Consider the following 57,671-nt stretch of genomic DNA (forward strand, 5'->3'; position numbering starts at 1 on the left):
TAGTGCCTATCGCTGTTCCCTTTTTTTGTTGCTGATACGTTTTCAAGAGTTTGAATTAGTAAGGACATATAAAAGCGCGTATGCAAGCGGTTATGCTGTCCGGCTAACTTCAAACTATTGTTATTTTGCTTTCAAAAAAAGAGATGTACAGCGATGCTGCTTGAGGGAATTCAAAAAGCTAACGAGGGAAGTTTTAAAACTTGAGAAGGGGAATTAAATACAAATCGATTAATCAGAATGAGCAGCATTAAGCATCCATTGATCCTTAAAATATAGTTACTGACCAAATAAAAAAAACTACGATTATTATATGTAATAATAATCGCAGTTTTAAATAGAATAGCTATTATCAAAGAGGAATAGCTTATTTTTCAATCTATTAAGAATACTTAGACTAAGACCTAAACCGAAATATCCCGAAAGAACTTGGAATATGAAAATCCGGTTCAGGAGTATTTGGATCGCCCCAGGTAATCCAAGTAGGTTGAAAATGCCCTGCACTATCAGGATTATACTTTGCTCGATAAACGCCTACTTCCATAAAACGCCCAAAAGAACCACCTTTTATCAAATTGAGGGTCTTTAAAGAATTCAAGGTTATTTTGCCTTCTACAATAAATTTACCCTCCAGAATTGCTGATTTTACTTGAATTTCATCCTTAGGCCAATTCCATTTTAAATCAAAATCTCGATTTGGCATAGCCTTGAAGTCCATTATACGAGGTTGTGTATCTATCTCTAAACAATAGTAAGGGCTCAAAGACTCATCAGGCCTTAAAAATAATTCTACACGATCAGATTGTGCGATGCTTTCCTTACTATCATCGTTTAACTGTATATAAATACTATCATCAAGCACAACAAAACTGAAATATAAATAGGTTTCATCGTATAATGCCTTAAACGTAATAGGCTTAATAGGTTTATCATCCCAAGGAGATACAAAATGAGTGAGTTCATTTGCATTGTCCCAAGGACTGGCTTCAGCCAATCCGGTAATATCAAGAGAACCTTCTTGTATTCGCTCAACGGTATATGCTGCGTTATTCATTCAAAAGTCTAATTTTTGAAACTAATACAAATATTAAATCATTATGATATCATAATAAACAAATCAATTAAAAAAATCTTACCTAAAACAATCCCTAATGAGGCTTCTAGTTTTTCTGTCTACTAAGGATAACCTTATTGAGAAACCCTCTATCTAACAATTCTTAAACCCTTATCAATCTTTAGTTCCAAGCGTTCCATATCCTGCTTGACTTTATGGTCAACAACGCGAGCATAAATTTGAGTTGTGGCGAGCTTGGTATGTCCTAACAATTTTGACACCGTTTCAATAGGAACCCCATTTGTAAGTGTTACTGTAGTTGCAAAAGTATGCCTCGCTACATGAAAGGTTAGGTTTTTCTTTATCCCGCAGAAATCAGAAATCTCCTTGAGATAGCTGTTCGTCTTTTGATTCGATAACGTGGGCAATAGCCTGTTCCTTCCAGAAACACGTGGATGATCTTGATATTTCAAAAGAATCCTTCTCGCTTTATTCAGCAATGGTATTCGAAGCTCTACGCTTGTTTTTTGTCGCTTAGTCTTAATCCATTGCTGACCATCTAAATCGGTTTCAATATTATCTATATTCAATTTGGCTACATCTATATAGGACAAGCCCGTATAACAAGCAAATAGAAAAATATCTTTAACGATATCGAGACGCTCTAAGGAAGACGAAAAATCTTCTAGTTGTTCAAGTTCGTACTGAGATAGAAACTCTCTTCTATTTTTAATGTATGAGCTTTTAAAACGAATAAAGGGATCTTTATCTATCCATTCGTGATGGTATGCCATCGTAAGCATTTTACGTAATCTTTGTAAATGTTTCATCGCCGTATTGTGCCCCATCTTTTTCTGATGATCCTTCGGCACATAGGATTTTAAAAAGAACTCAAAGTTTTTAATAAATGCATAGTCTAGTTTGGTAAGATAGATATCATCTGTTTTATACTTATCTACAAGAAACTTCTTTAAGTAGCGCTGTGTGACTTTATAATGACGAATTGTATGGGGTGAAAGCGATGTAACAGAAATGGAATTATGATATTCAAATAATTCTGATAGGGTATTATTACGCTTATCCTCACCCAAAAATTTGTTTTTAATGGCTGAGGCGGTAATAAGGTTCCCTTCATTCAGCAAATCTTCATAAGATTGATAGATAAGTGAACGTATTTGATCTAAATATTTATTCAGGGATTTCGCAAATGGTTTGGATCCACGAACCAACCCTTTACTACTATCCCAACTTTCAACAGGCACTTTTCGCTTTAAGCTAATATTTGCTCGTTTCCCATTAACAGTGATGCGAGCATAGATTATTGCTTCTTCATTTTCAGCTCTACAACCGTTAATCCAGAAGTTTAAACTAAACGTTAACCGAGTTCTCATAATAATCGTCTTTAAATGAAACATTTTTTAAGACGAAAGCCAAACGTAAGTATCTAAATTTAAGCATTTTAAACCTTAATTCGGTCAACAAAATAAAAGTTTAAATTTGTTGACCGATTTGTGGTATTTTTTATTGAATTTAAAGCTATTTAAATAAATCCATAAAAAACATAAAACCCTGTAAATCATACAATTTACAGGGTTTTGATCCAATTTGAATGCTAAAAAAGTGATCGCGACAGGATTCGAACCTGTGACCGTCTGCTTAGAAGGCAGATGCTCTATCCAGCTGAGCTACGCGACCTTTTTGCGGGTGCAAATATAATGCTTTAACTAAAATTTAAAAGCATTACACCATTAAAAAAGTAAAAAAATATTCACGCCCCTGATACTGGATTGATTACCTAAAAGTTTAAAGCATTTTATAGCCTGCTCGAAAATATAATTATTCTATATAAAATGAAAAACCCGCGCTTACGCAACGGGCCTTTCTCCCAACTTAAAACTTTTATCAACTACGATTTGGGGAATCGAATATAAAATTTCATCAATACGGCGGTTTATGATTTGGGGATTTAAACAATCGCCGTATTTAATGAAATTGGGTGTATTATATTTTAATCAATCATGATTTGGGGTTCATTATGATTTGGGGAAATCAAATTTGATATTAAACAGTTTTTACAGGACTTTTAATTTTAGCTAACTCTAATGGCTTGTGCGTATAAATCATCTCACCTGTGAATTTTATTTTTTCTAATTGATATAATCTTAGAATCGCTTCAGGTAAAGTATGTTCAGTGAGGTTAACTTCTATAAGATTATTATCAAATACAACTTGAGAAAGTTGGGCTAGCTGATTCGTTTCCTTTGCTGTTTTTGTCTTCTCTCCTGGCGTACTTGCAAAAATTGCTGAAGAGGAAAACAGAAGAATTAGAAGTAGTAATTTTTTAAGCATGAAGTGGGTTTTGTTGTATTACAACGCAAATATAAAACCATTCATCCTTAAAAAGCTAATTTATTCGATGAAATACACAAATTTTAAAAATTATTGGTGATTTATTCCATATTCAGGTTATTTATCTAAAAAATCACATCGCTAAACATTACGTAAAACGCTTTACTAGTGTAAAATCTTAAAATAAATTTAAGGAATATTCCTACAAATATTGTTATCTATTGCTTATTCTGGGTTTTGATAAATATAAACTTCTGTCGCTCCCAATCCATAACGCTGATAGTTCGCGTCATAAAATTTTATGGTATCGTATCTTGAAAAAAGATATTCCAGCTCTGCCTTTAGCACCCCTTCTCCAACACCGTGTATGAAAACTACCCGCTGAATTCTTTTGTTTATGGCAAATTCTAACTTGCGTCTCGCGGTATCTATCTGAAGGTTTAACTTATCATGCGCTGTCATCCCTTGTTCTGATTTTGTAAGTTGATGAATATGTAAATCAACTTCCATTGGAGGGACTACTCCCTTCGCTTTGGCTACAGGCTTTTTCCTTTTATTATAGGAAGATTCTTTTTCTTTAATTAAAGAATCTAAATTTTGATCAAAATCAAGATCCAGCGTTTTATCAGGCACAATTTCACGAGCATTCACATCAAATTCAAATCCATCAGAGGTTATTATTGAAATCGCTTCTGCAGAGATTTGAGTGATTATCCCGGACAAATCATCATCCAAAAGCGTAACAGACTGACCTATTTTGAATTGAGTTCGCATAATTTCTTCATTAACTCGATAAAAAGCGTTAATTCTTCTTTGAATTACGTATCGGTATTGTAAATTTAGTATCTTCGCAAAAATATTTCAATATGAGAAATTTTTACTCCAAATTGTTTTTTTTATTACTACCTGCTTTGGCTACCAGTCAATTATATGTAGGTGCAGCGAGCGACAGTTCTTTTGTTTATAACAAAGGCGAAATAGTATTTGTCAATCAAAATATCAACCTTGCTGGAAGCCCTGATGAAACAGAGGGTAACTTTTATTTGCGTAACGAGGGACAACTGATACAAGGCGATGATGCAAGTGCTAACTCTGGTAACGGTATCGTTTCTGTATATCAGACCAATACGCAAAATCAATGGGATTACCATTATTGGGCTTCACCGGTTGGAGACCCTGGAAAATCTGCTACGAGCAATGGTAACTCAGGAAACGTAAATTTCTATTTAAGTGATGATGATAATGGTGGTTTATATAAAACAGATGCTAATAGCGAAATTGTAGCAACTCCGGTAACATTTACAACCAATTATAACAGTTCTATCACAAGCGCAAACGAATTTAGTCTATCTAGTTATTGGTTATATAAATTTGTGGCTACAACAGGTTACGGTAGCTGGTCAAAAATAACTGCTTCAAACCCTTTAGGTGCTGGTGAAGGATTTACGATGAAAGGACTTGGAAACGGGACTTCCCCGGCCGGTCTTGTTCCTATAGACTTTAGAGGAAGGCCTAATAACGGGACCATCAATGTCACGGTTGCTAATGAAAACTTGACCTTAGTTGGAAATCCTTATCCTTCAGCAATGAATCTGAGTTTCTACTTATTAGCTAATTCTCTTCCTAGTTCTACAGATTTAAGTGGATGTTTGGGCACATATTCTGGCTCTCCTACAGCTATTGGTGAAAAAATTACTGGTCTAGCCTATTTTTGGGAATCTGATCCTAATGTAAAATCTCATTATATTAAAGATTATGAAGGTGGTTATGGAACCTATTCTCCTGAAGGTAGCTGTAATACAACTGGATCCTACGAGCAGCCTGTTTTTATTGAATATGATAATGAAGGGCAACCTGTTCTAGATATTAATGGTGATCCAGTAGTAACAGGAGTCAATGGAAGCACTACTGAAAGACATTTTACACCTGTGGGGCAAGGTTTTTTTGTGGAGGGTGTTACTGCTGGCTCGGTTACAGCTAAAAATGAATTTAGAGTTTATATAAAAGAATCAGAGAACCCTTATTCTAATTTTAAAAGCAGCTCCGGTTCCAAATCGAAGTCTGCTAGCACAGAGAGTAAAAACAAGACAACTCCTAAAGCTGGTGAATTTACACTTAATGAGCACGGTGTCGTTGTTTTATCAAAATTTCGTTTAAAGACACTCGTCAATAAATCTTACACTAGAGCTCTAACAGGTGTTATGTTAGATGACGCTACTTTAGGATTTGATGTTGCAGGTGATGGTAATAATGTGTCAGAACTTCCCTCTGACATTAACTTTCTAGTAGAAGGTAGTGATGATGCTTTTCTTATCAACTTATTTCCGTATGATATAGAAGTGAAATTACCTCTTAAAGTTACTGGGTCTGCCGAAACAAATACCTTTGAAATGCAAGTTTCTGGCTTGAACTTCACCCCAGATGAAAGCATTTACTTACACGATAAGCAAACCGATGAGTATCACGATATTTTGAATCAGTCGTATGAGTTTGAACTAGAAAAAGGGACGTATACAGATCGCTTTGAAATAGTATTTAAAGATGCTAAGACTTTAGATGTCGAAGAGGTTGAAGAAGTAAAAAGATCTTTTAATATCTATCAGAATAACGGCCGTGCAGAACTTACAGTTTTAAATCCGCTTCAAACCGAGCTTAAAGAGATTACTGTTTTTGACATCAGCGGACGTTTATTGGTTTCTAAGATAAATGAAGGAACTAACGAAAAAGTGGTTATTCCTTCTAGCGCTTGGAGCGACGGAGTTTATATTGTGCGTGTTACTACAAAAGACAATATTGAATATTCTAAAAAAGTTTCTGTACGCAACATAAAATAATATGGAAAAATACATGCTTCCTTGCCTTAATAAAAAATACTTAGGCTTTGAATGCATGGGTTGCGGTTTACAACGATCTTTAGTGGCCCTTTTACAGGGCCATTTTTCTGAAGCCTTTGCTTTGTATCCTGCTATTTTTCCGTTAGTGCTTTTGGGGTTTATGGTGACATTAAATTTTATGTTTACAATTAAATTCGCTACTAAAATCATTTCATTTTTGGCAATCTTATCGGTAACTACTATTATTGTAAGCTATATACTTAAACTAACATCCTGATATGGAACAACAAAAACTACCTAACGTAACCATTTCTTTAATCTTAGGAATCGTCTCTTTTATTGCCTGCTGCTTTAGCTCTGGTTTTGGAGGCTTATTATTTTCTGGAATCGCGCTTTACCTTGCTAATAAAGACAAAAAGTTAGCAGCACCTAATCCTGAACTTTATGAAAATTATGGTCAGCTTAAAACAGCTCGAATCATTGCCATTATTGGTTTGGTTCTAGCGATTATCATTTCTATATTCTGCATCATACTATTTATAATATTTGGAAGTGCAGAAGCAATTCAACAATGGGCTTTAGAGATGCAAAACGCACAAGCTTAAAACATAACGACATATTTCACATACAAGCCTGAGTTTCTACTCAGGCTTTTTGTTTGGAATATTTTGAGTAAAATCTTAATACTTTACTTAGATTTAATTGAAATCTTTATTCCTACTTTTGCGCCTGAAATTTAGAATATGGCTTACCAAATAGATACCTATTTAAAAGATTTTAGCTCTTACATTGAAAGCGCTGGGGTAACCTCTTTCTATGCTGAAATGTTGACGGTATTTATAAATGCCTTCATTTTTATATTACTTCTTGCTTTTTTAGATAAACTGCTAAAAAAAGTAATTGTAGAGGTTTTTAAGGTATTTAGCAATAAGACCAAAACCTCTTTTGACGATTTTCTGATTCTTACCAATTTCCCAAGATATGTAGGTCATATCATTCCTCTGGCGATATTCAAATGGTTCTTTACAGAACTTTTAGTTGAATATCCCACTACACTATATTGGCTTTTAAAGGTTTTTGACCTTTATGTAATCTTACTTATTTTAAAGATCATTCGCAGCTTACTGCGTACGTCAAGAGACTATTTTCAGACCAAAGAGCAGTTTCACGACAAACCTTTACAAAGTTATCTACAGGTTACAATGCTTTTTCTTTGGGGTATTGGCGTGTTCTTCTTTATCCTCGAAGTATTTGATCAAAATGCAATGGATTTTGTATTGCAATTGGGAGCGGCTTCAGCGGTTATTCTATTGATTTTTAAAGACACCATTTTGGGTTTTGTTGCCTCTATTCAAGTTTCTATAAACGATATTGTGCGTATTGGTGATTGGATCACGTTCAGCAAATATGGCGCTGATGGAACCGTAACCGAAATCAATCTTGCAACGGTTAAGGTTCAAAACTGGGATATGACTTATACCACCATTCCCACGTACAGCTTGATCTCAGACTCGTTTCAAAACTGGCGAGGAATGCAGGAAAGCAGTGGCCGACGCATTAAAAGAGCTGTTTACATCAAGCAAAACTCAGTTAGATTTTTAACCGAAGATGATCTAAAGGAACTTAAGCGAATTCAGCTTGTGGCTCCATATATTGAACATATGGAAAAAGAGGTTGTTCGTTCTAATCGAAGACACGAGGTAGATCAAAGCATTGCAATAAATGGTCTTAATCAAACCAACCTAGGCGTTTTTAGAAAGTATATTGATGCTTACCTCTATGAAAATCCCGCCATAAACAAAGACCTATTCTTGATGGTGCGCCACTTACCTCCTACTTCACAGGGAATCCCGATAGAAGTTTTCTGCTTCAGCAACGACAAACGTTGGGAAAATTATGAACATATTCAAGCTGATATTTTTGATCATATCATTGCTGCTGTTCCTTTTTTTAATCTTGAGATCTTTGAAGAGCCTTCATCTAAGGATATTACCAGTTTCTTAACGCAACAACAGGATTTAAATGGGTAGCTTACCATTCAACCCCTTTTGGTTCCGTATAGGAGTTGAGAGAAACTAACCTAACCCTGATGACATTTAAAAACATACTCCAAACCCTTGGAGGCATCGCTGTTGTGCTTACGCTCGTCCCTTTTATAGCTGCCGACTATTGGTGGATTCGCATTTTCGATTTTCCTCACCTACAGTTAACCATTTTTACAGCAATAGCAACACTGGCTTATTTTATCAAATTCGATATCAAATGGGCCAAAGATTATGCATTTGTAAGTATTATGATTGCTTGCTTGGTATTTCAAATACTAAAAATCTATCCATATACTCCGCTAGCGGAAAAGGAAGTTTTAGACGCAACGATTGAGAAAAGCGACAATAGCTTCAAAGTTATGGTTGCAAATGTTTTACAGAAGAATAAAGATCACGACAAACTACTTCAAGAAGTTGAGGCAAAGAATCCGGATATTCTATTGCTACTGGAAACAGATAGAAAATGGCTCAACGCCGTAAACTCAACTTTATCAAAAGAATACAACTATTATAAGGGCGCTCCATTAGATAACACCTATGGGATGCTCCTATATTCAAAATTACCAATGCAAAATGCAGAGATTCATTATCAGATAGACGATAGTATTCCTTCAATAGAAACTAAAGTAAAACTTCCTTCTGGAGCGTATTTTCAGCTTTATGCGATTCACCCGACACCGCCAATGCCCCAGCACAATCCTATGTCAACCGATCGTGATGCCGAAATGATGAAAACGGCTTTTAAAAGTCGGAATAAGCAAATCCCGGTTTTGGTTATTGGTGATTTTAATGATGTTGCTTGGTCTGAGTCGACGCAATTATATAAAGAAGTAAGTGAATTACTTGACTTACGCATTGGTCGAGGCTTGTTCAATACGTTTAGTGCAAATAGCAAAATTATGCGTTGGCCACTTGATCATATTTTTGTTTCCGAACATTTTAGGGCCAAAGAAGTGCTGCGTGGAAATGATGTAGGTTCTGATCATTTTCCTGCTTATGCCGAATTGACTTTGGAATCTGATAAAAAAGACGAGCAAACTCCGTCGCCGCCTAGTGAGAATCAGTTAAAAAGAGCCTACCAAATCATTGAAAAAGAAGCGACGCAAAAAGACACGCGTAAAGAATCAAACTAAAAACCTCTTTTATGGAAAATGATTCGACAATATCTGAAGCCTTTCAAAATTTCTATAATAGTTTTATAGCGCAATTACCCGGTATAGGGCTGGGCGTTCTCATTATAATTTTAGGTTCCCTAATTGGCGCTTGGGTGGGCAATTTTGCACGACAACGCATATCGCAGCGCACACAAGACCCATTGATGAGCCGCTTTTTGGGCAAGGCCATTCGCATTACCTTTTTTATAATTGCAGTAATGCTTGCTCTAAGAGCCGCTGGTTTAGGTGCCATCGCTACCGGTATTCTTACTGCTGCAGGTGCCAGTGCAGTAGTTTTGGGCTTTGCGTTTAAAGATATAGGTGAAAATTTTATCGCCGGGATTATACTGGCTTTCAACAGACCTTTTAATGTTAACGATACCGTAGAGATCGGAGCAAATTTTGGCAAAGTAAAAGCACTAGAATTTCGCTATACAAAACTCAAAACTTTTGACGGAAAAGATGTGTACATCCCCAATAGTGATGTGCTTACAACACCCGTAACTAACTATACTGAAGACGGATTTTTTAGATGGACTTTTACCATTGGTATTGCTTATGAAGACAATATTGACGGTGCAAAAAAAGTGGTGATGGATGCTTTGCGTGCCGAACCCAACGTCATTGAAGATGAGGAACACGAGAACTTTGTGATTGAGGATGAGTTAGCTACAAGCACTGTAAATCTGAAGGTCTATTTTTGGGTAGATACCAAAGACTTCCGTAGAATGGCTTTAATTACCAAAGGTAGCGTGGTGCGCAAGGTGAAAGAAGCTTTAGAAGATCACGGTTTCTATATGCCGGCAGATATTCAGGAAATCAAGTTGTACGGCGCTGCAAAAGATAGTCCGTTACGTTTTGAACAAACTACACAAAGCGCTGTGCAAAATTCAGAAGCAAAAAAATCAGATGCTTAGACCAGAAACCAAAGGAGTGTAGATACCAAAAGCCCTGCAACTGCAATGAGTGTGGTAAGTAAAGACCAAGTTTTAAAAGTTTGCTTTTCGGTTAGACCTAGATATTGTTTGACGAGCCAAAATCCGCTATCATTAACGTGCGAAAAAATAGAGGCTCCCGCTGCAATCGCAATAACAAGAATTGCAAGTTGGGGATCACTCAGGTTACTTTGAGCGACTAAAGGCGCGGTAATTCCTGCAGAAGTGATCATTGCAACTGTAGAAGAACCTTGCATAACACGCACCAGCGCAGCTAAAATGAAACTGAAAATAACCGGCGGAAAATAATCACTATTCAGAGCTTCAGCAATCATCTGCCCTACTCCGGTATCGATTAAAATTTGCTTAAATGCTCCACCGGCACCGGTGAGTAAGATGATCACACCTGCGGGCTGAAGCGATTTTGAAGAGACTTCTAGAAGTTCTTCTTTTGAAGTATTTCGGCGAATGCCTAAAACATACCAGGCGATTAAATTGGCAAGAATTAATGCTGAAAACGGATGTCCCAAAAGTTGAGCTGCATTTATCAAACCTTCCGGTAAATTCCATTTTTCTCCCATCGGACTCGTCAAAACCGTGTTGAATACGATCAGAATGATAGGTAAAAAGATGATCGCAAGAATCGTAAACGGATTTGGTGGTTGCTGCGTTGAAGTTTGTTGCTTTATCTGCTCATCAGGTGCTTCAATATGAATTTTCTTAGCAATTTTTTTAGCAAAAAATGGCCCTGCGATTGCCGCCGTAGGAATACCCGTAATAAAACCAAAAACAATCACCCATCCTAAATTTGCATTTAGAATATCGGCTACAGCAATGGGACCCGGTGTAGGCGGAATAAATGCATGTGTTACCGCTAATCCCGCCAACAAGGGTAAAGCATAGAGCAACAAGGATTTTTTGGTATCCCGCTGCAAAGCATAAATCAACGGAATTAAAATGATAAACGCCACATCAAAAAATACGGGAATGGCCACAAAAAACCCGGCTAGCATAATGGACCATGGTGCGTTCTTTATTCCGAATTTTTTCAATAAAAAAGCGGCTATCACTTGCGCACCACCGGAATGTTCTAAAACCGCTCCAAAAAGTGAACCTAGACCTACAACCGTCGCTACAAAACCTAAAGTGCCTCCTATGCCTTCGGTTATGGATTTGATTATGGCAGTACCTTCTAAACCGCTCAACAAACCTACAACGATTGCGGAAATTAATAAAGCAATGAATGCCTGTAGTTTTAACCTTAAGATCAAAAAAAGAAGCAGTGCAATACCTGAAAGAATAGCGAGTAAAAGATTGATCTCCATGTATTACTTAATTTGATCTAGAATATTAGATACGATTTCTTCCGGCTTTGGTTCTATGGAGACGTGTATACCATAATTTGCCTTCTCCAAAGTGTTTAGTTGGGATTTTAATAATTCTGCCTTAAAAAAGTGATTTTTGCGTGCTGTCATTCGAGATTCCAGCAATTCATAGGAACCTTCAAGAAAAACCCAAGTAACTTGATCATTTACGGTTAAGGTTTGACGATACGCTTCTTTAAGAGCAGAACACGCCAGAACTACACCATCTTCATGACTCCATTCTGTAAGTTTCTTAGCTAAAATATCCAGCCAAGGCTTTCGGTCTTCATCATTTAATGCCTGGCCGCTTTTCATTTTGTCAATATTCTTTTGAGGATGAAAGTCATCCCCATCTTTAAACGGAATCGATAATTTTTCGGCTACCAATTTACCTATTGTCGTTTTTCCCGAACCAGAAACTCCGGCAACTATAATAAGCTTACTCATAAATCTAATTTAGGATTACTGGTATCTTCGCCCGGTATATTGAGGTCAAAACCATACTTTTTATTCATTTTTTTGATAAAATAGGTAACCAACAATGGAGATTCTTTTTCTACATTTTGGTGAATGAAGAAGTCTATTTTTGAGATTCCATCTTCGATCCAAACACCCAGACGGTCGACCCAATCGTCTAATCGTTCATAATCTGAAGGATGATTAGCGCCTACAAAACGTATAAATGCTTCGGAATTGGTCATACGCATATGCATTATATCTCTGCGCCCTGCAGTATCTACCAAAACATTTGCGATATTATTTATCTCCAATAAATGGTAAAGCTTTTGTGATACTGTCTCTTCGTTAAACCAATCTGTATGTCTAAACTCGATTGCCAGCGGCACTTCTTGCGGCCAGGCTTCGACAAATTGCTCAACGCGATCCCAGTTCTTAGGCTGAAAATTATTATGCATTTGTAAAAAAATACATCCCAATTTTTCTTTCAATAAAAGCGTGTGATCTAAATATTCAGGAAGTAATTCTGGAGCATTGATGAGCCGCTTTAAATGACTAATATTCTGGGTCACTTTAGGAAAAAACCTAAAATCTGCCGGCACTTTTTCATACCATTTCTCAAATTGCTCTTTAGGAAATAAGCGATAAAAAGTAGCATTCAATTCAATTGAATTGAACTGGGAAGAATAATAAGCCAATTCGTCTTTTGTCCCACGTGGATAAAAGTTTTTTAAGTCCTGCTTATTCCATTTTGCACAACCTACATAAAGCTGTGGTTTTTCGTTGGTTGCTTTACTATTAAGCAAAACCTTAGTATCGGGATGATCTGGCGGTAATGTAAAATCAATGCTTCCGGGATCATCTACTTTTCCAAACTTCATATCTTCGTTCTTTATAATTTAGGAATACTTATGTGCATCTTCCATATTCCATAAATATATAATTTGAATGTGTAATCACGCGTTATTTATTCAAACTAAACAAAATTTTAGCAGTTTAGAATTTTATAAAACAAGCGCTACCGAAACCAATTAATGGTTAATTTCGCAACGACTTCTAGCAATACATCTATGAAAGCAATCAAACTTATTATTTGTTTACTCATCACTCCGTTTGCCTTTTCTCAAGAAGAGCTTATTGAGACCATGTACAACCAAACCGCAGATGAGATCATAACCAAGTATATAGATCGTACGGGCGGTATTGAAGCCTGGTCTGAGGTCAATGCTACAAAGATGAATGCTACCTTTACCCAAGGTGATCTATCTGTGCCAATATATATTTACAATACGCGTAGCGGAAAGCAAGCTGTCGTCTTTGAATATAATAAGAAGAAAGTCACCCAAATGGCATTTGATGGAGCCACAATGTGGACCACAAATTTTCTTACTATGGAACCGGAGATCTCTTCTGATGATATGAGAAAGAATATGCTTTTAAAGCGTAATGACTTTCCTTCACCGCTCTTACACTATAGAGAAAATGGCTACAAAGCCGAATATATAAGTACCGTTGCAAAAAATGGTATCGTAGCTTTTAAGATCAAACTTACTCAAGAGCCCAAATTTGTAAATGGAGAAGAAGTTCCTAATGAGAGTTTCTATTATTTTGATGCTCAAAATTACTACCCTATTGCTATTGAAACCACACAACTGGGCCAGCCTGTGAGTATCACAATGACCAATTATCAAGAAGTTGAAGGACTTTATTTTCCGTTCACAATAAGTCAGGGCGGGCAACCTATTGAAGTGAAAGAGATTCTTATCAATCCTGAAATCGACTATAATATTTTTTCATTTCCTGAAAAGTAAACGGCCACGAGGTAGGACACATTTTGTGATGCCACCAAACACCATTTTTCTAGTAAAAAATTAAAGTTCAGCTTGTTAATGCATTTCAGGTTTTTGGAGCTTTAGCTCAATTTATGTAAATTTTAAGGAATTATAGAAGCCATTAGCGCTGATATGTTTAGATGTTTCATCTTGATGAAGATCTGCTTAGCGCACAAAACCCTCGAAAAATCGAGTTCTAAAATTTCTATTATGAGTTCTTTAAAATTAAAAAAATACCTTAAAAATTATTCAAAGCAACTTGTGGCCAGCAGCCTAATTTGGCTGATTGGGATGGCGCTTGTCGCATATTCGATCGCAGACAGCTCTTCTTCAGAGCAATTGATCACCTTGAAATACATCCCTGTTTACACAGTAGCCTTACTGTCTACGCTTTGTGTAGGACTTTGTCATTATTTATATTGGCAAGAGGCACTTACCGAGTAAAGCGCCTAGTTTTTATCTTCAAGTAAAGGAACAAATCTGAATTCACCGTATTCCTTTTTCTCAAAATCGGTTTGGGTTTTACGTACGATGCGTATCATCGTTTGCACTTCGTCTCCAACAGGAATTACGAGCTTACCTCCTATTTTAAGTTGTGCTAAAAGAGGTTTTGGAATGTATGGTGCTCCTGCGGTAACAATTATTCCATCAAAGGGAGCAAATTCTGGCATCCCAAGATATCCATCGCCAAAAGTGAGACGCTTAGGTCTATATCCTAATTTGGAAAGAAAGTTTTTGGTTTTTCTAAAAAGTTCTTGCTGGCGTTCTATGCTGTATACTTTTGCCCCTACTTCGCAAAGAACTGCAGTTTGATAACCACTACCTGTACCTATTTCTAAGATTTTATCACCTTTCTTTATCTCCAACAATTCGGTCTGAAATCCTACGGTAAAGGGTTGAGAGATCGTTTGATCGGCAGCAATTGGGAAGGCTTTATCTTGATAAGCGTGATCTTCAAAACTGCTATCCATAAAAAAATGTCTAGGTATTTTTCTAATAGCATCCAGAACAGCGGTGTTAGAAACACCTTTTTTCTCTACAATTTGGGCGAGCAGGCGACGTTTGCCTTGATGACGAGTAGTATCCTTCATAATGCTAAAATACATAAACCGCAGGTGCACTTCCTAGTCAAAATAAGTCATTTTTTCAACAATACTGATATAGCTCTGATTGTGCACAAGAAAGTCTATTTTTGTATTGAAGAACAAAAAACCTTTCGGTGATTGTTTTCCTGAAAACTCAAAAAAACGTACCCTTCCTAAAGGAAAAATATAAAATACTATGCTTAAAGCCGGCGTACTAGGTGCAGGTCACCTGGGCAAAATTCACTTAAAACTTTTACAACAATCAGAACGCTATGAACTCGTAGGTTTTTATGATGAGTCAGATGCAATGGCAACCAGCGTGGTTAAAGAGTTTGGTTATCATCGTTTTGAAAGTATAGAAGCGCTTATCGCGGCTTGTGATATGGTAGATGTGGTCACACCAACTACGCATCATTTTGAGTGCGCAGAGCAAGTGATCAAAGCAGGTAAACACTTGTTTATAGAAAAACCTATAACCCAAACCGTAGAGCAAGCTGTTGCCATTAGAGAACTAGCTAAAAAACACGGTGTTCGCGGACAAGTAGGACACGTAGAGCGTTTTAATCCTGCTTTTACAGCTGTTAATCATCTGATAGACAATCCTATGTTTATCGAGGCACATCGCCTTGCAGAGTTCAATCCACGCGGCACAGATGTTCCCGTGGTTCTTGACCTGATGATTCACGACATAGATGCTATTTTGAGTGTGGTAAAAAGTGATGTAAAGCATATTTCGGCTTCAGGCGTTTCTGTTATAAGCGACACTCCAGATATTGCTAATGCACGTATTGAATTTGCAAACGGATGCGTAGCCAACCTTACAGCAAGCCGAATCTCCATGAAGAAAATGCGTAAAGCCCGATTTTTTCAAAGAGACGCATACATTTCTGTAGACTTTCTTGAGAAAAAATGCGAAGTGGTACGTATGAAAGATGCTCCTGAAAATCCAGATGATTTTGCAATGATCTTACAGAATGCTGAAGGAATAAAAAAACAGATCTATTTTGATAATCCTGAAGTTGAGCCTAACAATGCCATACTTGATGAGTTAGAAGCTTTTGCAGATGCGATACAACATAACACTACCCCTATCGTTAGTCTTGCAAATGGCACCGAAGCCCTTCGTGTTGCAATGAAAATAATAGCTGATCTATAACCTGCTGTAAAGACTGCTTTTGCCTATGTTCGCAATTCTGAAAAAAGAATTTCATTCATTTTTCGCTTCTCCTGTTGGCTACTTGGTAATAGGATTATTTCTTGTTTTAAACGCTTTATTTCTATGGGTTTTTGACAACGATTTTAATCTGTTTGATTATGGCTTTGCCGATTTAACTCCGTTTTTCCAACTCGTCCCCTGGATTTTCATCTTCCTGATTCCTGCGGTAACGATGCGCAGTTTTAGTGACGAGTTGCGACTAGGCACGCTCGAACTGTTGCTTACGAGACCTATCACCACCTTAGAATTGGTTTTAGGAAAGTTTCTTGGAGCTTTAGTTTTACTGCTTTTGGCGCTTTTGCCCACACTGGTATATGTTTACGCCATTGATCAATTAGGTAATCCTCAGGGTAATTATGATCTAGGCATCTTGGCAGGTTCTTATTTAGGTCTTCTATTTCTGGCTACGGCATACTGTGCCATCGGTGTTTTTGCTTCAACACTTTCAGAAAATCAAATCGTGGCGTTCTTGATCGCTGTATTCATCAGTTTTTTATTCTACTACGGTTTTAATGGTATCGCCGAAACCTTGAATATTGATTTTCTTAGAAGTTTGAGTCTTCAGCGCCATTTTGAAAGTATCGGTCGCGGTGTATTAGACAGTCGGGACCTTATCTATTTTTTAAGTGTGACTTCAGTATTTATTGCGTTGACTGTTTTTAAACTAGAATCAAAATCAGTAAAAGGATGAGTAAACAAAAATTACGATATATAGTCTTTTTTGCTGGTGTAATTGCGGTTCTTGCTGTATCTAACTGGTTTAATTTTAGAGTTGATTTAACCGCAGACGGAAGGTATACACTTTCTGACACGTCAAAAAATATTATCCTTAAAGCACAAGATCAAGTCGTGGTTGATGTATTTCTCTCAGGAGAACTACCTGATGCTTTTAATAAATTACAAATTGAAACGCGTCAATTACTAGAAGAGTACGCTGCAGAAAATCCCAATATCAAATTTGCTTTTGTAAATCCGGTTCCAGAAGGTGCAAATCCTGATCAAATTGCTCAAGATTTTAACAACCGCGGGATGCGGCCTGAGCAAGTTCAATTGCGAGATAATGGTAAGGTGAGTCAAGAATTTATTTTCCCTTGGGCACTGGTTTCTTATCGCGGAAAAACCGTTCCTGTTTCGCTTTTAAAAAAGACGCTGGGAGCTTCTCCTGATGAACTCGTAAGCAGATCTGTACAAAATTTGGAATATGCATTCTCTAGCGGTTTTTACAAAGTACTAAACCCGAAAAATAAGCGTATTGCAGTGCTTAAGGGGAACGGCGAACTACAAGACAAATACATCGCAGATTTCTTTAAAACACTTAGAGAACGTTACTTTATTGCTCCTTTTCCTTTAGACTCTTTGAGTGCTAGTCCCGATACGGTGATGACAGCCTTAAATAAGTTTGATCTGGTTGTCGCTGCAAAACCCACCATCGCCTTTAGTGATGCTCAAAAGTATGCGTTAGATCAATTCACCATGCAGGGCGGAAAATCGCTCTTTCTAATCGATCAGGTGGCGATGGAAACCGATAGCCTTTATCAACGGGATGGGATGGCCTTAGCAACTGGTAGAAGACTTAATCTTGACGATTTATTTTTTAAATATGGGATACGTATAAATCCTGTTTTGGTTGAAGATTTATATGCAGCTCCTTTAGTCTTAGCTAGTGGTAAAGCATCAAATTCTCAATATACACAGTTGCCTTGGTTTTATTATCCGCTAGTTACTTCTAAGGAAAATCATCCTATAAATACCAATATTGACAATCCTGTGGCTTTTGAATATACCAATCAAATTGATTTGCTTGACACCGAAATACAAAAGACGGTTTTGCTACAAAGTTCGGTACTTTCAAAAATAGATGGTGTTCCTGCTCCGGTAAGTTTAGAAACGATCACCACAGAACCACGTCCTGAAAATTATGCTGCAGGACCTCAGAATCTAGCGGTTTTACTAGAAGGAGCGTTTACTTCAGCATTTAAAAACAGAATTCTTCCTATAGAAAAAAGTGTGATTCCCTTTCGCGAAAGCGCAAAACAAAAAACAGCAATGATTGTTATTGCTGATGGGGATTTGATCAAAAATGATCTGGATCAAAACGGAAGACCGCTTGAACTTGGTTTTGATAAATTCACATTTAAAGAGTACGGAAATAAAGAATTTTTACTCAATGCGGTCAATTATCTCCTAGACGATAATGGTCTTATTAACATTAGAAGTAAAAGTATTGTACTTCCAGCACTCGATATTCAAAAAACCACAAATGACCGCGCCACTTGGCAGGCCTTGACAATAGGGCTTCCGCTAGCGATTCTTTTACTTTTCGCACTTATTTACACCTATCTCAGACGGCGTAAATACAGCCGCTAAGTGTTGATAAGTTTGTTTCGGCAAAAAATGCTATTACGATATCTTTGTGAAGCTGTGTGACAGCTTAAATTAAAAAATTCACAACCAATTTGAATTCTAGTTTTGACCTCGTGTCAAATAGCATAAATAGCTACTTCTTATGAAATTTATTGTATCAAGTTCATACCTTTTAAAACAATTACAGGTTTTAGGTGGTGTAATTAGCAATAGCAACACGCTTCCAATTTTAGATAATTTTTTATTTGAATTAGAAGAAAATGTACTCAAAGTCTCTGCTTCAGATTTAGAGACAACCATGATTGCTACTCTTGAAGTAGAATCTGAAGACAGTGGAAATATCGCCGTTCCTGCGCGTCTCCTGTTAGACACTTTGAAAACCTTTCCTGAGCAACCTTTAACATTTGTTGCGGGAGATAACAATACTATAGAGATTAGCTCTAATCATGGTAAATATGCATTGGCATACGCTTCTGGTGAAGAATTCCCGAACGCTGTAGAACTTGATGACCCAAGTAAAGTAACTATTCCTGCAGGTGTTTTGGCAACAGCGGTAAGCAATACCATTTTTGCTACAGGAAATGACGACCTAAGACCGGTGATGAGCGGAGTTTTCTTTCAGTTTGATACTGAAGGTTTAACTTTTGTTGCTACTGATGCACACAAGTTGGTTAAATACGGGCGTACTGATGTACAAGCCAATCAAACGGCTGAATTTATTATGCCTAAAAAACCATTGAACTTATTAAAAGGAATTTTGGCATCAAGTGACGACGACATCAATGTAGAGTATAACGACTCAAATGCTAAATTTAGCTTTGATAATGTGCAGTTATTATGTCGTTTAATCGATGGGAAATACCCTAACTATGAAGCGGTAATCCCTAAAGAGAATCCAAATAAATTGATCATCGATCGTAACCAGTTTTTAAATTCTGTACGTCGTGTATCTATTTTCTCAAATAAGACTACGCACCAAATAAGACTTAAAATCGCCGGTGCCGAATTGAATATTTCTGCAGAAGATGTTGACTATAGCAATAAAGCAGAAGAACGTCTAACCTGTGATTATCAAGGAGATGATATGCAAATAGGTTTCAACAGTAGATTTCTCGTTGAGATGTTGAATAATTTAAATGCTAATGATGTTTCTTTAGAAATGTCACTTCCTAACCGTGCCGGTATTTTAACTCCGGTAGACGGTCTTGATGAAGGTGAAAAAGTAACCATGCTGGTGATGCCGGTAATGCTTAATAACTAAGAGTAAGAAGGATAAGTAAGTACCTTTTATTTAAAAGCGTTCTTGTGAGTAATTGCAAGAGCGCTTTGTTATTTTACAAGAACTTGTTTTACAGCGATTTATTGCAAGTTTGCTATTTTCACACTACATTTAAAATCCCATTAGATCATTTTATAATTCCCCTGTAATCAAAGTTTCTTTTTATGAAAAGAGATCTCATTTCAGGATTTGCACTAGGCTTGCTGGTTGGCTTGCTTATCGGGTTATCGATCGCCCAAGTTACCGGAATCATTTTAGGAGCACTCACTTCACTTCTTGCTGCATTCTTTGGCCTTCGACCAGATAAAGAAGGTGAAACAGGAAATAAAGTGGTCATTGGTGCATTTAGTTTCAGTTGTTTTTGCGCGTTGTTTCTAGGGATTTATATGCGCACACATGACGTTCTTGCCCCATCCTTAGAAAAAGAGATTGCAACCTATAAAGCAGCCAACTTTTCTGAAGATGAAATAAAAGAATTGATCTATTTTAAAAAATTTGGTCTTGTAGCGAACCAAAAATATAGTTTTAGCAAAGAAGCAGCCTCTGCAAACGCTGTAAAAAGTACATTGCTTATGGCTGAAGATGTCGATCTACCTATCTGTGATGTAGCTTTAAACGAACTTTCTATTCAGGAAATTGAAGAAGCATTTACTTCATCGGGAGGAGCCTATCAAAGGTTGTTTCAATCACTCTCTAAAAACAGCATAGACGATGCGCAGTTAAGAGTAACATTAATGCAAATACAAAAGCTGTTATGCGAATAATTCTGTTTGTATTAATAACGCTTTTATCGTTATCAAATGTTCACTCCGGTATTAAAGAGGAAGTGAGTAAAACCATCGTTCGCGTTAAATCGGGCAACAAATTCTCAACAGGGTTTTTCTTTGAAAGCGGAAAACAAATTATTGCTACGCTTCATTCCATTGGCAATCCCAACCAAATCGAAGTCTATCTTCCCAGCCAAAAATCGTGGTGTAATGTTCAGTTGTCAAGAATTTCAAAAAAATCTGATCTCGTTTTGCTTTCGCTCAAAAATTGTGAATCCGACCACTATTTAAAGACTGAAAATATTGCTAAAACCACAATAGATTCTAAAGTCTTTACAGTAGGTTATTATGGAAGTAATGATAAGTATCAGGATCGGGATTTTACGGTAGGACTCATCGAAGGCAAACGTCTTAAAGACCTTTTAGAAGCTTCGGCTGAGCAAGAAATACGCTCGTTGGGATTTCCATCTCTTGATACTGAAATTGTGTATCTAAAAGGGCAATTACTTCATGGATTTTCAGGATCTCCTATTGTAGATCTAAACGGAAAAATCATCGGTGTTGCAGACGGGGGATTAGAAAATGGAGCCGCCGGAATAAGCTGGTGCATTACTTCTTCCGCCTTAAAAGAACTTATATATGCAACCGATACATTTCCTGTAAACAGTCTACAAAAAGTAAACACGCTTTTTGCTGAAGAAATCGCAGCATCTGATGCAAAGTCAATAAGCAATGAGCAATTTACGTTTCAGTTGATAAAATCAAGAACATTTGATGAACTCAATGCTACCGGAAACTATACTGAATATCCTGAAATGGGTATGTATCAAGTCTTACAAGCCCTGGATCAAGAAGGTATTGTTTATAACAATTTTAGCTTCGATATATACCTTGAAGCTACAACTGGAGCAACAATCGCACTGCCCAAAGGAATGGAATTAAAGCAAGAGGACGGACTTTTCTATGCAACTACTTATGATAATCAAATAGTAATCTTAATTGCGTTATATGAGACTTACGACGTACAACAAATGTCACTAGAGTTTGAGAATATGCTACAGGCGGCCACGGGAGTTTACAGCTGGCAACTAGACTCAAGAATGTCGTTTTTGATTCCGTATTATAGACCAGACAATGTGGTCATCAACAGGAAAGCTTTTTTTAATTATCAACCCAACAGATATCTTCTAGAAGCTCTTGCCGCAAAAGACTATACTTTTTTTGGAGTAGCTATGGTTTTTAAAGAAGCTTTTGATTTTAATTCGTATGAGTTTATTGACGATAATCTCGCGGCTAAATATATCCTGGCTCAGCAATTAACTACGTTTACCAACTAAAAAAGGTTCAACATATATGTTGAACCTTTTTTACCATTTATAACTGTGTTTTATTCAAACGTATAGAATAAGCCAGGGCCATCACAACTTTGCCAAGTACTTTTAACGCTATCTGAGCTCGTATACATAAGCAATTCTACAGCATCTCCTGTACAATTACCCACCAATTCATTATTTGAATTATGCGTGAACTGAAGGTATTTGTCACTATTGATCATCACAATATCAAAGGTACCTTTAGATTCTAAAGTCTCGCCATCGCGTTCTCGCACCTTTGTAAAGCTCATTCCCGGTCCTAGGATATAATATTCTTGCCATTCCATCTCAGCTCCTGTTTGTTCAGAATTTTGAATAGAACCCGTCATTTTAACGAGAGAAAGCTTTACTTGTGAAGTTTCCTGAACCAAATCGGCAGTTGTATTGTTATCATCACTGCAAGAAACAATACTTCCAAAAATTAAACTGAAAACTAAAAGTCGTAAGATCATTTTTAAACGTTTACCAATAGATGCTAGAAACTCAAAAAGGTTGCGTTTATTACATAAAAAAACCGAAGATTTATAATCTTCGGTTTTTTAGATACTTAAAATCTCATATTTTATACTCTTGGTAAATCTCCATCACCTTTGAGCGGTAAATCTGAACTTCCCATCAAGTAAGTATCAATGTGATGTGCGGCTTGTCTACCTTCAGAAATTGCCCAAACAATTAATGATTGACCGCGACGAGAATCTCCAGCTGCAAAAACACCCGGCACATTAGTCGAGTAATCTTCAATTGACGCCTCGATATTAGTACGTGCATCCATTTTGATTCCCAGTTGCTCTGCAATTGTAGGTTCGCTTCCTGTAAAACCAAGTGCTAAAAGTACCATATCGGTCTTCCATTCCTTTTCGGTTCCCGGAACTTCAGAGAGATTAGGTCGCTCTCCTGGTTTGTGGGTCCACTCCACTTCAACAGTAACCAAACCGGTTAAGTTTCCATCGTCATCTCCTACAAACTTTTTTGTAGAGATTGAGAAAAAACGCTCAGCACCTTCTTTGTGTGAGGTACTTGTGCGAAGGCGCATTGGCCAATATGGCCACGGCTGATTTTCAGGACGCTCAGGCGTTCCCTTACTCATAATCTCAAAATTCTTAACGCTGTTTGCTCCGTGACGAATTGAAGTTCCTATACAGTCACTTCCAGTATCTCCACCACCAATTACAATTACATCCTTTCCAGTCGCTTTGATCTCTTCACCTTTCCATTCTAAACCATCTACACGACGATTGTTTTGCGGTAAGAAATCCATAGCCTGATAAACCCCTTTAAGATCTGCGCCCGGAATTGGTAAGTTGCGACGTACAGTAGCTCCTGTAGAAAGTACAACTGCATCAAAGTCATTTTTTAAATCATCTGCTTTTACATCCTTACCAACGTGAACACCACATTTAAAGATTATTCCTTCTTCCTCTAAAACTGCTAGTCTGCGGTCTATGATATGTTTTTCCATTTTAAAATCAGGAATACCATAACGCAGCAAACCTCCCGGTTTTTCATCACGTTCAAATACAGTTACAGTATGCCCAGCACGGTTAAGCTGCTGCGCAGTAGCAAGACCAGCTGGTCCTGAACCTATAACGGCAACTGTTTTACCCGTACGCTTTTCAGGTGGATTTGCTTTTACCCAACCATTTTTAAAGGCTTCTTCTGCAATATTTTTTTCAATATTCTCAATGGTCACAGGGTCTTCATTGATCCCAAGTACACAAGCTTCTTCACAAGGAGCCGGACATAATCTTCCCGTAAATTCAGGGAAATTATTGGTTCCATGTAAAATTGAAGCTGCTTCCTCCCATCGCTCACGATAAACCGCATCGTTAAAGTCTGGAATTAAATTACCCAGTGGACAACCACTGTGGCAAAATGGAATTCCGCAATCCATACAGCGGGCACCTTGCTTTTTTAATTCAGGTTTTTCTAGCGGAATGGTAAACTCCTCATATTTCTGAATCCGTTCCTCAACAGGTCTGTACGGTTCATTTTTTCTATCGTATTCTAAAAATCCGGTTACTTTTCCCATGATTCTATTATTCCGTTAAATCTGTTAATTTTTCTTCTTCTTCCAATCTTATCAAAGCTTGACGGTATTCTTCCGGCAATACTTTAACAAACTTGGTGATGTAAGAATCCCAATTCTCAAGAATACGCTGCGCCAATGCACTTTGCGTATAGTTGTAATGATTGGTTATTAATTCTTTCAGTTGTTGTACATCATCTTCTTCGGTTACCGGATCAAGATTTAGATCTTCAGCATTACATTTTGACTTGAATTTTTCTTCCTCATCTAAAACATAAGCAATACCACCACTCATACCAGCACCAAAGTTTCTACCCGTGGTACCTAGAATGACAGCTACACCACCGGTCATATACTCACAACCGTGATCACCGATTCCTTCAACAACAGCAGTAGCACCACTATTACGTACACAAAAACGCTCACCGGCAACACCATTAAAGTATGCTTCTCCACTTGTTGCGCCATAAAGTGCTACGTTACCAATGATGATGTTCTCGTTGGCTTCAAAGGAGGCCTCTTCTGGAACTTTGATAATTAAGCGAGCTCCTGAAAGTCCTTTACCTACATAATCATTAGCGTTTCCATCTATCTTAAGCGTAAGACCTTTAGTGGCAAATGCACCAAAACTCTGTCCGGCAGATCCTTTAAAATTCACCTTTAGAGTATTGTCAGGAAGACCTTGCTCGCCATAAATCTTAGATATTTCATTACTTAAGATCGCACCAACTGCACGATCCAAGTTGGTAATACGCATATCTAAAGTTGTCTTCTCTTTTCTGAAAAGCGCCGTGTGCGCCAACTCTATGATTTCAAAATCGATAGACTTTTCTAAATGGTGATTTTGAGTTTCTGTATTATAGATTTTTACACCTTCTGGAACCTGAATATTATGCAAGATTGGTGAGAGATCAATTCCTGCAGCTTTGTAATGCTCAATCGCCTTGTTTCGGTCTAACTTATGCGCTTGTCCAACCATCTCATCAACAGTTCGGAATCCTAACTGAGCCATAATCTCTCTTAATTCTTCTGCAATGAAGTACATAAAGTTCACAACGTGCTCGGGTTGACCTTTGAATTTCTTACGTAATTCTGGGTTTTGTGTTGCGATACCTACAGGACACGTATTTAAATGACACACGCGCATCATAATACACCCTGAAGCAACCAATGGCGCCGTTGCAAAACCGAATTCTTCTGCACCTAGTAAACAGGCTACGGCAACATCACGGCCGGTTTTTAATTGCCCGTCACATTCTAAACGAATACGGCTACGTAAATCATTAAGAACTAAGGTTTGTTGTGCTTCGGCAATACCTAATTCCCAAGGTAAACCTGCGTGACGCAGTGAGGTTAATGGTGATGCACCGGTTCCTCCGTCATAACCTGAAACCAGAATTACATCTGCCATCGCTTTTGCAACACCGGCAGCTACCGTACCAACACCAACTTCAGAAACAAGTTTAACATTTATACGCGCTTCACGGTTAGCAGATTTTAAATCATAAATCAATTGTGCTAAATCTTCAATCGAATAGATATCGTGATGTGGTGGTGGTGAAATCAAACCAACGTATGGCGTACTCTTACGCGTTTTGGCAATAAATTTATTTACTTTTTCACCAGGAAGTTGCCCACCTTCTCCGGGTTTTGCACCCTGAGCCATTTTAATCTGTATTTCTTTGGCACTACTCAAGTAATTACTCGTCACACCAAAACGACCAGAAGCTACCTGCTTGATCGCTGAGTTTCTCCAATCGCCATTAGGACTCTTATAGAAACGTTCTGCATCTTCTCCTCCTTCTCCACTGTTACTTTTACCACCTATACGGTTCATCGCAACAGCAAGATTCTCGTGTGCTTCTTTACTGATAGACCCATAAGACATTGCTCCGGTTTTGAAACGCTTTACAATTTCAGTCCACGGTTCTACTTCTTCAATTGGAATTGGATCGTAATTTGAAAATTCAAAAAGACCACGTATCGTCATTAATTGTTTAGACTGCTCGTTGATCAGTTTTGAGTATTCTTTATACGTCGTTGGATTATTACGTCTAACAGCCTCTTGAAGTTTAGCAATTGATAACGGATTGAACATATGTCGTTCTCCATTACGTCTCCATCGGTATTCTCCACCTGCATCCAGACTAAGATTTCCAGAAATATTTTTGCTGTCAAATGTACGGCTGTGACGCTTGGCAATCTCTTGCTCTACTTCATATAATCCAATTCCTTCAATTCTACTTGGAGTATTTGGGAAATATTTTGAAATGAGTTTAGAGTTGAGCCCTAAAGCTTCAAATAATCGAGAACCACGGTATGAATTCAAGGTAGAAATACCAATCTTATTCATAACCTTTACAACTCCTTTACCAATGGCTTTGTTATAATTCTCAACTGCAGTTGTAAAATCAATTCCGTCTAGGTTACCAGCTTCGATTTCCTTTTGAATGATCTCATTTACCATGTATGGGTTAATCGCACTCGCACCATAACCAAACAATAATGCAAAGTGATGCACTTCTCGAGGTTCTGCAGATTCGACGATTATACTCATTTTAGAACGCTGTCCACTTCTGAACAAACCACTGTTTAGGTAGGAACAAGCCAGCAAAGCAGGAATTGGCGCCATTTCGGCATTTACTCCTCTATCTGATAAAATTAAAATGGTATGGCCATCATCAATACTTTTTGAGGCCATCGCTACCATTTTATCTAAGGCATCTTCAAGACCATTCAAACCGCGTTTTGCTTCGTAAAGCATCGGTATTGAAGTGTTCTTAAAATCAGGATTGTCAAAATTCTTTATTTTATCAAGATCCTCTTTAGATATAACCGGGTTTTGGATTCTGATTTTTTTACAATAATCAGGCGTGATCTCCATTAAATTGGTATCAGGACCTAAAGTAAGGCTCAAATCAGTGATAAGTTCTTCTCGAATTCCATCGAGAGGCGGGTTAGTTACTTGAGCAAATAATTGCTTAAAATAGTTATATATAAGTTGAGGACGATCTGAAAGAACTGCAAGAGGCGTATCAGATCCCATAGATCCAATAGGCTCTTTACCTTTTGTAGCCATCGGAAGAATGATGGTGTTTACATCTTCTTTTGTATAGCCAAAAGCATTTTTGCGCAGATCATAAACGGTATCTTCCAGTTTAAAATCTACGTCACGATATGGAATATCCTTTAAATGAACTCGATTTTGATCAAGCCATTCCTGATATGGTTTTTGAGTAACAATACTTTCTTTAACCTCTTCATCGTTTACGATGCGACCGGCTTTCATATCAACCAAGAACATTTTTCCCGGCTCAAGACGACCGTGGAATGCCACATTTTTTGGATCAATCTCTAAAACTCCAGTTTCAGAAGACATGATTACATCTCCAGATTTGGTTACCGTATAACGAGAAGGTCTTAAACCATTACGGTCAAGCACCGCTCCAATATAGTCTCCATCTGTAAATGGAATAGACGCAGGACCATCCCAAGGCTCCATAATACAACTATTGAACTCATAGAATGCCTTTTTCTCATCGGTCATATCTTTATGCTTCTCCCAAGCTTCAGGAACAAGCATCATCATAATTTCGGGTAACGATCTACCAGACATAAGAAGTAATTCAACCACCATATCCATCGAAGCTGAGTCTGATTTTCCCGGTAAAATAATTGGGAATAGCTCTTTAAGCTCATCGCCAAACCAATCACTTTTTAAGAGTTCTTCTCTACTGCGCATACGAGAGACGTTTCCGCGAAGCGTATTGATCTCCCCATTATGACACATGTATCTAAAGGGTTGCGCTAAATCCCAAGTTGGGAATGTATTGGTAGAGAAACGTTGGTGTACAAGCGCTAAACGTGTAGTAAGCTTTGGGTCTAAAAGATCTACATAGTAGTACTTAATATCTTCAGGCATCAGAAGTCCTTTAAATATAAGTGTCTTGTTAGAAAGACTTGGTAGATAAAAGAAGCTTCGCTCAGACAACTTACTATTTAATATAGTATGCTCTGTTATTTTTCTAGCAGTGTAAAGTTTAATCATAAACTCACGCTCCTCCATTTCAACATCGTCTGGCTTACCAACAAATATTTGCTCTATATGTGGCTCTACACTAGCAGCAATAGCACCAAGATAACCAGTATCTACCGGCACGCGTCTCCAGCCTAATAATTTTAGACCTTTACTTTTAATTTGCTCTTCAAATATCTTCTTACAATATGCACGTTGATTTTCTTTTTGAGGTAAGAATACATTACCCATTGCATACTCCCGTGCTGCTGGAAGATCAAAATCGCAATTCTCTTTAAAGAAATCGTACGGTATATCTATAAGTATACCCGCACCATCTCCTGTTTTTCCATCACTACTTACCGCACCTCTGTGTTCTAGTTTTTCAAGAATTTCAAGAGCCTTATGAATTATTCCATTAGACTGCTTTCCTTCAAGACTACAAATAAACCCAGCACCGCAATTTTCGTGCTCCCATTCTGGTGAATATAAACCTTGTTTTTCCATAAAATTTTTGCTCAATATTAAAGACAGAAGGATAAAGCTATTCAATAAACTGAAATGCCAATAATTTTCAAGAATAAGATTTTTATTATTTCGATTTTATCAAAAAAATCTCTTAAAAATAAGAAGTAAAGAAAAAAAATGCACTCTTATTAATGAAAATGAAATGCATTTTCGGCAAAAATGAGTCAAATCTACATTTAGTGATTACATTAAAAATCTTAAGCGAATGTTAACAATTGACGTTTTTGGTAGTTTTTCACCCCTTTATTTACCAAAAATTAACAAAAAAGCCATATTCACTACAATAAAATTCACAATTTAAAACTTCCGAAATCGGTTTCGAGTGCTATACCCTAAAATTTTAGGGGGTATAATTACAGAAATAACAAAAATTTGTAGTTACCCCCTATTTTTTTGGGGGTGATTTTAAATAATACCTAGTTTAGCACCTCACCAATTAATCAATTTAAAAAATGAAAAAATTAATTTTACCTGTAATGTTGTGCTTAGGACTTGCAACCTTTGCTCAAGAAGAAGAAACCTCTTGGACTGATGGATTTTCACTTTCTGGATCTATCGACGCGTATTTTAGACAGAATATTACGACGCTCAACAAGATGACTGACGAAGGCTATCCTGCACCGGGATCTTCTTTTGCTAATCAGCCAGGTTTCGCTTTAGGTATGGCCAATGCAGTTTTAAGTTATGAAAAAGGTAGCGTAGGAGCTGTAGCAGACCTTGTGTATGGTCCTCGTGGTACAGATGCTGTTTTTGCATCTACAACTGCAAGTTCAAGTATTGTTAACCAATTATATGTGTATTGGAATGTAAGCGAAAGTGTTACTTTAACTTTTGGTAACTGGAACACGTATTTAGGGTATGAAGTTATTTCACCAGCAGCAAACTTCAACTACTCTACCTCTTACATGTTCTCTTATGGACCATTCTCACATTCTGGTCTTAAAGCAGATTTTGCTTTAGATGATAACTGGAGTGCAATGCTTGCTGTAATGAACGCAACAGACTTTACAGACTTTAACCCTTCAGGAAGTTATACGTTTGGAGGTCAGTTAGGATACTCTACAGACAGTGGTAGCACTTTCTTAAACTTTTTGTACGGAGATCAAGACGGAGACTACACAGACCAAGGTATGGGAGAAGGCGTAGGATCTACTTTTCAAGTTGACTTGACTACAGGTTATGATTTAAGCGACTCTTTTTATTTAGGATTGAATACTACTTATAACTCTACGGCTGTAGACGGAGCAGATAGCTTTGGATTCTATGGTGTGGCTCTATATGCGCAAGCAGCATTAAGCGATTCATTCTCATTAGGACTTCGTCCAGAATATTTTAGCGAGTTTGAAGGCGGTGCAGGTGCAATTGGCGGATATGATGCTGAAGGGGATGCTAATGTATTTGCAGTTACTTTATCTGGTAATGCAAAAGTTGGTCCTTTGACAATTATTCCCGAATTTAGATTAGATTCTGCAAGTGAAGATGTATTTCTTGACTCGTATGACGGAACTCCTACTTTCACTGGTAGCTTAGGTTCTTTCTTACTTGCAGCCGTATATTCATTTTAACCTAAACTAAATTTTACAATGAAAAAAATTGAAGCGATTATTAGAAAATCAAAATTCACAGCTGTTAAAAAGGCTTTACATGACAAAGGAGTGAACTTTTTCTCCTATTGGGATGTAACAGGTCTTGGTAACGAAAAAGAAGGTCATGTTTATCGCGGAGTATCTTACAGTACAAGTGATATTCAGCGTAGATACCTTTCTATAGTTGTAAATGATGATTTTGAGCAGGCTGCTGTTGCTGCAATTCTTGATGCTGCTGCTACCGGAGAGGTGGGAGATGGTAAAATCTTCGTATCTGATGTGCAAGATGCTTACCGCATAAGAACAGGCAAAAAAGGGCCAGACACGCTAAACTAAAACTAATCAAACTAAAATAAATCAAATGAATTTTATGGCTAATATGTTATTACAAGAACCGGCTGATGCAGTACAAGCTGCTGTAGATGCCGTTAATGCAGATCTTGGTATTCTTTGGATCATAATTGCCGCCATCTTGGTGTTTTTTATGCAAGCAGGATTTACCTTGGTAGAAACTGGTTTTACAAGCGCAAAGAATGCCGGTAATATAATCATGAAAAACTTTATGGACCTCGCAGTAGGATCTGTAATGTTTTGGGTTGTTGGTTACTCTATTATGTATGGAGGCGAGACTATTCTAGGTGGTTTTATGAGAGATCCATCTGATCTTGCTTTCTTTAGTGAAGATGACTGGCACAACCTGTTTTTCCAGACGGTGTTCTGTGCGACTGCAGCAACAATCGTTTCTGGTGCTGTTGCAGGACGTTTTAAGTTCTCATCTTACTTAATCATCTCTGCAATTCTTACTACGTTTATCTACCCTGTTTCTGGTAGCTGGTTATGGCCTTTTGATGATCAAGCTTGGTTAAATAACCTAGGTTTTATTGACTTTGCTGGTTCTACAATTGTTCACGCTGTAGGTGGTTTTGCCGCTTTAGTTGCTGCAAAACTTGTAGGTCCTAGAATTGGAAAATACGGTCCTGACGGACAAGTAAACGTAATTAGAGGTCACAACTTACTATTAGGAGCTCTTGGTGTATTTATCCTTTGGTTAGGATGGTTTGGCTTTAACGGTGGTTCTCAACTTGCCTTTGGTGGGGATGATTCTATCGCAGTAGGTAGTGTGATCATAAATACAAACCTAGCAGCTGCTTTAGGTGCGATCACAGCATTATTCTTTACTTGGGGTAAATATGGTAAGCCAGATATCTCAATGACTCTTAATGGTGCACTAGCCGGACTTGTAGGTATTACTGCTGGTTGTGGTAACGTTGATGCTTTTGGAGCTGCGGCTATTGGTTTAATCAGTGGTTTTGTAGTTGTGCTTTCAATTGAATTCATTGACAAGAAGCTTAAAATTGACGATCCTGTAGGTGCAATTTCAGTACACGGAGTATGTGGATTCTTAGGAACCGTACTTGTTGGTGTATTTGCGACTGAAGGCGGAGTGCTTTACGGCGGTGGTTTTGGTCAATTAGGTGTTCAAGTATTAGGTTCTCTATCTATGATCGCTTGGGCGCTAGTTGCAACCTTTATCGTATTGTTTATCGTTAAGAAAACAATTGGTTTACGAGTAAGCGAGAAAGAAGAGCTTGAAGGACTAGATGTTCACGAGCACGGTACTGCTGCTTACTACAATGGCGAAGACGAAGAATAAACTTCCTATTTGATATAACTAAAAACCCGCGGCTAAAACCGCGGGTTTTTTATTGACTCCTGCAAAGGATTTAACACTTCAAAGATTGCTTCGAAAGTGAAAATTCGTTTCCAATCAATGCCTCATTGCCCTCAGGTAGTTTACTCTTAATAATTTCCGTTCTACTATTTTAAAAATTGAATAGATAACGGGTAATACGTAGGTTCACCATTAGAAGCTTTAATCGCATTAATTATGGGAAAAATTAATACTAGAAGCCCAAGTGCTATCAAAGCTAAAATACCTAATCCAAACAAAAAGATTAGCGGAATACATATAATTGAATAGATAAATGCACTTATCTGAAAATTCAATATCTGTTTTCCATGCTCATCCATATTTAAGACCTTATCGCGCTGGGTCAACCATAAAATAAGCGGGACAATAAAACCTCCTATTCCCGTAACTAAGTCTAGCAATTGACTTAAATGGGCAACAACTAATAAATTTCTATCTTCTCTAAGCATCATAATTTGTTTGATTTTTTGATTGTTCACTCTATTGGTATTCATTTATTAAAAAACGTTACAGTCTCTGGCCTTAAAGCTATTTTCTGATTCTGGCACGCTCCTTGTATTCAATTAAGCGTACCATCCAAAATAGTTAAATGAGTACAAACAATCTAAAACAAGAAATTATGAGAAACTTAATTTACCTTTTCGTTGGCTTGCTTGCAGGACTCAGTTCTGCGACAGCAAAAAATTTGGATGATACCTCAATTAATAGATACTATGACGGTAGTCGATACATATTTGTAGAAGGTGGTGTAGAATTTTCAGTTTATCCTGATGGTGAATTTGACTTTGTATTAACTCAAATCGCACAAGGCGTTAACGTTAATGTAAACGCTGGTCCCGTAAACATCAGTTATAATTCTGGATTTAATTATGATCCTTATGTTCAATATGATGATTATGGTGCTGTAATTCAAATTGAAAACGTACCTGTTTACTATGATAATTGGGGAAGAATCATTCAAGCAGGTAACGTATATATCAATTATCAAAATAACAGAATCGTTAATGTTGGCGGTTTACACGTTTATTATAATGCAGGTCGTTTTTCACACGTAAGAGGTTATATAAACATCTATAATAGAAGATATGTATATCACCCTTATCATAACTTTTTCTATAGACCATTTTTTGATAGATGTTTAGTTTATACAACCCCGTACAGACGATACTACAGACCGGTACGTTACGATTATGCATATCATAGAAGTCATTATTTACAAGGATACCGTAACGGGTACAGAAATGCATATCATGATTTTAAAAGACCTAGAGGTCGTGTAGCACACAATAATGCACGTAGAGGAAGTTATTCTAAAGCAAGGGCTCGAGTAAATAATAACAGGTCAAATACTGTACGCTCCCGCTCAAGTCGAAGTGTTGCAAATAATAGAACTACACGTAGCGCTAATACCAATAGACAAGTAAGACGTGTTAACGATTCTAGAGCTGTAATAAATAATAGATCTAATAGTGTTTATACTAATTCGCGTGGTAATACTACAGCAAGAAGTGCAAATCGAAATGCAAATAGTGCAACCCGAAGCAGCAATTCTGGCCGAAATGTAGTTAAAACTCAAAGAACAAGTAATTCTAGTCGGAATAATGCGATAAAAAGGTCAAATCAACAGCGTTCTATAGCGCAAAGAAGTTCAAATAATCGTAATATTGCAAAGTCTAGAACTGCAAGAACGCAAAGAGCAACAAATACGCGTTCTTCAAACCCTAGAAATGTTTCTAAAAGTGTAAATACACAGCGCTCAGTAGTTAAAAGAGCTACTCAACCGCAAAGAAACGTTCAGCGGTCACAAAGCTCTCGCAGCAGTAATGCAGCTCGAGCTTCAAATACAAGAAAAACTAGTTCCGCAAGAACTTCAAGAGGAAATTCTAGAGGTCGTGGAAACTAAATAAAGATTTTTTGGTTGGTTAGTTGGAAGGTCCCGTATCTGATTTATTCAGATCGGGATTTTCTCGTTAATAGATTGTTGTTAATCCAATTATTGATCTCTGAAGAAATATTCAGTTTATAAATAATCAGCAAATACGCACAACTCAAAATTGCTGCTTTCAAACCAATGGCAAGAATAGGATTCCATTGAAAATCCCAGAAGAAAAAACTCAAACTGAATAACAACAATATAATAGTAAGGTATCCGGTTTCTCGAGAGAAAGGATGCATTTGAAATTTTTTATAGACAACAAGTATTTTTGAGGAACTATACACCACCGAAGCTAAAAAAGTTGCAATCGCCGCACCGTTAATTCCTAACGTAGGAATAAAGATCAGGTTTAATACGACTGCTACGATCACCAACAAAACCCCCAAAATCAGAACCAAACGGTAATAATCACTATTGAATAAAATAGCATTATTATTCCCCATAAGATTGTCGACCAGTTTGGCTAAAGAAATTAAAAGCACCACATACAAGCCCTTGCTGTACGCAGGATCTAAAAGGAAATAGAGACTTTTTATGTTACAAATGATCATCAAAAAAATAAGTCCGGAAACAGCATACAATGTAATAGAGCTCTTTTTGTAAAGATCTTTAAGCTCTATAAATCGTCTCGTGTTTAGGTAAGTTGCCGTAAGCGGATACAATATTTGATGCATTGCTCGCGCAGGCACAGCAATAACTGCGGCCACATAGATTCCTACGGAATAATAAGCTACATTTTCTATGGCAACCAATTTCCCCAACATAAACATATCGATCTCCAAAATCATCACAGAAATAGAACCTGCTATTATAATTAAAAGGCTATACTTAAAAATCGATTGCCATTCTTGAGGTATCGCAATTCTAAATTTCGGCCTTTTCAAATGAAAAGCATACCCCATCATCACAAGCATACGCAACACATAAACAGCAGCCACTCCATATAAAAACAGGTTAACTGAAAGTAGATCAAACGCAAAAGCGATAAGCAAAAGCATAATTCCGAAGCGATGAAAAACCTCATTCATCAGGTTACCAAATACACTTTGTAATTGTGTTTTTGCCCAGGCGTAACTTATTTCAAAGTAAGCCATTGCTACAGCTATAATCGCAACTAAATAGGCATAGGGTTCAACGATTTCGTTTTTTGAAGCTAAAAATCCGGTGAATTGATCGTAATAAAAGTATATAAATACTACAGCAGGAATAATTACAAAAAGCGGCATGATTAGCATGAAACTCATAAAATTACGCTGCTTTACTCCCGTATACGTTGAATAAAATTTGATCAATGTATTCTGAACTCCAAAAGCCACAAAAGGCATAGCTAAAGTCGCGGCACTGAGTAAAAAACCAACAAGACCGTAATACTCATCCTCGAAAAACTGCACATAAAGGACCAAGGTGTTTAAAGCTCCTATCCCAAAACCTAAATAAGTCGTAATTAAATTCTTAAAAGATTGTGACGCAACAATTCCCATATTACATAGCGTGAATTACTTGAGCCAACTGCTCGGTTAAATATCTGCGTGTAAATTGCTTAAGATCACCGGTTGTGTTTGCAATTCCGCTCGTTGAATACGCCTCATATTTTTTACGTAATTCCTCTTTTAAGACTTGTTTATCTGCATAGGTATAATAATGTCCACCTTTTGCTCTAGCTATAATATCGGTTACATCTGAGTCTTTTGGACCAAGTGCAATAATTGGTCTTTGCGCTGCTAAATATTCAAATAATTTCCCCGGAATAATCACTTGTGTTTCTTCTGAATCAATCTCTAAAAGCAGTAGTAATTGCGCGCTGCGTTGCTTTATAAGCGTCTCTTGATGCGAAAGATAACCGGGAATTTCTAAGTTTTTCTTCAATCCAAACTTTTCAATCGTCTCAATTACCGAATCTCCTACTCTTCCTATAAGCTCAATTTTGAGATTGTGTTCAAAATCTGGTAATTCTTGTTTTAATTCAGCTAACACTTCCCATAAAATCATCGGGTTGCGATCTTCTAGTAAAGAGCCTATATGGGCTAGACTAAATTTTTTATCTAATGGAGATTGCTCAACACGTTCTTCATCAAAACCATTGGTAATACTTGTGATTGGTGCTTGAGTGAGTTTACTAAAATCAGTCTTAGTCTTAGGACTGGTAACTAAAATATGAGTTGCTTCATTAAGAACTTCAGACTCTAATTTCTCGTGCTTTTGTTGCGCCTTAGTAGTAAGCTTCAATTTTTTATGATAGCCAATACTCGTCCACGGATCTCTAAAATCTGCTATCCAAGGTAATTTAAATTTCTTCTTTAATTCTAGACCTATTAAATGTAAACTGTGTGGAGGTCCGGTAGTAATAAGGCAGTCCACTGTGTTATCTGAAAGATAATCTGACAAATAACTGACCGAAGGTTTTATCCAAAATTTTCGAGCATCAGGAATAAAAAGATTACCTCTTACAAAAAGCATAAGCTTTTGCAACCAATTTTGCTTTTCTTCAGCTTTTATGATGCCTGAGCTTATTTTTTTTGTCTCTTTTTTTGAAAACAATCCGGCAAGCGCATAAGGCTCCCAAATTCGTTTTTCAAGAATTGTTATCCCTTTTGGAATCTCGGCGAGTAAACTTTCATCGCGAATAGGATAATTTGCATTCTCAGGAATATAAACCACAGGTTCAACACCGTAATCCCTCAAATATTTGACAAACTTTAACCAACGCTGAACACCGGGCCCACCTGCGGGAGGCCAATAATAGCATATGATCAACGCTTTTTTCACGAAATAGTGATTAAGATTAAAATGAAAATTCGATCAACAAGTTAAGCTTCAGCGGTAGAAGTCTTCTTACGATAGCCATAAAACAAACCTCCGAGCACGATCAATATCAAAACGATATTACTAGCTAAACTTATCTTGCTTCCGGTTTTTACCACTTCAGGTTCAAACTTGAATTCGATTACGTGCTTTCCTTTAGGAACCATCATTGCGCGCAAAATATAATCTGCTTTAAAGTAATTTGCTTCATTACCATCTACATAAACATTCCAACCTTCAGGATAATAGACCTCACTAAAAACCGCCAGCTTTTCTGTGGCACTGTTTGATTTATATTTTAGATAATTAGGCTGATGCGCAACGAGTTCGATAGAATCAGTTGAATCTACCGGAAAGATTTTAGAAGTAATCTCATTTGCAAACTTCTTTTGAACGATAGCAGTTTGACGCGTATTCAAACTATCTAAAGCTAAGATCTCGGTATCTGCATCAGGCACAATTTTTACATTTTGTACAAACCAAACATTTCCATTTGCCTGTGGATTGATCTGTACCTGCTCCGCTCCTTCTTCATTTTGAGTAATGATGTATTTTACATTAAGCAAATTGAGCGGTTGAATGTTTCCTTGATATAAATAAAATTCTGCCAAATCCTGTAATCGAGCCGGTTTTGCCCCGTGATATCCTCCTATTGAATTATGAAAATAACTCGTGCGCGCTCCATTTAAACCTATGCTTTGCTCAAAAACCCGATAGCGTGTAGTGTCTTGTAGAATTTGTTTATCGGTTTGAGTAGCCTGAAAAGGTTGTTCTACCAAACGTGCTGCCATAAAATTTTCGGTATTCACATAACGACGGTCTACTTGTACCAAATCAAAAACTATAAGAATAGCCATCACAATAATGACTTGGGTTTCTGACAATTTCTTTTTGATATAGAACCAAATCAGTCCGGCTGCAATTAAAACTAAAATAAGTGTCTTAAGCGTATCCTTTATGAGAAGTGCTTTTCGGTCATCTTTGACCGCACTTATAAACTCCATTCCAAAATTCTGAATGTAGTAAGCATCGTTCCCACCTGCAAAAGAAAAAAGCGTCCCGTTGAAGAGCAATATAATAAGTGAGAGTCCCCCTGTAATTCCGGTGGTCCACTTCAAAGCTTTTAATTTATCCTCTTTTGCTTCGGTTTTCTGTAAAATTTTATAAAGACCGAAAACAGCCAATACCGGCACACAAACTTCTGCAATAACCTGTATAGAAGTTACCGCTCTAAATTTATCATATAGTGGGAAATAGTCGATCCATAAATCGGTGAACCAAGAGAGGTTGCCCCCGTAGCTTAAAAGAAGTGATAGAATAGTTCCTCCAAGCAACCACCATTTTAAGCGGCCTTTTACCATAAAAATCCCCAGAACAAAAAGAAAAACCACAACGGCTCCAAGATATGCAGGACCAGAAACTCCAGGCTGACTTCCCCAATAATACAAACCAAACTGACCAAAAATAGACTCAACCTGTGCTGGCGGCACTCCTTGTTTTAAGAGAAATTCGGTAAACGCGCTGTCTTTGTTATACGGTTCAGAATTTGATCCTCCGTAGAGACCGGCAATGAAGAGGTCTAAGGTCTCAGAAATACCGTAACTGTATTGGTTGATATATGCTTTATCAAGTCCGCTAGCATCTTGCTTTGCAGTCCCGTCAGGATTAATTGAAAGCTCACTTTTTCCGCGAGTACTAAAGGCACTATACTCTGAAGTAGCCATTAAACTCGCAGCATTGGTCCCTACTGCCAGAACTACTGCCAGAACCAAAATCCCTACGCTTTTAAAAAAATGAGGTAATTCTTTTTTACGAATTGCATCTATTAAATAAGCGATACCAAGCACAAGAACAAGCAGCATTAAGTAATAGGTCATTTGCACGTGATTGGCAACAATCTCCAATGCCATTGCCACTGCGGTGAGAATAAATCCCCAAATGTATTTTTTCCTGAATGTTAATATAATTCCACTTAAAACCAGCGGCATATAAGCAATTGCATGGGCTTTTGCATTGTGACCTACACCTAAGATGATGATGAGATAACTTGAAAAACCAAAAGCTAGAGCTCCTAAACCGGCATATTTCCAGTCTAATCTTAGGACTAAAAGTAATATGTAAAATCCTATAAAATAAAGAAATAAATAATCAGCCGGTCTAGGCAAGAATCGAATACTGAGATCTAAACTCTTGATCCAATTATAGGGATATTTTGCTCCCAATTGATAGGTAGGCATTCCGCCGAAAGCTGCATCGGTCCAATAGGGCTCTTCACCCGTTTGGGCTCTAAAGTCCATCTGTTCCTTAGCCATCCCACGATATTGTTGAATATCGCTTTGAAACATCTTTTTACCAGATAAAACCGGACTAAAATAAAGTAATGCAGTAACTATAAATACTAAAACCACAGCGAGGTGTGGCACTATTTTTTTGATTGAGAAGGTCATAAATGTAAGCTAAACTAAAGCGTGGAAATTAGTCAATTTCTTCATAATCGATATACTCTCCCACATTTTTATTTGAACGCTTTTCCCGGTTAGGTACTTGATCAATTATTGTTTCACCTTCTTTTTCTGAAGGTGCAGGTTGCTGACCATAACCTTGAGCCATATTTTGAAAACGCTGTCCTACTTTTTTGGCCAAATAACGCATTATATAAGGCGATAGCAGTCTGAAAAGGATACGTAAACCAAAAAATATAAGGAGAATTATAAGTAGTGTCTGTATAAACTTCATCGATACAAGATTTGAAGCAAAATTAACCAATAGCATACGTTTTAGCCTTAAAAAAAGAATAAATCCTATGGTCTCGCTTCTCTTTAATAGTTAGGCTATCTCTTATTTTTACATTATGTTTGTGAGGTTGAGGCTTTAAATCTCTAGCTCCTAATTTTAAGAAAATCAGAAACTATGCCGGTACGATTGCTATTTAGTTTATCGCTTTTGCTATGCTTAGCTACGCAACAGGCTAGCTCCCAGTATACTGAAACTATAAACTCAAACAGACCCGGGCAATCTCAAGGCGCATTTGCAGTAGGACGCGGTGTTTTTCAAGCTGAATTAGGTGCCACAATGGGTCGAGAATCCCACAATTTATTGTTTACCGAAACAGATAATATTGGCGGAGAGTTTCAGCTGAGATACGGAGCCGTTAGGGAACAACTCGAGTTTAACTTTAGTGGTTCTTACTTATATGAAGATATAACACCAACCTCTGGGAATGCTGAACCTTATTCTCACAGTGGTTTTCCTATTGTTACGATAGGTGCAAAATATTTGCTTTATGATCCCTACAAGAATTATGAAGAGAAGGTAAATCTTTACAGTTATCACGCGAACAGAGCTTTTAAATGGCGTACCTTGATTCCTGCTGTTTCGGTATTTTCTGGAGCTAATTATGTTTACGAAGAAAACAATCCCTTTTTACCAGAAAGTCAATCTGGTTTCACACCCAAGGCCATGATTATTACACAGCATAACTGGGGCCGCTGGGTATGGGTAAACAACTTTATATACGATCAGTTTTTAACCGATTACCCTACCAAAGCCTGGATCACTACAATGACACACTCTTTTAACCCTAAAATCGCTGCTTTTGCAGAATTTCAGGTTATTATGAGCGATATCTATGCAGATGATATTTTTCGTTTTGGTGGCGCTTATTTAATTACAAAAGATTTACAAGTAGATATAAGTGCATTAATAAATTTTAAAGAAACTCCCAAGCGACAACAACTAGGTTTAGGTTTATCTTACCGGCTCGATTTTCACAGCAATGATGAATTGCTTCCGCAGAAATAAAAATACGGTTACCTTTACACGCTATATTAGTTAGAGTAGAATGATTACAATAAAAGAAATGAAAACAAAACAGGAACTGACGCAGTTTGTCAAGTTTCCGTTTTCACTTTATGATAAAAGCAGTAACTGGGTTCCGCCGTTGATCAACGACGAACTTGAAAGCATGGATCCTGAAAAAAATCCTGTTTTTAAAAATGCCGAAGCCCGCTTCTTTTTGGCTTTTAAAGGAAAAAAACCGGTAGGGCGTATTGCAGCCATCATTAATCATATCGAAATAAACGAGCAAGGAAAGCCTAAAATGCGTTTTGGGTGGTTTGATGCTATCGATGATCTTGAGGTAACCAAAGCACTAATTGCACAGGTTGAAGAAATAGGTCGTGCCAATGATCTTAAGTGGATTGAAGGTCCCGTTGGCTTTAGCAATATGGAAAAAGCCGGAATGCTCATTGAAGGCTTCGAGTATCTCAATACCATGATCACTTGGTATAATCATCCTTATTACAAAGAGCATTTTGAAAAACTCAATTTTGAGAAAGCTTCAGAATGGGTAGAATATAAAATTCAGATTCCTGAAAAGTCTCCAGAAAAAGTTGAAAAGTTTGCGCGTATTATCGTTGAGCGCTACAACTTAAAACTTATTCATTTTAAAAATAGTAAGGAGATTCTACCTTACGTAGACGATATGTTTGGTTTACTCAACAAAACCTACAATGATCTGAGTACTTTTGTTCCTATTCAGCAATACCAAATCGATCATTATAAGGATAAGTATATCAAATACATCAATCCACATTACATCAAATGTATTGAGAATGCTGAAGGTAAACTCATTGCCTTTGCGATCACGATGCCATCCTTTAGTAAAGCCCTTAAAAAAGCAAATGGAAGTTTATGGCCTTTTGGATTTATTCATCTATTGCGTGCACGTAAAAACAACGATACAGCCGCTTTCTATCTTATAGGTATTGATCCTGAATATCAAGGAAAAGGAGTTACCGCAGCGATCTTCCAGACGATGCAAGATTTATTTACTGCAAATGGAATTACTCAAGTAGAAACCAATCCTGAACTCGAAGAAAATAAGGCGATTCAACAGCTTTGGAAAAAATACGACCATCAGCTGCATAAAAGAAGAAGGACTTATAAACGTGATTTATAAGCCCTTCAGAAATTCATTCTTTATAGGATTACTCAAGAAGCATAAAGCTTACTTGAATTTTTGAGGTAATCGTTAATTCTCCAGGAGCTAAAGTGCGTTGTGTAGCATCAGCTGATTCTGCCATTGCAACTTTATACATAGGTTGTGGCTGTGGCGCGCTAGTTCCTAACTCTGAGATCGCAACAGCTTTTCCTATACTTTGACCTAAAACACCTGCATATTCTGTTGCTTTTTCTTTTGCATTTGCTACCGCCTTTTTGCGCGCTTCTGCTTCATAAGCTTCCATCTTTGAAGAAGAAAATTCTACACCGTTTATCGTGTTAATCCCTGAAGATACAAGACCAGCCATGATTTTGTCATAAGTAGACAAATCCTTCAGTTTTACAGAAATCGTCTGACTCGCACGGTAATTATACGTTTTTGTATTGTAATCGTAATTCTTGTTTAGATTAACATATTCGGTCTGCACCTGGTTCTGCGGAATATTCATTTTCAATAAATAATCAAGCACTTTATCAACACTTGTATCATTTTCCGCCTTTACCGTTTTAGCATCTTTACCTTCGGTTTGAACTCCCATTCTAATAGTAACTTCATCAGGAACAGCAATTACTTTTCCTTCTCCTGTTACATTTACTGTAGGTTGAATTGATTGTGCGCTAGCCATACTTGTCACAGCAGTTATGGCAAGAATTAAAATAGATTTCATAATAGTTGTTTTTTATTTATCACATAAAAGCAAGACCTATGCCATTAAATCTTGCCGGTCTTGTTCAGGATAAATAAAATTACAATAGGAATCGCTAACAAGCCTACCATCAAGGTGTTAATCTGAAGAAGCACAGGAGCCATTAACAAAGTAATAACATAACCACCCACTGCTCCGCCAAAATGAGCATCGTGACCTATGTTATCATTGTTAGCACGCATCCCATAAATGGAATACAACAAATAACCTATTCCAAAAATATACGCCGGGATGGGAACCGGTATAAAAAACATATACAAACTCATATCAGGATTAAGTAAAATCGCTGAATATAAGATGCCGGAAACGGCGCCACTTGCTCCAACCGCCGAAAAATGGTACTCATCCTTATGAAAATAATAGGAAAGCAAATTTCCTAAAACTAAACTTCCTAAATACACCACAATAAACTCCCAATTTCCTAAAAGACCAATAACGATTGGCGCAAAGAAATAGAGCGTCAACATATTAAAAAACAAATGGGAAGTACTTACGTGCAAAAAGCCAGAAGAAAGAATGCGTATGTGTTCACCACGACGCACCGCTCCGGTGTTAAACTTATATTTTTCAAAAAAAGAATAATCGTTAAAACCCTTCATTGAGATCAATACATTGATCCCTATAACGACTACGGTAATTAAATTTAAATCACCCATAAAAGCTCAAATTTTGCTTTCAAATATACCTATATTTGCGCACTAAGTGCCGCTAAAATCAAATGGTTTACAAATAGCCTTTTTCCAACAAAAGGAGTCCTTTTTTTGAGCACGACAGATTAGAATCAAAAAATCATCGCACATGCAACGCCTACTCTACTGGCTGGTATATCCCCTCTTGTGGATAATTTCAAAACTTCCGTTCTGGCTGTTCTACAAAGTATCTGATGGAATTTTTATCCTTGTTTACTATGTTGTTGGTTATCGTAAAAAAACCGTGCGTTTTAACCTAAAAACAGCATTTCCTGAAAAGTCTGATGCTGAAAGAAAAGCCATTGAGAAAAGATTCTACAAACATATGTGCGATATGTTTCTTGAGATGATCAAATCTATTTCAATCTCTGCAGAAGAATTGAAGAAACGCTTTCAGTTTGACGATCTAACCATTGTTGAAAAATTGGTCAAAGAACAACGCAGTTCGCTGATTATGATGGGACATTATGCCAGTTATGAGTGGCTTACTGCACTTCAGTTTTATTTTGAACATAACGGCTACGGAATTTACAAGCGCATAAAAAACCCATATTTTGATAAACTCATTCACGAAATCAGAGAAAAATGGAATTCAAAATTAATCGCCAATAAAGAAGCTACCTTCATTATTAGAAAACAACAACGCGCCGGTAAAATGGCAACCTATGCATTTATAGCAGATCAATCGCCAAAGACTAGAAAACATTATCACTGCACAGATTTTTTAGGACAGAATGTACCGTTCTTTTCGGGAGTTGAACGCCTGGCAAAATCTGAAGATATGCCGGTTATCTATCTTGCTGTAAACAAAATAAAAAGAGGCTATTACACAGCCTCTTTTAAAGTAATCACCGAAGATCCTAACACACTCCCTGATCATAAAATCACAGACGTTTTTGCTAAACTTCTCGAAGCTCAGATCAAAGAAAATCCGGAGTATTATTTATGGACGCATAAACGCTTTAAACATGCGCTTTAAAATTTAGATACCTGCTATCGTTTTGATCGCTGCGATCATACCATCAGCAACTTGATCTGCTTCAGATTGACTTCCTGCTTCGGTATAGATTCGAATGATAGGTTCTGTATTTGATTTTCTGAGATGTACCCAATGGTTTTCAAAATCAATTTTCACTCCATCAATGGTGTTTACTTCTTCCTCCTGATAGCGCTTTTCAATTTCTTTTAGAATACCATCAACATCTAAAGTTGGTGTTAATTCTATTTTCTTTTTACTCATAAAATAAGCGGGATAGCTTGCACGCAACTCACTTACTTTAATCTTCTTTTTTGCCAAGTGTGTTAAAAATAGTGCGACGCCAACTAATGCATCTCTTCCGTAGTGTGATTCAGGAAAAATGATTCCGCCATTACCTTCTCCTCCAATCACCGCGTTCACCTCTTTCATTTTGGTCACTACATTCACCTCTCCAACTGCAGCTGCGTGATACGTGCCGCCGTGCTTTTGAGTGACGTCGCGTAAGGCTCTAGATGAACTTAAATTAGAAACGGTGTCTCCGGGGTTTTCACTCAACACATAATCTGCACAAGCGACAAGCGTATATTCTTCACCAAACATTTCGCCGGTTTCATCAATAAAAGCAAGACGGTCAACATCTGGATCAACTACAATTCCTAAATCGGCATTTTCTTCAGGAACCAATTTACAGATATCAGAAAGATGTTCTTTTAAAGGCTCTGGATTGTGCGGAAAGTTTCCAGTAGGCTCACAATATAATTTTTCTACATAAACACCCAAACGTTCCAGAAGCATTGGGATCGCAATACCTCCGGTAGAATTTACACCATCTACTACAATTTTAAAATTTGCTGCCTTAATTGCATCTTCATCAACCAATTCAAGGTCGAGCACTTCGTCAATATGAATGTCGATATACGCATCATTTTTATGTATCGCTCCCAATTGATCTACTTCTGCAAAGGAAACCGAAGCCTCACTTGCTATTTTTAGAATTTCGGCACCGGCTTCAGCATTGAGAAATTCGCCATTCTTATCAAGAAGTTTTAAAGCATTCCACTGTTTAGGATTGTGAGATGCGGTTAGGATAATTCCACCATCGGCGTGTTCTAGCTTTACTGCCAGTTCAACGGTTGGTGTAGTTGAAAGGTCAAGGTCTACAACGTCTATACCTAAACCTACTAAGGTTTGCATCACCAACTGTTGCAGCATCTCACCACTCAAGCGCGCATCGCGCCCCACGACAATTTTATACTCGTCCTTATTTCGTTGCTTTTTGATAAAAGTACCGTAAGCTGCTGCAAATTTAACCGCATCAATAGGTGTCAAATTATCTTCGGGCGTTCCTCCTATGGTACCACGTATTCCTGAAATAGATTTTATTAGGGTCATTTCTTTATTTCATTTTAATTAGACAGAATTACACTTTGCAGATGCATCCTGTATTACTTTATGCAAATATAGCATTAAACTATCTCCTAAGATTTTTTAAACTTTACACCTCCCAACACACCCCTATTAAATTGAATAACAACGCAATATCAGTTTATGTGGAGGTATTTTACACTTATTTTTCTTCTTTTCGGTCTTACTTTTGATACTTGCGCTCAAGAAAATGTACAAGGTCGGTTTTATCAACTAGGCTTCAATTTTGGATATGCTTCGGTAGACAATTTTATTTTTAAAGACGACGATTATTATTACGAAGTCTACCTGCACAAAATTCAAATACTCTACCGAATTAAATCAGGAAAAATAGACTATGACTTTATCTTTCAGCCTGAGATTAATAGAGCGCACCATAAGCTTTACAATCCTTGGTTTGCCGGTCATCCCGATGTTTTTAGTGCGTACAGAACGCAATTGATGACCCTCAAAACCATCAACGAATACATCATGAATTGTGGTGTGATCTTACGAACATCAATTACAGAAAATCTAAATATGTATGGTTTGGCCAGTATTGGTCCGGGTTATTTTGACAAAGGTTCAGAGCGTATGGCTAAAGGTATTGGCTTTTCTGATAATCTTGCTTTAGGATTGAATTATAACTTTTTAAAAGAACTTGTGCTGGATTTACGACTTGGTTTTAGGCATGTTTCTAATGCCGAAATCAAACAACCTAACGAAGGTTATGATGCTATAGAGTTCAATATAGGCTTAGCATACAGGCTTTAATTTTTCAGAAAATCTATAGGCAGGCTTATCCTGATAATTTGTAATTTAAGCCTGTGAATTTTTTAGCCCATATATACCTCTCCGGCAATGATACGCTTTTAAAGCTTGGCAATTTTATGGCAGATGGTATCAAAGGAAAGCAGTACCAGACCTATAGACCACAACTTCAAAAAGGTATTTTACTGCACCGTAGTATTGATAGCTTTACTGACTCGCACCCCATCGTAAAGCAAAGCACAAAAAGACTGCATCCTAAATACAGTCATTATAGCGGTGTCATAGTAGACATTCTTTATGATCATTTTTTAGCTAAAAACTGGAAAAAATACCATCGCAAACCACTGGCGCCATATGTAGAAGACTTTTACGATTTACTCGATGAACATTTTGAGTTGCTTACGCCTTCAATTCAACGTATGGTACCACATATGATCGCAGACAATTGGTTATTGAGTTATGCCGAAATCAGTGGAATTGCCACCGTATTATACAATATGAATCGACGGACCAAAAATATAAGTGGAATGGATCGTGCGGTTGAAGATTTACAATTACATTACCACGACTTTGAAAATGAATTCACCTTGTTTTTTGACGAATTAAAAGCTTTTTGCTCCAATCGAATCAAAGAACTCGATATTCAATTTAGAATTAAAAACACCTGACCATATGCTTTTAAAAAATTACACCTCTCATATTTTGGCTTTTTCAAAATGTTTGATCCTGAGTTTTTTTATCGTCTTAACAGCCTGTAAAACTGAAACTCCGCATGAACGCACTATTGAACGTGGCAAAATCGCCGATAGTATTATGGTGGTTTCTGCCCGCGAAGAAGCCTCAAGAATTGGTGCCGAAATTATGCGTAAAGGTGGAAATGCTTTTGACGCTTTAATTGCTGTAGATATGGCGCTTAACGTGGCATATCCTTTTGCAGGAAGTTTAGGCGGTGGTGGTTTTATGGTGTATCGCAAAGCAAATGGTGAAGTTGGTAGTATTGATTATAGAGAAAAAGCTCCTATAGCCGCTACTCACGATATGTATCTTGATGCTGAAGGAAATCCTGTTGATTCCTTAAGCCGCCAAGGACCTTTAGCTGTAGGGGTTCCCGGGAGCATCGCCGGTATGTTTGCTATTCACGAGAAATTGGGATCCTTACCTATGGCAGAAATTCTACAACCCGTGATTGAGTTGGCAGAAAACGGATACCAGATTACCGATAATCAATTGGCACGCTTTCAATATTATGCTTCGGTTTTTGATAAAGTAAACGAAAAGGAAACCTTGTATTCTATTGGGTTTCGTGAGAGCGATTCTACTAAAATTAAGTCTGGAGATTTGGTTAAAAATCCGCAATTGGCTGAAACCTTAAAGCGAATTGCTGCAAATGGAAAACAGGAATTTTACGAGGGAGAAACTGCCCAAAAGCTTGTTGAATTCATTCAAAACCACGGTGGAATAATCACACTTGATGATTTAAAAAGTTACGAAGCGGTATGGCGAAAACCAATTATCTCAAACTATAAAAATTTACGTGTGATCGGGATGCCTCCTCCATCGAGTGGTGGCGTGTGTCTTGCTGAAATTTTAAAAATGATCGAGCCTTACGATCTTAAATCTTTCGGTCACAATTCTGTAAAAAGCATTCAAGTAATTACAGAAGCAGAACGTCGCGCGTATGCAGATCGTAGTTTCTTTTTGGGCGATCCTGATTTTAATGACATTCCAATTGATTCACTTACTAGCAAAGATTATGCGGTGAAGCGTATGACAAACTTTAGTTTTGATAAGGCTACACCTTCTTCAGAAGTTAAACACGGAGTGATCTCCGGTTATGAGTCTATGGAGACTACGCATTTTTCGCTAATTGATCAATATGGTAATGCTGTGGCGCTTACCACAACTTTAAATGGTGCCTACGGCTCAAAATTGTATGTTGATGAATTGGGCTTCTTTTTAAATAATGAGATGGATGATTTTAGCGTAAAACCTGGCGAGCCGAATATGTTTGGACTTATTGGTGCTGAAGCGAATAAAATTGAACCTCAAAAACGAATGTTGAGTTCTATGACTCCCACCATTGTTGAAAAAGAAGGCAAGCTTTGGATGACTGTAGGTACTCCGGGAGGATCAACTATTATTACTTCGGTTTTACAGACGATTCTTAATGTCGCTGTTTTTGACTACGGAATGCAAGAAGCAGTTGACGCGCCTCGTTTTCATCACCAATGGCTACCTGATGTAGTTACTTTTGAACCTGATGCTTTTGGTAAAGAGCTTTTAGACACCTTAAGTAATAAAGGATATGAAATCCGTCAAGAGAACAGTGTCATATTAGGGAAAGTAGATGGTGTGCTTGTTTTACCTGATGGCTCTCTAGAAGGTGGCGCAGACCGAAGAGGTGATGATACTGCTGTTGGATTTTAACAGCTATAACCTTATGAGTATATATTTAAGATTATAGCTCATTTAATATATATTTCACTTTATACTCTTTTTAATATATATTTACTATACGTATTTGAGTTTATATGAAAGCAGTACTTACAGGCGATATCATAAATTCTAGAGCAGCTACGGGATGGCAAGAACAACTCGTTTCGGTTCTCGAGATGTATGGCACAACCCCAGAAAACTGGGAAATTTATCGTGGTGATAGTTTTCAGCTTTTACTGGATGCCAGCCACGCCCTAAAAGCTGCATTGCATATTAAAGCCACAATAAAGACCAATAGCGCTCTTGATGTACGTATCGCTATCGGGATTGGTGACTATACTTACAAAGCTAACCATGTAACACAAGCAAACGGAAGCGCTTTTGTACACTCGGGAACTGCTTTTGATGCTATTAAAACAAACACGCTCGTCATACAATCTGACTTTAAATCGGTTGATGAAACGCTCAATATTATGTTTTCTCTAGCTTCCCTAACGATGGATAATTGGCCGGCGGTAACTGCACAAATTGTAAAAGCGCGTTTTGAAGAACCTCATCTCAATCAAACCGAACTCAGTCAAAAACTAGACAAAGCACAAAGTGCTATAAGCAAAGCGCTATCTCGAGCCGGTTATGATGAAATCTCAAAAATGCTCAACTTTTACACCGACCAAATCAATAAGCTATGATCGTACTTGCGCTTAAATTAATACTCGCCCACATTTTAGGTGATTTTGTGTTACAACCCACAAAATGGGTGAACCATAAGCTCAAGCACGGCTGGAAATCCAAGTACTTAGTGACGCACGTAGGCGTTCACCTCTTAGCTTTACTGTTCTTGCTTCAGTTTGAGTCTAAATATTTCTTGGGGATTTTGGTCATCATTCTAACACACTATGCGATAGATGCGCTCAAGATCAAGTACACGACTAAGAAGAACAGTCGTAAACTTTTTATCGCAGACCAAATTGCGCATCTGCTCGTCCTTAATCTCGTGTTGTTTTACTACACGCCTTATCAAATTGATTTCAATGAAATCTTTCATCCGAAGGCACTTTTACTCATCACCTTACTATTTTTTGTGACTTACGTTGCCGGAATTCTTATGCGTATCGCGCTTCAACCTTGGCAAAACGCCATTGAACCTAAATCTAAAAAAGAAGGATCTAAAAGCACTTCTCTTGCGGGCGCAGGCAAAATAATAGGAATTTTGGAACGTCTTTTCGTTTTTACATTCATCCTACTCAATACCTGGTCTGCCATCGGTTTTCTCATCACTGCAAAATCAGTATTCAGATTTGGAGACTTAACCGAAGGCAAAAACAGACAACTCACAGAATATGTACTCATTGGTACCTTATTGAGTTTCGGGATTGCAATAGGAACAGGCTTACTCTTTCAGTATTTAAAAACACTAGACATCTTTAATATCTAAACGCCTTCTTTGCGTAATACTTCTAGCGGCGAACTTTTAATCACACTGCGACTGTTGCTCAATCCAATGGCTAAAACAAGCGCTGTAATTCCCGGAAGTAGAACCAAAAATGGAATTGCCGATGGAACAAAAGCGGTATCAAACGCAAAATAAGCGAGTAGTAAACTGCCCAAGAGGGATAGCAAAATACCAGACAGCGTCCCCAAAAGTCCTAGATACAGATATTCTAAACCTTGAATGCGCAATATTTGCTTGCTCTTAGCTCCCATCGTACGCAACAATACACTCTCTCTTATACGTTGAAATTTACTCGTGCGTACCGCTCCTAACAATACAATAATCCCAATAAGAATACTAAAAAACGCCATGAAGTTGATGATGTAGCTTATTTTGGTAAGCAACTCTTCAACAACGCTAAGCACCTGTCTTAGATCAAGGATCGAAATATTTGGAAATGCTTTCACCAAAACCTGCTGAATGGCTGCCGAAGTTTTTGCATCAGGAACCTGCGTGGTGATCACACCAAATTGTGGCGCACGCTCTAAAACACCTGCCGGAAATACAATTGAAAAATTCAGTTGCATTCTACTCCAGTCTACGGTGCGTATGCTTCCTATTTCGGTTTCTAGAAGTCGGCCCTGTACATTAAAAGTCACCCGGTCTCCTACTCCTACCTTTGCATCTTCAGCAAAATTGTTGCTTACAGATATTGGAACAACCTCAGCTTCTTCAATAAGGTTTCCTGTAAATGTTCCTGCTTGTAAAACTTCCGAAGCAATTAAAGAATCCCTATAGGTCGTTCTAAATTCGTGGTTTAAGATCCATCGATTTATATGCACTGTGGTGTCTTTCTTCAAATCGGCATTATCGCGACCGTTAATGCTTTGCACGCGCATCGTCACAATTGGAATTTGATCTAGCGGTGGTAATTCATTTGAAGATAGTGTTTGTGCAACTTCAGTCATTTGATCCTTTTGCACGTCGAGCAAGATCATATTGGCTTGATTGGCTTCACTATCTAAATTGGCCTGAGCGAGCAAAATATCCTTAGTAAAGTAAAGCGTACTTATCAAAAATGAACCAACGCCTATCGCAAGAATCAACACCACCGTTTGATTCTGAGGCCGGAACAAATTACGTAAGCTTTGCCGCGAGGTAAAACTCCAACTCTCGGGAAAATATTTCCGAAGCATACGCATAAATGCGCGCGCGATTCCACCTAGTATACTAAAAACAACGAGAATCCCGCCTAAGAATGATGCGGCATATTTCCAATCTTCTAACAGCCAAAACGCGAATAAAAACACAAAAGTGAGTATCGCAAACGAAACTGCTATCGCTGTTTTTGATGACTGTTGATTGTCTGAAGCACTTACGCGCAAGGTTTGTAGAGGAGAAACCTGCAACGTACTCAACAGCGGATAGAGCGCAAATAAAACCGACATAAAAGCGCCAATGAAGATTCCTAAAAAGATAACCGGCCAAGATAATTTAAGTGCAACATCTACCGGTAATAATCCTTCTAAAAGAATAGGGAATAACTGCTGCAACAACAAACCGGCGATGGTTCCTAGAATTCCACCAACGAGTCCTAAAACACCAATCTGGATCAAATAAATAAGAAATGCCTGCTTACGGCTCGCTCCCAAACATTTTAAAATAGCGACCGATTTGAGTTTGTCTTTGATGTAAATGGTTGTCGCACTTGCAATGCCCACGCATCCTAAAAGTAAGGCGATAAAACCTACCAAATTCAAAAACTTTCCAAAATTTTCATAGCGTCGGCCAAGACGCTCGCTGGTTGACGTGTGCGTATCGAGATCGGCGTCTGCCTCGTCCAACCGATTATCAATTGCTTGATCAAGAAGTTCCATATCTTGATCAGGTGCTTCAAAATAAAACTCATAATCGATTCGGCTTCCCAACTGAACCAAACCGGTTTTTTCTATAAATGGATACGGAATGACCACCGGCGGAGCGATCGCGCTAAAAACTGCATTGCTTCCGGGAAGCGCTTCAACACCACCCAAAACAGGCAATTTTACCTCCCCTATTTTTATCGTATCACCCACCTGCACATCAAGCTGAAGCATCACCGTTGCATCTAACAAAGCGCCTTGCTTTTCTTGAAAATCTTCTGTAGCTGATTCTGGCTGTGTTTCTAATTTTCCATAAAATGGAAATCCGTTACTGATCCCCCGTACTTGCAACAATTTGGTCGCTTGATTTTTTGGAAACAATGCCATAGAAGAAAACGAAATTTCTTCAGCATCTGCTCCTCCTAAAGAATCTACGATAGCTCGCGCTTCTTCAGTTAATGGATGGTCGCTATCAATTTTAAAATCGGCACCCATCAAGGCTTTTGACTGTAAGGCAATATTATCTTTTAAAGTCTCTCCAAAAGATTGAATCGACACAATGGCTGCAACTCCCAAAATGATCGAAACCATAAAAAGGCTCAACTTCCCGGCACTGGCTTTAAAGTCGCGCCACGCCATTTTTCTCAACCAGCCTAAGCGCAAAGAACTTTTCATACCGCTCATACGCTTGCTTTTGTAAGATTTGCTATTCGACCGCCTTTAATGGTGAGAATATTCTGTGTTTTCTGAGCAAGTTCCATATCGTGGGTGACCAAAACTAAAGTGGTCCCCAATTCTTTATTCAACTCAAAAAGCAAATCAACTACGGTTTCTCCGGTTTCAGCATCCAGATTTCCTGTGGGTTCATCTGCGAATAAAATTTTAGGATCATTGGCAAAAGCTCGTGCAAGTGCTACACGCTGCTGCTCCCCGCCAGAAAGTTGCGATGCGTAGTGATTACCGCGATCTCCAAGACCTACTTTTGTGAGTAATTCCGCTGCTTTTTTCATCGCATGCTTAGCCCCTTGCAATTCTAAAGGAACCGCAACATTCTCGAGTGCAGTAAGCGTAGGTAATAATTGAAAATCCTGAAAAACAAAACCTACATCTTTATTGCGCAATAAGGCACGTTCATCTTCAGTCAGGCTACTGAGTTCAACACCATTTAAAGTCACTGTACCTGAATCTGGTTTGTCAAGACCGGCACACAAACCGAGTAAGGTGGTTTTTCCACTTCCCGAAGGACCAACTATAGAAAAGGTCTCCTTTTCTGTTATACTAAAGTTAATATCGTCAAGTACCTTGAGCGTTTTTGAGCCACTGGTATAGCTTTTTGCTAAATTTGAGATTTCTAAAATTGATGCCATAAATGGGTGTTGCTAAGGAGAATCTTTTTGGACGCTTTTTTGAACCAAAGCTTACGTAAAACCTATGGTGGCGCCAATAAATGCTTAAAATAATCATTTACCTTTTAAATCTACAATCTTGAAAAATAGAATTCCTTTTTACCTCCTTTTTGTTTTCTTGATCCTTGCTGCGTGTAAGGATGCTAACACCACGAATGCTGAAGAAAAAGAATCCCAAAGCACTTCTGAAACCACTAATGCAGAAGATTTAAATTCCACTTCAAACAGTATTCTATTCTTTGGCGACAGCCTAACTGCCGGTTACGGTCTGGAAGATCCAGACAATGCATTTCCCGGTTTGATTCAGGAGAAATTAGACAGTCTCGGACTTGATTATAATGTGATCAATGCCGGTCTAAGTGGCGAAACCACCGCCGGAGGTAGAAACAGATTAGAATGGGTACTGGAACCTGATGTAGATATTTTTGTTTTAGAATTAGGAGCCAACGATGGTTTACGTGGTGTTTCGGTAGCAGAAACGCGTGAAAATCTGCAATGGATGATTGATAAAGTAAAAGCTGAAGCGCCGCAGGCGAAAATCGTTCTTGCTGGGATGCAGCTTCCGCCTAATTTGGGAAAGGAATACACCACCGACTTTAAAAATATGTTTCCGCAGTTAGCTGAAGAAAATAACATTGCGCTCATTCCATTCTTACTACAAAACGTAGGCGGTATAGAGCGTCTGAATCAAAATGACGGTATTCATCCTACCGAAGAAGGTCATAAACTTGTAGCTGCAAATGTGTGGCCTGTTTTAGAACCACTTGTTCAAGAATAGCAATGGCGCAAAAAGAAACCAACCTCGAGCAGCTCTACGATTATCTCAACGATGAGGAAGACGCTAGGAGCTGCAAGGCGATTGATGAGGAATCCTGTAGAGAAACGCCAAAAAATTATTTCCTTATTCTCATAAGCAATATGCTTACCTCTCTGGGTGATACTCTGAGTAATCCTAAAACGGTGCTCACGTGGGTTATGAGTTATGTGAATGCTCCTGTGATGCTCATCAGTTTTATTGTTCCTATTCGGGAATCGGGATCGATGTTACCCCAATTGTTTATTGCGCATTACATTAGAAAACGTGCCGTGCGCAAGTACGTTTGGGTCCTAGGTTCGTTTTTGCAATTTCTTGCTATTGCCGGTATCGGGTTGATCGCCTTATCTTTTGAAGGAAGCATCGCCGGTTGGTTAATCATACTATGCTTGATTGCGTTTAGTCTTTCTCGAGGCTTATGTTCCATCGCTTTTAAAGATGTTCTTGGGAAAACGATTCCAAAGAAAAAACGCGGTAAATTAAAAGGCTACACTTCATCAGTAAGCGGAATATTGGTCTTAGCGGCCGGTCTATTTATTCTTTACCGATCTAAAGATGATGTTGGTATCGAATTTTACAGCTACCTCATTTTCTTTGCTTCAGCCTTGTGGCTTATTGCAGCATTAATTTATGCCAACATCAAAGAATTTCCCGGTGCCACAGAAGGAGGTAAAAACGGTCTAAAAGAAGCCTGGAACCGTTTGAGCTTGCTTAAAGAGGATAAACCCTTTAGAAATTTTATCATTACCCGTTCCTTACTGCTTTGCTCCGCCTTAACTGCTCCTTACTACATTTTGCTTGCCCAGCGCTATGTAGGTAAAGAAGCTTATTTATTGGGGTTGTTCATTATTGCAAATGGCGTCGCTTCAATAATTAGTGCGCCGGTTTGGGGTAAAATGGCAGATAAGTCTAGTAAAAAAGTAATGACTTATGCTGCAATGCTAACAGCGGGTTTAGGTTTAATTGTAGTTGGATTAATTCAATTTGTACCCGGTTTGAGTGATCAGGTTTGGTTGTATCCTGTAGCCCTTTTTGTGTTAGGAATTGCTCATCAAGGAGTGCGCTTGGGACGTAAAACCTACATCGTAGATATGGCTGAGGGTAACCGCCGCACCGATTATGTTGCTGTAAGCAACACGCTCATTGGTTTCATCCTGTTGATTACCGGAGGTTTGAGCGCGCTTGCTTCGCTGATTTCTGTTGAAGGGGTAATCGTTTTACTTTCGGTTCTGGGAATTATTGGCGCTCTTAAAAGTTCTACTTTACCTGATGTAGAATAAACCCTTCCAGAATATTTCACGCAAACTGATACCAATAAAAAACGCCACGTTTTAAGTGGCGTTCTTTCCATAGTTGGATATTGTTATATCGGCTGCATCCTAGATGCCCTTAGATATTAAAGATTACTTCTTTCTAGAAGCAGTCTTCACTGGCTTAACAGCAGCAGGTTTTGTAGCCTGTTTAGCTGGAGCAGCCTTTTTAGATGACTTGTTTTGTGCCATTATTTGACTCATTTTATAGTACTAATGTATGCCGAAATTTGACACGTTTCACAAAGTGTATGGCGTATTTTAGTTAAATTTATAGTTAATTTTTTGAAGCTTTTCTGAAGCTCTTTTTAACCAATAAATTATGAGTAATCCCAGTAAAATAGAGGCTTATTTTGAAACGGAGCATCCTTTTAAAGATGCTATTTTAACACTTCGATCTATAGTAAACCGAACTGCGCTTAAAGAAACCTTTAAATGGAGTGCTCCCGTGTACACCCTAGACGGCAAAAACGTCGCGGGACTGGGTAGATTTAAACGTCATTTTGGGGTTTGGTTTTTTAATGGCTCACTGATAAATGATAAATATGGACGCCTGCACAATGCTCAGGAAGGAAAAACAAAAGCCTTACGACAATTACGGTATATTGATATTTCAGAAATTAAAGAAGATGAACTTTTATACTACCTCAACGAGGCGATCAGCAACCAGAAAAAAGGGTTAGAAGTAAAAGCAGCAAAACCTTCTAAGAAAATAGCACTACCTGTTGAACTCACTCAGGCGTTCTCAGAAGATCACAACTTAGAAAAGGCATTTAAAGCCCTTACTCCGGGAAGACAAAAAGAATATGCCGAGCATATTGCTTCTGCCAAACAAGAAAAAACCAGACTATCCAGACTCGAAAAAGCCACACCGCTCATTCTTGACGGCAAAGGCTTACACGATAAATATAAAAATTGCTAAGATGGCGGCTAATAAAACACAACCTACAGATGCTTCGGTATTAGATTATATTAATGCGGTGACACACGAGCAACGTAGGAAAGACGCATTAGAACTTTATGCCATTTTCAACGAACTTATCCCAGAACCTGCCGTACTCTGGGGCGATAGTTTGATCGGCTACGGAACGTATCATTATAAATATGAAAGCGGCCGTGAAGGTGATTTTTTCCTTACAGGATTTTCACCGCGAAAGCAGAATCTTTCGGTTTATATTATGCCGGGTTTTAAGCGCTATACAGAATTGCTTCAACGATTTGGCAAACACAAAACCGGTGCTTCGTGTCTGTATATCAATAAACTTGCAGACATTGATATTGAGATTCTCAAAAAGCTGATTATCGAATCTGTGGCTTATATGCGTGAGAAATATAAAGCATAAAACACCTCAACGTATTTTACCTTTTTTGACACCAATAAATCAGCTATTTGCACGTTGACCTATCTACAACTATATAATTTAACTATGCGTTTATCCCTTTCTATTCTTATTACAAGTTTAATTTTAGCTAGCTGTGGTTCAGTCAAGAAAGAGAACATCGAGTATTTAGATACAGACTATGAAGCTTCCGCAGAAGCTCCTGAGCTTAATATTTTTCAGCCTAAAGATTCACTTGTGGCTCACGATGTGTTGATTTTTGTTCACGGTGGAAACTGGAACAGCGGGAATAAAAACACCTACTCGGTACTCGGGCGCAACTTTGCAGGCAAAGATTATCTCACCGTCATTCCCGGATATACGCTGAGTCCGTATGCCAATTATGATCAGATGACTCAAGAGATCGCCAAAGCCATCAAGTGGACCCACGAGAACGCCGAAAAATATGGAGGCGATCCCAACCGAATCTTTTTAATGGGGCATTCTGCAGGTGGTCATCTTGCTGCACTGGCTGCTATGAATCCTAAATATTTAGAAAACACAGATTATATAAAAGGAATTATTCTCGACGATGCAGCCGGACTCGATATGTATTCTTATTTGCAAGAAAATCCTCCAGGTGAAGAGGAGTATTACAATGTGACTTGGACCACCAATCCCGAAGAATGGAAAAACGCTTCGCCTTATTATTTTTTAGATGAAAATACACCGCCTATTTTGACCTTGTTGGGGACTAAAACCATTCCGTCACTTTATTATTACAATGATTTATTTCATAATAAACTGCTCGAGTTTCAGCCTGAAGCGCCACT

Annotated in this window: 52 protein-coding genes and 1 tRNA gene (1 of these 53 running past the window's edge); 31 read left to right on the forward strand and 22 right to left on the reverse strand. The window is 37.9% G+C overall.

Annotated features, from left to right (window positions below):
- Window positions 1-394: 394 nt before the first annotated feature.
- The 5 genes from WA338_RS11440 to WA338_RS11460 form a co-directional block, all read right to left on the reverse strand.
- A complete protein-coding gene (locus WA338_RS11440; RefSeq protein ID WP_272984766.1) occupies window positions 395-1,051 on the reverse strand; it encodes a carbohydrate-binding family 9-like protein in 657 nt (218 codons plus the stop codon).
- A gap of 149 nt (window positions 1,052-1,200) precedes the next feature.
- Window positions 1,201-2,466 carry a site-specific integrase gene (locus tag WA338_RS11445; protein WP_272984768.1) on the reverse strand — a complete coding sequence of 422 codons (1,266 nt, stop codon included), beginning with the start codon at window positions 2,464-2,466 and terminating at the stop codon, window positions 1,201-1,203.
- Between the two features lie 206 nt (window positions 2,467-2,672).
- Window positions 2,673-2,746, reverse strand: a tRNA-Arg gene (locus tag WA338_RS11450).
- A gap of 366 nt (window positions 2,747-3,112) precedes the next feature.
- Window positions 3,113-3,400 (reverse strand): hypothetical protein, encoded by a 288-nt coding sequence (locus WA338_RS11455; protein ID WP_009780385.1) that lies wholly within the window; start codon window positions 3,398-3,400, stop codon window positions 3,113-3,115.
- Window positions 3,401-3,625: 225 nt separating this feature from the next.
- Window positions 3,626-4,174, reverse strand: a complete 549-nt coding sequence (locus WA338_RS11460; protein ID WP_336093428.1) for a Smr/MutS family protein — start codon at window positions 4,172-4,174, stop codon at window positions 3,626-3,628.
- Between the two features lie 92 nt (window positions 4,175-4,266).
- Between WA338_RS11460 and WA338_RS11465 the strand changes: the two genes are divergently transcribed.
- From WA338_RS11465 to WA338_RS11490, 6 genes are all read left to right on the forward strand, one after another.
- A complete protein-coding gene (locus WA338_RS11465) occupies window positions 4,267-6,234 on the forward strand; it encodes a T9SS sorting signal type C domain-containing protein (protein ID WP_336093429.1) in 1,968 nt (655 codons plus the stop codon).
- 1 nt (window position 6,235) lies between these two features.
- Entirely contained in the window at window positions 6,236-6,511 is a 276-nt protein-coding gene (locus WA338_RS11470) for a DUF2752 domain-containing protein (protein ID WP_336093430.1), read from the forward strand.
- 1 nt (window position 6,512) lies between these two features.
- Window positions 6,513-6,839 carry a CCC motif membrane protein gene (locus tag WA338_RS11475; protein WP_009780389.1) on the forward strand — a complete coding sequence of 109 codons (327 nt, stop codon included), beginning with the start codon at window positions 6,513-6,515 and terminating at the stop codon, window positions 6,837-6,839.
- Window positions 6,840-6,977: 138 nt separating this feature from the next.
- Complete coding sequence (locus WA338_RS11480; protein ID WP_336093431.1) at window positions 6,978-8,264, forward strand: mechanosensitive ion channel family protein; 1,287 nt, start codon at window positions 6,978-6,980, stop codon at window positions 8,262-8,264.
- 59 nt (window positions 8,265-8,323) lie between these two features.
- Window positions 8,324-9,412, forward strand: coding sequence for an endonuclease/exonuclease/phosphatase family protein (locus tag WA338_RS11485; RefSeq protein ID WP_336093432.1), 1,089 nt, complete (start codon window positions 8,324-8,326; stop codon window positions 9,410-9,412).
- Between the two features lie 11 nt (window positions 9,413-9,423).
- Complete coding sequence (locus tag WA338_RS11490) at window positions 9,424-10,350, forward strand: mechanosensitive ion channel family protein (protein ID WP_009780392.1); 927 nt, start codon at window positions 9,424-9,426, stop codon at window positions 10,348-10,350.
- Here WA338_RS11490 and WA338_RS11495 read toward each other — a convergent pair.
- Genes WA338_RS11495 through WA338_RS11505 form a run of 3 tightly spaced genes read right to left on the reverse strand, consistent with a single transcriptional unit; the run spans window position 10,347 to window position 13,069 of the window.
- On the reverse strand, window positions 10,347-11,693 hold the full coding sequence (locus WA338_RS11495; protein ID WP_009780393.1) for a GntP family permease: 1,347 nt from the start codon (window positions 11,691-11,693) through the stop codon (window positions 10,347-10,349). The two genes, WA338_RS11490 and WA338_RS11495, sit on opposite strands and share 4 nt — an antisense overlap.
- Before the next feature lie 3 nt (window positions 11,694-11,696).
- Window positions 11,697-12,179: a gluconokinase gene (locus tag WA338_RS11500; protein ID WP_009780394.1), complete on the reverse strand. Its 483-nt coding sequence runs from the start codon at window positions 12,177-12,179 to the stop codon at window positions 11,697-11,699.
- Window positions 12,176-13,069: a DUF72 domain-containing protein gene (locus tag WA338_RS11505; protein ID WP_009780395.1), complete on the reverse strand. Its 894-nt coding sequence runs from the start codon at window positions 13,067-13,069 to the stop codon at window positions 12,176-12,178. Before WA338_RS11505 ends, WA338_RS11500 begins: the two co-directional genes overlap by 4 nt.
- A gap of 189 nt (window positions 13,070-13,258) precedes the next feature.
- Between WA338_RS11505 and WA338_RS11510 the strand changes: the two genes are divergently transcribed.
- Both WA338_RS11510 and WA338_RS11515 read left to right on the forward strand, forming a co-directional pair.
- Window positions 13,259-13,999: a hypothetical protein gene (locus WA338_RS11510; protein WP_154648931.1), complete on the forward strand. Its 741-nt coding sequence runs from the start codon at window positions 13,259-13,261 to the stop codon at window positions 13,997-13,999.
- 231 nt (window positions 14,000-14,230) lie between these two features.
- On the forward strand, window positions 14,231-14,464 hold the full coding sequence (locus WA338_RS11515; RefSeq protein ID WP_040532730.1) for a hypothetical protein: 234 nt from the start codon (window positions 14,231-14,233) through the stop codon (window positions 14,462-14,464).
- Between the two features lie 5 nt (window positions 14,465-14,469).
- On the opposite strand, the gene WA338_RS11520 is transcribed toward WA338_RS11515, so the two are convergent.
- Window positions 14,470-15,111 (reverse strand): protein-L-isoaspartate(D-aspartate) O-methyltransferase, encoded by a 642-nt coding sequence (locus WA338_RS11520; protein WP_040533446.1) that lies wholly within the window; start codon window positions 15,109-15,111, stop codon window positions 14,470-14,472.
- 190 nt (window positions 15,112-15,301) lie between these two features.
- On the opposite strand from WA338_RS11520, the gene WA338_RS11525 reads away from it, so the two are divergent.
- The 6 genes from WA338_RS11525 (at window position 15,302) to WA338_RS11550 (ending at window position 22,068) form a co-directional block, all read left to right on the forward strand.
- Window positions 15,302-16,261: a Gfo/Idh/MocA family oxidoreductase gene (locus tag WA338_RS11525; RefSeq protein ID WP_009780399.1), complete on the forward strand. Its 960-nt coding sequence runs from the start codon at window positions 15,302-15,304 to the stop codon at window positions 16,259-16,261.
- A 25-nt stretch (window positions 16,262-16,286) separates the two neighbouring features.
- Entirely contained in the window at window positions 16,287-17,012 is a 726-nt protein-coding gene (gene gldF, locus WA338_RS11530; RefSeq protein ID WP_009780400.1) for a gliding motility-associated ABC transporter permease subunit GldF, read from the forward strand.
- The gene (gene gldG, locus WA338_RS11535; RefSeq protein ID WP_009780401.1) at window positions 17,009-18,688 is read left to right on the forward strand and encodes a gliding motility-associated ABC transporter substrate-binding protein GldG; all 1,680 of its coding nucleotides are present in this window, start codon (window positions 17,009-17,011) and stop codon (window positions 18,686-18,688) included. Before gldF ends, gldG begins: the two co-directional genes overlap by 4 nt.
- Before the next feature lie 139 nt (window positions 18,689-18,827).
- Window positions 18,828-19,946 carry a DNA polymerase III subunit beta gene (gene dnaN, locus WA338_RS11540; RefSeq protein WP_009780402.1) on the forward strand — a complete coding sequence of 373 codons (1,119 nt, stop codon included), beginning with the start codon at window positions 18,828-18,830 and terminating at the stop codon, window positions 19,944-19,946.
- 182 nt (window positions 19,947-20,128) lie between these two features.
- Window positions 20,129-20,728, forward strand: coding sequence for a hypothetical protein (locus WA338_RS11545; RefSeq protein ID WP_009780403.1), 600 nt, complete (start codon window positions 20,129-20,131; stop codon window positions 20,726-20,728).
- A complete protein-coding gene (locus tag WA338_RS11550) occupies window positions 20,719-22,068 on the forward strand; it encodes a S1 family peptidase (protein WP_009780404.1) in 1,350 nt (449 codons plus the stop codon). Before WA338_RS11545 ends, WA338_RS11550 begins: the two co-directional genes overlap by 10 nt.
- A gap of 50 nt (window positions 22,069-22,118) precedes the next feature.
- Here WA338_RS11550 and WA338_RS11555 read toward each other — a convergent pair whose 3' ends face one another.
- From WA338_RS11555 to gltB, 3 genes are all read right to left on the reverse strand, one after another.
- On the reverse strand, window positions 22,119-22,556 hold the full coding sequence (locus WA338_RS11555) for a hypothetical protein (RefSeq protein WP_009780405.1): 438 nt from the start codon (window positions 22,554-22,556) through the stop codon (window positions 22,119-22,121).
- A gap of 110 nt (window positions 22,557-22,666) precedes the next feature.
- Complete coding sequence (locus tag WA338_RS11560) at window positions 22,667-24,133, reverse strand: glutamate synthase subunit beta (RefSeq protein WP_336093435.1); 1,467 nt, start codon at window positions 24,131-24,133, stop codon at window positions 22,667-22,669.
- Between the two features lie 7 nt (window positions 24,134-24,140).
- Window positions 24,141-28,652 carry a glutamate synthase large subunit gene (gene gltB, locus WA338_RS11565; protein ID WP_336093437.1) on the reverse strand — a complete coding sequence of 1,504 codons (4,512 nt, stop codon included), beginning with the start codon at window positions 28,650-28,652 and terminating at the stop codon, window positions 24,141-24,143.
- 473 nt (window positions 28,653-29,125) lie between these two features.
- On the opposite strand from gltB, the gene WA338_RS11570 reads away from it, so the two are divergent.
- The 3 genes from WA338_RS11570 to WA338_RS11580 are packed head-to-tail and all read left to right on the forward strand — an operon-like array spanning window position 29,126 to window position 31,913.
- Window positions 29,126-30,238: a porin gene (locus WA338_RS11570; protein ID WP_040532733.1), complete on the forward strand. Its 1,113-nt coding sequence runs from the start codon at window positions 29,126-29,128 to the stop codon at window positions 30,236-30,238.
- 18 nt (window positions 30,239-30,256) lie between these two features.
- Window positions 30,257-30,595, forward strand: coding sequence for a P-II family nitrogen regulator (locus WA338_RS11575; protein ID WP_009780409.1), 339 nt, complete (start codon window positions 30,257-30,259; stop codon window positions 30,593-30,595).
- A gap of 34 nt (window positions 30,596-30,629) precedes the next feature.
- Window positions 30,630-31,913: an ammonium transporter gene (locus tag WA338_RS11580; RefSeq protein WP_394330428.1), complete on the forward strand. Its 1,284-nt coding sequence runs from the start codon at window positions 30,630-30,632 to the stop codon at window positions 31,911-31,913.
- A 164-nt stretch (window positions 31,914-32,077) separates the two neighbouring features.
- Here WA338_RS11580 and WA338_RS11585 read toward each other — a convergent pair whose 3' ends face one another.
- Window positions 32,078-32,464, reverse strand: a complete 387-nt coding sequence (locus WA338_RS11585) for a DUF4870 domain-containing protein (protein WP_009780411.1) — start codon at window positions 32,462-32,464, stop codon at window positions 32,078-32,080.
- Window positions 32,465-32,559: 95 nt separating this feature from the next.
- Between WA338_RS11585 and WA338_RS11590 the strand changes: the two genes are divergently transcribed.
- Entirely contained in the window at window positions 32,560-33,873 is a 1,314-nt protein-coding gene (locus WA338_RS11590) for a hypothetical protein (protein WP_050759324.1), read from the forward strand.
- Window positions 33,874-33,917: 44 nt separating this feature from the next.
- Here the strand turns inward: WA338_RS11590 and WA338_RS11595 are convergent, their stop codons facing one another.
- The 4 genes from WA338_RS11595 to WA338_RS11610 are packed head-to-tail and all read right to left on the reverse strand — an operon-like array spanning window position 33,918 to window position 39,444.
- Window positions 33,918-35,387, reverse strand: a complete 1,470-nt coding sequence (locus WA338_RS11595; protein ID WP_009780413.1) for a lipopolysaccharide biosynthesis protein — start codon at window positions 35,385-35,387, stop codon at window positions 33,918-33,920.
- Window position 35,388: 1 nt separating this feature from the next.
- Window positions 35,389-36,672, reverse strand: a complete 1,284-nt coding sequence (locus WA338_RS11600; protein WP_336093439.1) for a glycosyl transferase family 1 — start codon at window positions 36,670-36,672, stop codon at window positions 35,389-35,391.
- Between the two features lie 41 nt (window positions 36,673-36,713).
- A complete protein-coding gene (locus tag WA338_RS11605; RefSeq protein ID WP_336093440.1) occupies window positions 36,714-39,155 on the reverse strand; it encodes a YfhO family protein in 2,442 nt (813 codons plus the stop codon).
- 28 nt (window positions 39,156-39,183) lie between these two features.
- Window positions 39,184-39,444 (reverse strand): DUF4834 family protein, encoded by a 261-nt coding sequence (locus WA338_RS11610; protein WP_272984784.1) that lies wholly within the window; start codon window positions 39,442-39,444, stop codon window positions 39,184-39,186.
- Window positions 39,445-39,618: 174 nt separating this feature from the next.
- On the opposite strand from WA338_RS11610, the gene WA338_RS11615 reads away from it, so the two are divergent.
- Window positions 39,619-40,509 (forward strand): transporter, encoded by an 891-nt coding sequence (locus WA338_RS11615; protein ID WP_272984786.1) that lies wholly within the window; start codon window positions 39,619-39,621, stop codon window positions 40,507-40,509.
- Window positions 40,510-40,549: 40 nt separating this feature from the next.
- Complete coding sequence (locus WA338_RS11620; RefSeq protein ID WP_009780418.1) at window positions 40,550-41,668, forward strand: GNAT family N-acetyltransferase; 1,119 nt, start codon at window positions 40,550-40,552, stop codon at window positions 41,666-41,668.
- A 28-nt stretch (window positions 41,669-41,696) separates the two neighbouring features.
- On the opposite strand, the gene WA338_RS11625 is transcribed toward WA338_RS11620, so the two are convergent.
- A complete protein-coding gene (locus tag WA338_RS11625; protein WP_009780419.1) occupies window positions 41,697-42,377 on the reverse strand; it encodes an SIMPL domain-containing protein in 681 nt (226 codons plus the stop codon).
- Window positions 42,378-42,421: 44 nt separating this feature from the next.
- A complete protein-coding gene (locus tag WA338_RS11630; protein ID WP_009780420.1) occupies window positions 42,422-43,072 on the reverse strand; it encodes a rhomboid family intramembrane serine protease in 651 nt (216 codons plus the stop codon).
- 124 nt (window positions 43,073-43,196) lie between these two features.
- On the opposite strand from WA338_RS11630, the gene WA338_RS11635 reads away from it, so the two are divergent.
- Window positions 43,197-44,084, forward strand: coding sequence for a lysophospholipid acyltransferase family protein (locus WA338_RS11635; protein WP_262494761.1), 888 nt, complete (start codon window positions 43,197-43,199; stop codon window positions 44,082-44,084).
- Window positions 44,085-44,087: 3 nt separating this feature from the next.
- Here WA338_RS11635 and glmM read toward each other — a convergent pair whose 3' ends face one another.
- Window positions 44,088-45,476, reverse strand: a complete 1,389-nt coding sequence (gene glmM, locus WA338_RS11640) for a phosphoglucosamine mutase (RefSeq protein ID WP_009780422.1) — start codon at window positions 45,474-45,476, stop codon at window positions 44,088-44,090.
- A 156-nt stretch (window positions 45,477-45,632) separates the two neighbouring features.
- Between glmM and WA338_RS11645 the strand changes: the two genes are divergently transcribed.
- The 5 genes from WA338_RS11645 (at window position 45,633) to WA338_RS11665 (ending at window position 50,130) form a co-directional block, all read left to right on the forward strand.
- Window positions 45,633-46,262, forward strand: coding sequence for an acyloxyacyl hydrolase (locus tag WA338_RS11645; RefSeq protein ID WP_009780423.1), 630 nt, complete (start codon window positions 45,633-45,635; stop codon window positions 46,260-46,262).
- Between the two features lie 53 nt (window positions 46,263-46,315).
- Window positions 46,316-46,927: an acyl carrier protein phosphodiesterase gene (locus WA338_RS11650; protein WP_040532739.1), complete on the forward strand. Its 612-nt coding sequence runs from the start codon at window positions 46,316-46,318 to the stop codon at window positions 46,925-46,927.
- A gap of 4 nt (window positions 46,928-46,931) precedes the next feature.
- Entirely contained in the window at window positions 46,932-48,686 is a 1,755-nt protein-coding gene (ggt, locus tag WA338_RS11655) for a gamma-glutamyltransferase (RefSeq protein WP_009780425.1), read from the forward strand.
- A gap of 104 nt (window positions 48,687-48,790) precedes the next feature.
- Window positions 48,791-49,384, forward strand: coding sequence for a SatD family protein (locus WA338_RS11660; protein WP_009780426.1), 594 nt, complete (start codon window positions 48,791-48,793; stop codon window positions 49,382-49,384).
- Window positions 49,381-50,130, forward strand: a complete 750-nt coding sequence (locus WA338_RS11665) for a DUF3307 domain-containing protein (RefSeq protein ID WP_009780427.1) — start codon at window positions 49,381-49,383, stop codon at window positions 50,128-50,130. Before WA338_RS11660 ends, WA338_RS11665 begins: the two co-directional genes overlap by 4 nt.
- On the opposite strand, the gene WA338_RS11670 is transcribed toward WA338_RS11665, so the two are convergent.
- The gene (locus WA338_RS11670; RefSeq protein ID WP_272984791.1) at window positions 50,127-52,673 is read right to left on the reverse strand and encodes an ABC transporter permease; all 2,547 of its coding nucleotides are present in this window, start codon (window positions 52,671-52,673) and stop codon (window positions 50,127-50,129) included. The two genes, WA338_RS11665 and WA338_RS11670, sit on opposite strands and share 4 nt — an antisense overlap.
- A complete protein-coding gene (locus WA338_RS11675) occupies window positions 52,670-53,356 on the reverse strand; it encodes an ABC transporter ATP-binding protein (protein WP_272984792.1) in 687 nt (228 codons plus the stop codon). Before WA338_RS11675 ends, WA338_RS11670 begins: the two co-directional genes overlap by 4 nt.
- Before the next feature lie 118 nt (window positions 53,357-53,474).
- Here WA338_RS11675 and WA338_RS11680 point away from each other — a divergent pair, with 118 nt between their 5' ends.
- The 5 genes from WA338_RS11680 to WA338_RS11700 all read left to right on the forward strand — a co-directional run.
- On the forward strand, window positions 53,475-54,173 hold the full coding sequence (locus WA338_RS11680) for an arylesterase (RefSeq protein WP_009780430.1): 699 nt from the start codon (window positions 53,475-53,477) through the stop codon (window positions 54,171-54,173).
- Window positions 54,174-54,175: 2 nt separating this feature from the next.
- Entirely contained in the window at window positions 54,176-55,489 is a 1,314-nt protein-coding gene (locus WA338_RS11685; protein WP_272984793.1) for an MFS transporter, read from the forward strand.
- Between the two features lie 352 nt (window positions 55,490-55,841).
- A complete protein-coding gene (locus WA338_RS11690) occupies window positions 55,842-56,441 on the forward strand; it encodes a YdeI/OmpD-associated family protein (protein ID WP_272984794.1) in 600 nt (199 codons plus the stop codon).
- A 1-nt stretch (window position 56,442) separates the two neighbouring features.
- Window positions 56,443-56,862 (forward strand): DUF1801 domain-containing protein, encoded by a 420-nt coding sequence (locus WA338_RS11695; RefSeq protein WP_272984796.1) that lies wholly within the window; start codon window positions 56,443-56,445, stop codon window positions 56,860-56,862.
- 84 nt (window positions 56,863-56,946) lie between these two features.
- Window positions 56,947-57,671, forward strand: the 5' portion of a protein-coding gene (locus tag WA338_RS11700) for an alpha/beta hydrolase family protein (RefSeq protein ID WP_272984798.1). The gene runs 103 nt beyond the window's last position; the window shows 725 of its 828 coding nt (coding positions 1-725); its start codon is at window positions 56,947-56,949; its stop codon lies beyond the right edge, outside the window.

The sequence above is a fragment of the Leeuwenhoekiella sp. CH_XMU1409-2 genome, from assembly GCF_037029365.1.
Classification (GTDB): domain Bacteria; phylum Bacteroidota; class Bacteroidia; order Flavobacteriales; family Flavobacteriaceae; genus Leeuwenhoekiella; species Leeuwenhoekiella blandensis.

Bases quoted from the DNA above. Each gene is read 5' to 3' on its own strand.
- WA338_RS11440 (WP_272984766.1), bottom strand. From the start codon at position 1,051: ATGAATAACGCAGCATATACCGTTGAGCGAATACAAGAAGGTTCTCTT.
- WA338_RS11445 (WP_272984768.1), bottom strand. From the start codon at position 2,466: ATGTTTCATTTAAAGACGATTATTATGAGAACTCGGTTAACGTTTAGT.
- WA338_RS11455 (WP_009780385.1), bottom strand. From the start codon at position 3,400: ATGCTTAAAAAATTACTACTTCTAATTCTTCTGTTTTCCTCTTCAGCA.
- WA338_RS11460 (WP_336093428.1), bottom strand. From the start codon at position 4,174: ATGCGAACTCAATTCAAAATAGGTCAGTCTGTTACGCTTTTGGATGAT.
- WA338_RS11465 (WP_336093429.1), top strand. From the start codon at position 4,267: ATGAGAAATTTTTACTCCAAATTGTTTTTTTTATTACTACCTGCTTTG.
- WA338_RS11470 (WP_336093430.1), top strand. From the start codon at position 6,236: ATGGAAAAATACATGCTTCCTTGCCTTAATAAAAAATACTTAGGCTTT.
- WA338_RS11475 (WP_009780389.1), top strand. From the start codon at position 6,513: ATGGAACAACAAAAACTACCTAACGTAACCATTTCTTTAATCTTAGGA.
- WA338_RS11480 (WP_336093431.1), top strand. From the start codon at position 6,978: ATGGCTTACCAAATAGATACCTATTTAAAAGATTTTAGCTCTTACATT.
- WA338_RS11485 (WP_336093432.1), top strand. From the start codon at position 8,324: ATGACATTTAAAAACATACTCCAAACCCTTGGAGGCATCGCTGTTGTG.
- WA338_RS11490 (WP_009780392.1), top strand. From the start codon at position 9,424: ATGGAAAATGATTCGACAATATCTGAAGCCTTTCAAAATTTCTATAAT.
- WA338_RS11495 (WP_009780393.1), bottom strand. From the start codon at position 11,693: ATGGAGATCAATCTTTTACTCGCTATTCTTTCAGGTATTGCACTGCTT.
- WA338_RS11500 (WP_009780394.1), bottom strand. From the start codon at position 12,179: ATGAGTAAGCTTATTATAGTTGCCGGAGTTTCTGGTTCGGGAAAAACG.
- WA338_RS11505 (WP_009780395.1), bottom strand. From the start codon at position 13,069: ATGAAGTTTGGAAAAGTAGATGATCCCGGAAGCATTGATTTTACATTA.
- WA338_RS11510 (WP_154648931.1), top strand. From the start codon at position 13,259: ATGAAAGCAATCAAACTTATTATTTGTTTACTCATCACTCCGTTTGCC.
- WA338_RS11515 (WP_040532730.1), top strand. From the start codon at position 14,231: ATGAGTTCTTTAAAATTAAAAAAATACCTTAAAAATTATTCAAAGCAA.
- WA338_RS11520 (WP_040533446.1), bottom strand. From the start codon at position 15,111: ATGAAGGATACTACTCGTCATCAAGGCAAACGTCGCCTGCTCGCCCAA.
- WA338_RS11525 (WP_009780399.1), top strand. From the start codon at position 15,302: ATGCTTAAAGCCGGCGTACTAGGTGCAGGTCACCTGGGCAAAATTCAC.
- gldF (WP_009780400.1), top strand. From the start codon at position 16,287: ATGTTCGCAATTCTGAAAAAAGAATTTCATTCATTTTTCGCTTCTCCT.
- gldG (WP_009780401.1), top strand. From the start codon at position 17,009: ATGAGTAAACAAAAATTACGATATATAGTCTTTTTTGCTGGTGTAATT.
- dnaN (WP_009780402.1), top strand. From the start codon at position 18,828: ATGAAATTTATTGTATCAAGTTCATACCTTTTAAAACAATTACAGGTT.
- WA338_RS11545 (WP_009780403.1), top strand. From the start codon at position 20,129: ATGAAAAGAGATCTCATTTCAGGATTTGCACTAGGCTTGCTGGTTGGC.
- WA338_RS11550 (WP_009780404.1), top strand. From the start codon at position 20,719: ATGCGAATAATTCTGTTTGTATTAATAACGCTTTTATCGTTATCAAAT.
- WA338_RS11555 (WP_009780405.1), bottom strand. From the start codon at position 22,556: ATGATCTTACGACTTTTAGTTTTCAGTTTAATTTTTGGAAGTATTGTT.
- WA338_RS11560 (WP_336093435.1), bottom strand. From the start codon at position 24,133: ATGGGAAAAGTAACCGGATTTTTAGAATACGATAGAAAAAATGAACCG.
- gltB (WP_336093437.1), bottom strand. From the start codon at position 28,652: ATGGAAAAACAAGGTTTATATTCACCAGAATGGGAGCACGAAAATTGC.
- WA338_RS11570 (WP_040532733.1), top strand. From the start codon at position 29,126: ATGAAAAAATTAATTTTACCTGTAATGTTGTGCTTAGGACTTGCAACC.
- WA338_RS11575 (WP_009780409.1), top strand. From the start codon at position 30,257: ATGAAAAAAATTGAAGCGATTATTAGAAAATCAAAATTCACAGCTGTT.
- WA338_RS11580 (WP_394330428.1), top strand. From the start codon at position 30,630: ATGGCTAATATGTTATTACAAGAACCGGCTGATGCAGTACAAGCTGCT.
- WA338_RS11585 (WP_009780411.1), bottom strand. From the start codon at position 32,464: ATGAATACCAATAGAGTGAACAATCAAAAAATCAAACAAATTATGATG.
- WA338_RS11590 (WP_050759324.1), top strand. From the start codon at position 32,560: ATGAGTACAAACAATCTAAAACAAGAAATTATGAGAAACTTAATTTAC.
- WA338_RS11595 (WP_009780413.1), bottom strand. From the start codon at position 35,387: ATGGGAATTGTTGCGTCACAATCTTTTAAGAATTTAATTACGACTTAT.
- WA338_RS11605 (WP_336093440.1), bottom strand. From the start codon at position 39,155: ATGACCTTCTCAATCAAAAAAATAGTGCCACACCTCGCTGTGGTTTTA.
- WA338_RS11610 (WP_272984784.1), bottom strand. From the start codon at position 39,444: ATGAAGTTTATACAGACACTACTTATAATTCTCCTTATATTTTTTGGT.
- WA338_RS11615 (WP_272984786.1), top strand. From the start codon at position 39,619: ATGCCGGTACGATTGCTATTTAGTTTATCGCTTTTGCTATGCTTAGCT.
- WA338_RS11620 (WP_009780418.1), top strand. From the start codon at position 40,550: ATGATTACAATAAAAGAAATGAAAACAAAACAGGAACTGACGCAGTTT.
- WA338_RS11625 (WP_009780419.1), bottom strand. From the start codon at position 42,377: ATGAAATCTATTTTAATTCTTGCCATAACTGCTGTGACAAGTATGGCT.
- WA338_RS11630 (WP_009780420.1), bottom strand. From the start codon at position 43,072: ATGGGTGATTTAAATTTAATTACCGTAGTCGTTATAGGGATCAATGTA.
- glmM (WP_009780422.1), bottom strand. From the start codon at position 45,476: ATGACCCTAATAAAATCTATTTCAGGAATACGTGGTACCATAGGAGGA.
- WA338_RS11645 (WP_009780423.1), top strand. From the start codon at position 45,633: ATGTGGAGGTATTTTACACTTATTTTTCTTCTTTTCGGTCTTACTTTT.
- ggt (WP_009780425.1), top strand. From the start codon at position 46,932: ATGCTTTTAAAAAATTACACCTCTCATATTTTGGCTTTTTCAAAATGT.
- WA338_RS11660 (WP_009780426.1), top strand. From the start codon at position 48,791: ATGAAAGCAGTACTTACAGGCGATATCATAAATTCTAGAGCAGCTACG.
- WA338_RS11665 (WP_009780427.1), top strand. From the start codon at position 49,381: ATGATCGTACTTGCGCTTAAATTAATACTCGCCCACATTTTAGGTGAT.
- WA338_RS11670 (WP_272984791.1), bottom strand. From the start codon at position 52,673: ATGAGCGGTATGAAAAGTTCTTTGCGCTTAGGCTGGTTGAGAAAAATG.
- WA338_RS11675 (WP_272984792.1), bottom strand. From the start codon at position 53,356: ATGGCATCAATTTTAGAAATCTCAAATTTAGCAAAAAGCTATACCAGT.
- WA338_RS11685 (WP_272984793.1), top strand. From the start codon at position 54,176: ATGGCGCAAAAAGAAACCAACCTCGAGCAGCTCTACGATTATCTCAAC.
- WA338_RS11690 (WP_272984794.1), top strand. From the start codon at position 55,842: ATGAGTAATCCCAGTAAAATAGAGGCTTATTTTGAAACGGAGCATCCT.
- WA338_RS11695 (WP_272984796.1), top strand. From the start codon at position 56,443: ATGGCGGCTAATAAAACACAACCTACAGATGCTTCGGTATTAGATTAT.